The sequence below is a fragment of the Micromonospora sp. WMMA1923 genome (genome assembly GCF_049179195.1).
GTDB lineage: Bacteria > Actinomycetota > Actinomycetes > Mycobacteriales > Micromonosporaceae > Micromonospora > Micromonospora yangpuensis.
The window spans coordinates 2,284,977-2,342,647 of record NZ_JBMHLZ010000001.1; the positions used below are offsets into that span (position 1 = coordinate 2,284,977).

The 57,671-nt window shown below is 73.7% G+C and carries 37 protein-coding genes (2 of these 37 cut by a window edge); 27 read left to right on the plus strand and 10 right to left on the minus strand.

Annotated features, from left to right (window positions below):
* Positions 1-84: the 3' portion of an MFS transporter gene (locus ACN28G_RS10300; RefSeq protein WP_091437865.1), read on the plus strand. 1,134 nt of this gene lie to the left of the window's left edge; only the last 84 of its 1,218 coding nucleotides appear in the window; its start codon lies beyond the left edge, outside the window; it ends in the stop codon at positions 82-84.
* On the opposite strand, the gene ACN28G_RS10305 is transcribed toward ACN28G_RS10300, so the two are convergent.
* From ACN28G_RS10305 to ACN28G_RS10330, 6 genes are read right to left on the minus strand one after another with little or no spacing between them, the layout of a single operon-like run.
* On the minus strand, positions 46-945 hold the full coding sequence (locus ACN28G_RS10305) for an STM4011 family radical SAM protein (RefSeq protein ID WP_091437868.1): 900 nt from the start codon (positions 943-945) through the stop codon (positions 46-48). The genes ACN28G_RS10300 and ACN28G_RS10305 overlap by 39 nt on opposite strands.
* Positions 942-2,267, minus strand: coding sequence for an STM4012 family radical SAM protein (locus ACN28G_RS10310; protein WP_091437871.1), 1,326 nt, complete (start codon positions 2,265-2,267; stop codon positions 942-944). Before ACN28G_RS10310 ends, ACN28G_RS10305 begins: the two co-directional genes overlap by 4 nt.
* Positions 2,264-3,067, minus strand: coding sequence for an STM4013/SEN3800 family hydrolase (locus ACN28G_RS10315; protein ID WP_421478976.1), 804 nt, complete (start codon positions 3,065-3,067; stop codon positions 2,264-2,266). The genes ACN28G_RS10310 and ACN28G_RS10315 overlap by 4 nt, the downstream gene beginning before the upstream one ends.
* Positions 3,055-4,143 carry an STM4014 family protein gene (locus tag ACN28G_RS10320; RefSeq protein ID WP_091437875.1) on the minus strand — a complete coding sequence of 363 codons (1,089 nt, stop codon included), beginning with the start codon at positions 4,141-4,143 and terminating at the stop codon, positions 3,055-3,057. Before ACN28G_RS10320 ends, ACN28G_RS10315 begins: the two co-directional genes overlap by 13 nt.
* A 28-nt stretch (positions 4,144-4,171) precedes the next feature.
* Entirely contained in the window at positions 4,172-5,119 is a 948-nt protein-coding gene (locus ACN28G_RS10325) for an STM4015 family protein (protein ID WP_091437878.1), read from the minus strand.
* A 7-nt stretch (positions 5,120-5,126) separates the two neighbouring features.
* Positions 5,127-6,059: an STM4015 family protein gene (locus tag ACN28G_RS10330; RefSeq protein WP_091437881.1), complete on the minus strand. Its 933-nt coding sequence runs from the start codon at positions 6,057-6,059 to the stop codon at positions 5,127-5,129.
* 226 nt (positions 6,060-6,285) lie between these two features.
* Here ACN28G_RS10330 and ACN28G_RS10335 point away from each other — a divergent pair, with 226 nt between their 5' ends.
* On the plus strand, positions 6,286-7,347 hold the full coding sequence (locus ACN28G_RS10335; protein ID WP_091437884.1) for a serine hydrolase: 1,062 nt from the start codon (positions 6,286-6,288) through the stop codon (positions 7,345-7,347).
* A gap of 114 nt (positions 7,348-7,461) precedes the next feature.
* Positions 7,462-8,319, plus strand: coding sequence for a S1 family peptidase (locus ACN28G_RS10340; RefSeq protein WP_091446436.1), 858 nt, complete (start codon positions 7,462-7,464; stop codon positions 8,317-8,319).
* Between the two features lie 140 nt (positions 8,320-8,459).
* Here the strand turns inward: ACN28G_RS10340 and ACN28G_RS10345 are convergent, their stop codons facing one another.
* Complete coding sequence (locus ACN28G_RS10345; RefSeq protein WP_091437887.1) at positions 8,460-8,924, minus strand: nuclear transport factor 2 family protein; 465 nt, start codon at positions 8,922-8,924, stop codon at positions 8,460-8,462.
* A 320-nt stretch (positions 8,925-9,244) separates the two neighbouring features.
* Between ACN28G_RS10345 and ACN28G_RS10350 the strand changes: the two genes are divergently transcribed.
* On the plus strand, positions 9,245-12,265 hold the full coding sequence (locus ACN28G_RS10350) for a BTAD domain-containing putative transcriptional regulator (protein ID WP_421478977.1): 3,021 nt from the start codon (positions 9,245-9,247) through the stop codon (positions 12,263-12,265).
* Between the two features lie 10 nt (positions 12,266-12,275).
* Here ACN28G_RS10350 and ACN28G_RS10355 read toward each other — a convergent pair whose 3' ends face one another.
* Entirely contained in the window at positions 12,276-12,458 is a 183-nt protein-coding gene (locus ACN28G_RS10355; RefSeq protein WP_091437894.1) for a hypothetical protein, read from the minus strand.
* A 274-nt stretch (positions 12,459-12,732) separates the two neighbouring features.
* On the opposite strand from ACN28G_RS10355, the gene ACN28G_RS10360 reads away from it, so the two are divergent.
* The 23 genes from ACN28G_RS10360 to ACN28G_RS10470 all read left to right on the plus strand — a co-directional run bounded on the left by ACN28G_RS10360 (position 12,733) and on the right by ACN28G_RS10470 (position 56,295).
* Entirely contained in the window at positions 12,733-14,079 is a 1,347-nt protein-coding gene (locus ACN28G_RS10360) for a helix-turn-helix domain-containing protein (RefSeq protein WP_421478978.1), read from the plus strand.
* 185 nt (positions 14,080-14,264) lie between these two features.
* A complete protein-coding gene (locus ACN28G_RS10365) occupies positions 14,265-15,311 on the plus strand; it encodes a beta-ketoacyl-ACP synthase III (protein ID WP_421478979.1) in 1,047 nt (348 codons plus the stop codon).
* Between the two features lie 98 nt (positions 15,312-15,409).
* Positions 15,410-15,622, plus strand: coding sequence for an acyl carrier protein (locus ACN28G_RS10370; RefSeq protein WP_175440544.1), 213 nt, complete (start codon positions 15,410-15,412; stop codon positions 15,620-15,622).
* Positions 15,623-15,657: 35 nt separating this feature from the next.
* Complete coding sequence (locus ACN28G_RS10375; RefSeq protein ID WP_421478980.1) at positions 15,658-21,996, plus strand: amino acid adenylation domain-containing protein; 6,339 nt, start codon at positions 15,658-15,660, stop codon at positions 21,994-21,996.
* Positions 21,997-22,190: 194 nt separating this feature from the next.
* Complete coding sequence (locus ACN28G_RS10380; RefSeq protein ID WP_229688363.1) at positions 22,191-23,009, plus strand: thioesterase II family protein; 819 nt, start codon at positions 22,191-22,193, stop codon at positions 23,007-23,009.
* Between the two features lie 28 nt (positions 23,010-23,037).
* Positions 23,038-24,072: a TauD/TfdA family dioxygenase gene (locus tag ACN28G_RS10385; protein WP_091437914.1), complete on the plus strand. Its 1,035-nt coding sequence runs from the start codon at positions 23,038-23,040 to the stop codon at positions 24,070-24,072.
* A 7-nt stretch (positions 24,073-24,079) separates the two neighbouring features.
* Positions 24,080-25,975 carry an amino acid adenylation domain-containing protein gene (locus ACN28G_RS10390; protein WP_421478981.1) on the plus strand — a complete coding sequence of 632 codons (1,896 nt, stop codon included), beginning with the start codon at positions 24,080-24,082 and terminating at the stop codon, positions 25,973-25,975.
* Between the two features lie 96 nt (positions 25,976-26,071).
* On the plus strand, positions 26,072-31,159 hold the full coding sequence (locus ACN28G_RS10395) for a condensation domain-containing protein (RefSeq protein WP_421478982.1): 5,088 nt from the start codon (positions 26,072-26,074) through the stop codon (positions 31,157-31,159).
* A 174-nt stretch (positions 31,160-31,333) separates the two neighbouring features.
* Positions 31,334-41,884 carry an amino acid adenylation domain-containing protein gene (locus ACN28G_RS10400; protein ID WP_421478983.1) on the plus strand — a complete coding sequence of 3,517 codons (10,551 nt, stop codon included), beginning with the start codon at positions 31,334-31,336 and terminating at the stop codon, positions 41,882-41,884.
* A 1-nt stretch (position 41,885) separates the two neighbouring features.
* Positions 41,886-42,092, plus strand: a complete 207-nt coding sequence (locus tag ACN28G_RS10405) for an MbtH family protein (protein ID WP_091437932.1) — start codon at positions 41,886-41,888, stop codon at positions 42,090-42,092.
* Positions 42,093-42,481: 389 nt separating this feature from the next.
* Positions 42,482-42,904: a cobalamin B12-binding domain-containing protein gene (locus ACN28G_RS10410; RefSeq protein ID WP_217628817.1), complete on the plus strand. Its 423-nt coding sequence runs from the start codon at positions 42,482-42,484 to the stop codon at positions 42,902-42,904.
* Between the two features lie 62 nt (positions 42,905-42,966).
* The gene (locus ACN28G_RS10415; protein ID WP_091446438.1) at positions 42,967-44,256 is read left to right on the plus strand and encodes a methylaspartate mutase; all 1,290 of its coding nucleotides are present in this window, start codon (positions 42,967-42,969) and stop codon (positions 44,254-44,256) included.
* Positions 44,257-44,270: 14 nt separating this feature from the next.
* A complete protein-coding gene (locus ACN28G_RS10420) occupies positions 44,271-45,281 on the plus strand; it encodes an asparagine synthetase A (RefSeq protein ID WP_421478984.1) in 1,011 nt (336 codons plus the stop codon).
* Positions 45,278-46,576 (plus strand): glutamate synthase-related protein, encoded by a 1,299-nt coding sequence (locus tag ACN28G_RS10425; protein ID WP_421478985.1) that lies wholly within the window; start codon positions 45,278-45,280, stop codon positions 46,574-46,576. Before ACN28G_RS10420 ends, ACN28G_RS10425 begins: the two co-directional genes overlap by 4 nt.
* Positions 46,573-47,502, plus strand: a complete 930-nt coding sequence (locus tag ACN28G_RS10430; protein WP_091446441.1) for a 3-oxoacyl-[acyl-carrier-protein] synthase III C-terminal domain-containing protein — start codon at positions 46,573-46,575, stop codon at positions 47,500-47,502. The genes ACN28G_RS10425 and ACN28G_RS10430 overlap by 4 nt, the downstream gene beginning before the upstream one ends.
* Positions 47,503-47,604: 102 nt before the next feature.
* Positions 47,605-48,987, plus strand: a complete 1,383-nt coding sequence (locus ACN28G_RS10435) for an ATP-grasp domain-containing protein (protein WP_091437946.1) — start codon at positions 47,605-47,607, stop codon at positions 48,985-48,987.
* Complete coding sequence (locus ACN28G_RS10440; RefSeq protein ID WP_421478986.1) at positions 48,980-50,248, plus strand: type III PLP-dependent enzyme; 1,269 nt, start codon at positions 48,980-48,982, stop codon at positions 50,246-50,248. Before ACN28G_RS10435 ends, ACN28G_RS10440 begins: the two co-directional genes overlap by 8 nt.
* 60 nt (positions 50,249-50,308) lie before the next feature.
* Positions 50,309-50,569: an acyl carrier protein gene (locus tag ACN28G_RS10445; RefSeq protein WP_091437953.1), complete on the plus strand. Its 261-nt coding sequence runs from the start codon at positions 50,309-50,311 to the stop codon at positions 50,567-50,569.
* 3 nt (positions 50,570-50,572) lie between these two features.
* A complete protein-coding gene (locus ACN28G_RS10450) occupies positions 50,573-51,535 on the plus strand; it encodes a hypothetical protein (RefSeq protein WP_421478987.1) in 963 nt (320 codons plus the stop codon).
* Positions 51,532-52,242, plus strand: a complete 711-nt coding sequence (locus tag ACN28G_RS10455) for a hypothetical protein (RefSeq protein ID WP_421478988.1) — start codon at positions 51,532-51,534, stop codon at positions 52,240-52,242. Before ACN28G_RS10450 ends, ACN28G_RS10455 begins: the two co-directional genes overlap by 4 nt.
* Complete coding sequence (locus ACN28G_RS10460) at positions 52,239-53,399, plus strand: acyl-CoA dehydrogenase family protein (protein ID WP_091437963.1); 1,161 nt, start codon at positions 52,239-52,241, stop codon at positions 53,397-53,399. The genes ACN28G_RS10455 and ACN28G_RS10460 overlap by 4 nt, the downstream gene beginning before the upstream one ends.
* Positions 53,383-54,339, plus strand: a complete 957-nt coding sequence (locus ACN28G_RS10465) for a 4'-phosphopantetheinyl transferase family protein (protein WP_091437967.1) — start codon at positions 53,383-53,385, stop codon at positions 54,337-54,339. The genes ACN28G_RS10460 and ACN28G_RS10465 overlap by 17 nt, the downstream gene beginning before the upstream one ends.
* A 489-nt stretch (positions 54,340-54,828) precedes the next feature.
* Positions 54,829-56,295 (plus strand): MFS transporter, encoded by a 1,467-nt coding sequence (locus ACN28G_RS10470; protein WP_421478989.1) that lies wholly within the window; start codon positions 54,829-54,831, stop codon positions 56,293-56,295.
* A gap of 46 nt (positions 56,296-56,341) precedes the next feature.
* Here the strand turns inward: ACN28G_RS10470 and ACN28G_RS10475 are convergent, their stop codons facing one another.
* Both ACN28G_RS10475 and ACN28G_RS10480 read right to left on the minus strand, forming a co-directional pair.
* Positions 56,342-57,244 carry an ABC transporter substrate-binding protein gene (locus ACN28G_RS10475; protein WP_091437970.1) on the minus strand — a complete coding sequence of 301 codons (903 nt, stop codon included), beginning with the start codon at positions 57,242-57,244 and terminating at the stop codon, positions 56,342-56,344.
* Positions 57,245-57,263: 19 nt separating this feature from the next.
* On the minus strand, positions 57,264-57,671 hold the end of the coding sequence (locus ACN28G_RS10480; RefSeq protein ID WP_421478990.1) for an MFS transporter. The gene runs 1,065 nt beyond the window's last position; only the last 408 of its 1,473 coding nucleotides appear in the window; the start codon falls outside the window, past its right edge — the gene reads right to left on this strand; it ends in the stop codon at positions 57,264-57,266.

Below are 57,671 nucleotides of genomic sequence, written 5' to 3' on the forward strand. Positions count from 1 at the left end.
GCCGGGGTCGTCCTGGTGGCGCTGTTGGTGACGCACCGCCGCGGGTCAGCCGACGACGTGCCCGGGGTCGGCAAGGCGGGCTGAGTCGGGTGCCGGGTGTGGCCAGACGGCCGGGATGCGTTCCAGCACCCCGCCGGCGAAGACGTCGCGCAGGCCCAGCGGTTTGAGGTGGACGTAGCCGATGTGGCAGTCGCAGGTCGCGGCGGGGCACGGGCGGGGCCGCAGCGCCGCTCGCCAGGACCCGTCGTAGAGGTTGCCGATCGGGGTGGGCAGGAAGTGACAGCGGCGGACGGTGCCGTCGCCGTCCACCGAGATCGCCGTCTCCCCGGCGTGGCAGGGCCGGTCCAGGGAGAGGTGCGGGCGGACGCTGTAGCCGAACAGCGGGTCCAGCCCCGTCCAGAGCGCCTCCTCGGCGGCGTCGTAGCGGTGCCCCTCGGCGGCGTTGACCCAGAGGTACACCTCGGCGGGCAGGGCGGCGCGCAGCGCCTGGGCCTCGGCGAGGTGCTCGGGCAGGCCGACCACCCCCACCGAGTAGCGCACGCCCAGCTCCGACAGGCGGGCGCAGCGGTCCAGGAAGCGTTGCCGGCTCACCTGGCCGGGATGGTAGGTGGTCCACAGGGCCGCCCGCCGGGCGTCGGCGTCGGCCAGCCAGTCGACCCGGGCGGCCAGGTTGGTCTGGATGACCACCCGCCGCACGTGCGGCAGGTGCGACAGGGCCACCATCGCCTCCCGGTACCAGCGGCGGGTAAGCCCCTCGCCCCACGGGGTGAACAGCACCGACAGCGGTACGTCGGTGGTCTGCCGGACCCAGGCGGTGAACCGGTCCAACGCCGTCCGGTCGGCGGCCAGCAGCTCCGGCGGGTCGTGGCGCTTGGCGAACGGGCAGTACGGGCAGTCGTAGTTGCAGCTGGCCAGCGGGCCGCGGTAGAGGATCGCCAGGCTCACCGCAGGGCGTACCCGTCCATCGCGTGGCGGACCTGGTGGGAGGTCAGCCACGGGCCGATCGCGTCGGAGCGGGCCAACCCGGCCGGGGTCAGCCGCAGCCCGTCGGCGCTGGCCCAGCCCCGCCGTGCCAGCTCGCCCAGCTGTGGGAAGTCGTCGACCGGTGTGGCGCCGAAGCGGGCCCGGTAGGCGGCGGCGTCCACCCCCTGCACGCGCAGCAGTGACTGGAGCAGCCAGCGTCGGCGCTGTTCGACGGCGTCGAGCCGGTAGCCGATCTCGGCGTACCGGAAGTCGTCGGCGGGGCGGGACAGGTAGTCGTCGAGGACCGCGCGCACCTGCGACACGCTGACCGCGTAGTCGAACGAGTAGTGCAGGTCGGTGGTGTAGGAGCGGGCGCCGCAGCCGAGGCCGACCATGCCGTCGGCCTGGCAGCAGTAGTCCGGTCCGGCGGGGGTGGGCACGTCGGCCCGGCGGAACTGGCGCATCGACTCCTGCCGGTAGCCGGCCGCGCCGAGGACCTGCACGGCCTGCTGGTAGCGGGCCAGCCGGTCGGCGTCCCAGTCGGCCCGGCTGGGTGCCCGTCGGCCCAGCCCGGTCAGCGGTCGCACGTACAGCGGGTAGAGGTACAGCTCCTCGGGCTGCCAGGCCAGCGCGGCGTCGAGGCTCTGCCGCCAGGTCTCGGCGCTCTGCCCGTCGATGCCGTAGATCAGGTCGATGTTGAGCACCGGGATCGCCGCGTCGCGGATGGCGGCCAGGGCCGCCTCCACCTCGGTGCGGCGTTGCGGCCGACCGGCGGCGCGGGCCTCGACGTCCAGGAAGCTCTGCACCCCGATGCTGACCCGGGTGGTGCCGTGCGCGGCCAGGACCGCCAGCCGCTCCGGGGTCGCGGTGGCCGGGGAGGTCTCCACCGACAGCGGTACGCCGGGCAGCCGGGCGCCCATCGTGGTGGTGGCGATGTCGAACAGTTCGGTCAGCTCGTCGGCGGTCAGGTAGGTGGGGGTGCCGCCGCCGAGGGCGGTGCGGGCGTACCCGGCGTCGCCGCCGAGGCTGTCGGCTACCTGTTCGGCCTGTCGGCGCAGCTGTCGCAGGTAGGCGGTGACCTGGTCGGCGGGGGCGTGGGCGCGGGTGAACAGGTTGCAGAAGCCGCAGCGCATCTCGCAGAACGGCACGTGCAGGTAGAGGAAGAGCGCGTCGCGGGGCTCGGCCCGCCACACCTCGGCCAGCGTCGGCCGGGGCCGCAGGGCGCGGTACGAGGTCTTGTGCGGGTACGCGTACACGTACTGCTGGTAGGGCGAGCCGTCGAGGTGCTGGTCGGTGCTGGTCACGGTGCTCCCGGGGGCAGGGTGAAGTGGGCGTACGGGACGCTCCAGACGACGTCGTGGCCGATCCGGTGGCCGGTGTGCCCGTCCTCGCCGTAGGCGGTGCCGTGGTCGGCGCAGACGATGGTGAACACCGGCCGGCCCCGGCTGGTGAGCAGGGCGACGAGCCGGTCGATCCGGCCGTCGACGTACTCCAGGGCGGCGGCGTGGCTGGTCAGGTCGTCGCGTTCGGCGCCGGGCCGGTAGTGCCTGTTGGGTTGGTGCAGCGCCGCGACGTTGAGGAAGGTGAATAGCGGCCGGGTCGGCGCGACGGTGGGCAGCACCTGCTCCAGCCGGTCGAGTTGGGCGTCCAGGCAGTCCGGTGCGGTGACGCCGAAGGCGGGCTCCCAGTGCGCCTCGGTGAAGAGTCCGGGCAGCACCGCGCCGAGCGGGCTGCGCTGGTTGAAGAAGCCGACCCCGCCCAGGCAGAGCGTGTGGTAGCCCTGGCCGGCCAGGGCGGTGGGCAGGTCCGGGGCGTCGAAGACCCAGGTGTCGTCGCCGGCGGTCTCGCTGCCGGGGAAGGCCGCGGCGTACAGCCGGACGTGTCGGCCCGGGGTGGTGGGGGTGGGCAGGAAGCCGGCGAAGAAGGCGTGGTGGGCGGCGTAGGTGAAGCTGGCCGGGGAGTGCCGCCGTTCCCACCGGCCGGCGGGCAGCAGCCGGGTCAGCGCGGGGGTGCGGCCGGTGGCGGCCAGTTCGGCGGCCACGTCGTAGCGCAGGGTGTCCAGGGTGACCAGGCAGATGTCGTGGCTGCCGATCAGGCTCCGCATGCCGGCACCTCCGGTGCGGTCGCCCGCCAGCGGGCCCATTGGCCGCTGGTCAGGGCGTGGACCTGCGCGGCGTAGGTGTCCCGGCCGTCGGCGAGCACCCCGGGCAGCAGGTCACCGAAGGCGTTGACCTCGGCGACGGCGTGCCGCTGCCAGCCGGTGAGGAACATCAGGTCGACCCCGACCTGCAGGCTGCCCGGGAAGCAGGCGGCGGCCCGCTGGCAGGTGCGCATCGCCGCCGACCAGGCGGCCGGGCCGGCGGCGGCCCGCAGCGCGGTCAGGTCACCGCGGGCGTTGCCCAGGTGCAGGTTGGTCAGCGGGCCCCGTGCGGTGCGCACCACCGCGTGGCGGGGCTCACCGGCGACCACCACCACCCGCAGGTCGACCACCCGGTCGCCGAGCCCGGCCTTGGGTAACCAGCGTTCCACGTGCAGGCCCTCGGGGGCGAGCCGGTCGACCAGGGCGGCGATGGTCGCCTCGTCGTCGTAGCGGCGGATCCGCAGGGAGTTGAACAGCCCGTCCGGGGCCACCTCGATCGGGGTGACCGCCTGGAGGCGGTGGGCGCCGACGGCCAGGGCGATCACCCCGGCGGCCGACGAGCCGTGTGCCGGTTTGACGAAGACCCGGTGCCAGCCGGCCCGGTCCATGGCCGCCCGCAGCGAGGCGTACCCGTCGACGGGGCCGAGGGCCGGGGGTACCGGCACCCCGGCGGCGGTCAGCCGGGCGTGGCAGCGGCGTTTGTCGCAGAGCACCGCGATCTCCGTCGGGTCGTTGAGCAGCTCCGCACCGCCGGCGGCGACCCGGTCGAGGGCGTCGACCATCCCGGCGTACGTGTCGGCCAGGCCGAGCAGTTCGCCGTGGCGGGCCGGGGCGGCCGCCCCGCGCAGCAGCCGGTCGACCTGCGGGTCCTCGCCGGGGGAGTCGACGCGCAGCAGGGTGCCCGGCCCGGGTGGGGTGGCGCCGGTGAGCAGGTCGGCCCAGGGCAGCACGGTCGGTGCGGGCAGCCCGGCGGCCCGTACCGCCGCGGTGAAGCCGGTGACCCGGCGGTTGTCCGGGTTGCCCAGTACGGTCAGCCGCATGGCGGCCCCGTCGGGTGCCGGCCGGTGGTCACTCGCCCACCGCCACGTAGCGGTGCGGCTCGTCGTCGTCGGAGTCCTCCTCCTGCGGGTCGGAGAGGTCCACCCGTACCCCGGGCAGCGCGGCGGTGACCGCCGCGGCCGTGGTGTCGGTGAGGTAGTGGTGGTGCAGGTCCAGCTGGTCGAGGTGGGTCAGGGGCTGGCCGGCGAGCAGGGCGCGGGCGCCCCGGTCGCCGAGGGTGCCCAGGGAGAGGTCCAGCCGGCGCAGCCGGGCCACCACCGGGGCGTCGGCCAGTGCCTCGGCCAGCTCGTCGGCGTGCTGGGCGTTGCGCAGCCCGAGCCGACGCAGCGCCGCGAAGCGCTGCCCGGCCAGCAGCGGGGCCAGGTCGGCCAGTTCGGTGTCGCCGCCGTAGTCGGGGTCGCCGAGCCACAGTTCGAGGTCGGTCAGGGCGGGCAGGTCGGAGTCCAGGGTCGCGCCGACGAACGACCGGGACAGCCCGCCGCTCTGCACCGTCAGCTCCCGCAGGGCCGGGTGCCGGACCGGGGTGAACCGGAAGTCCTGGCCGCCGCGTACCCACAGCACCTCCAGCTGCGGGTACGCGGTCAGCAGCGGGCTGACGTCGCCCACCAGCATCCAGGAGACCTCGCACTCGTCGAAGGTCATGTCGCCGAGGAAGAGCGACCGCAGGGCCGGCAGCCGGGGTGCGGCGGCGCAGATCTGCTCGATCGGGGCGGTGTTGAACGCCGCGTAGCCCCAGGCACCGACGACCAGGGACTCCACCGTCGGGCCGGCCTGGGTGACGAAGCGGTCGAAGGCTGCCGCGAAGGCCGCCGACGGCACGTGCTCCTGCTGCTGGTCGAAGTCGTTGACGGCCAGCCGCCAGGCGACCGGGCCGGCCACGTCCGGCAGCGGGCCGTCGGGTGGCACCTGGACGACGGGGCGGCCGGCGAAGTGGGTGGCGTGTGCGCCGAAGGTCATGGCCGGTTCACTCGCCGACCGCGGTGAAGCGGTACTCGCGGTCGCCGTAGACGTGGACCTCCTGCGGGTCGGCGATGTCGACCTCGACGCCGGGCAGGGCGGCGACCAGCCGGTCGGCGCACTGCTCGGAGAGGAAGTGGTGGCTCAGGTCGAGCCGGCGCAGGTGGGTCAGGGGCTGGCCGGCCAGCAGTGCCTCGCCGCCGGTGTCGGTGAGCACCCCCTTGGACAGGTCGAGCACCTCCAGCCGGGCCACCACCGGGGCGGTGGCGACCGCCCGGGCGATGTCGTCGGCGAACTCGGAGTTGCAGATCGCCAGGTGGCGCAGCTCGGGCACCCGGTCGCCGGCCAGCAGTTCGGCGAGGTCCTTGCCGGTGGTGTCGCCCTGGTACTGCTGCTGGCCGAGCCAGAGGTCGAGGCGGCGCAGGGCCGGCAGGTCGCTGGCGGCGACCGCCCGGGAGACCGTGGCGGGCAGCCCGCCGGTCTGGAAACCCAACTCCCGCAGCCCGTCGTGGCGCAGCGGCGCCAGCCGCAGCTCGTTGCCGCCGCGTACCCAGAACGTCTCCAACGCCGGGTAGGCCCGCAGCAGCCCGGTGATGTCGTCGTGGGTGATCCAGGAGATCTCGCACTGCTCACCGACCAGGTCGGCGAGGAAGAGGTGGCGCAGCCCGGTCCACTCGCCGGCTGCGGCGACCAGCAGGTCCAGTGGGGGAGCGGACTCGTACGCCGCGCCCCACTCGCCGATGACCACCGCGCGTACCGCCTCGGCGGGCACCTCGGCGCGGAACGCGGCGAACAGGGCGGCGAAGACCTCCGGCTCGGCGTCGAAGTCCTCGATCTCCAGTCGCCAGGCGACTGCCGACGGGTCGTCCGGCAGTGTGCCGCCCGGCACGAAGGGTGCCACGGGCAGCCCGGCGAACGACGTCAGATGGGAGTTGATCACACCGGCCTCCGGCTTTGCTGTGCGATGACGGGTGCGACCGTAACAAGCCCCACCGACACGATGATCAGCACCGAGGGCCCGCCGACGCCGGGTGCGACGCCGCGGCAGGTCGCGGGGTGGGAGGTGGCGTGCCGCCTCGACCGGGTGCGATATTGACGCGAGCCGACTCGGTCCGATGTGCTCCGAGGCGGTTGTCGGTGGTGTCGGTCGAACAGGGGAGCAACGCATGGCGGAGCAGGTCAGTCGGCGGCTGGCGTTGGGTGTGGGGGCGGCGGCAGCCGCGTGGGCGGTGACGCCGGATGCAGCGCGGGCCGCCGGACCGACCGACCCGGGCCCGCCCGATGCCGGACCCGGCGGACCGGGTGTGGACCGGGTCGTCGACCCGGCGACCCGGATCCGGCAGGCCTACCAGCAGCAGAAGGCGGCGGCGGGCGGGGTGTGGCACTCGCACGTGGCGTTGCGTGATCCGGCGGGCACCCTGCAGCCGGTGGTCGCCGACGACGCCGACCGGGTCACCCAGGGTTACAGCGTGCAGAAGCTGGCCGTCGCGGTGGCCGTCATGGACAAGATCGACCGGGGTGAGCTCCGCCTCGACCAGCGGCTGGACCTGACCGCCGACATCATCCTCGGCGGCAGTGGGATCTACTTCCTGCAGACCGTCTACGGTGACGAGCTCACCCTGGCCAACGTGCTCACCGCGTTGCTGTTGGTCTCGGACAACACGGCGGTACGGATGTGCGGCCGGGTGGTGCCGGCGCTGGAGATCAACGAGATCCTCGCCGCGAAGGGGTTCGCCCACACCCGGGTGGAGCCGGTGGCCAACCCGAACCGGTTCTACCTCGGGGTCACCACGCCCCGGGAGACCCACGACCTGCTCCGGCGGCTGGCCGCCCGGACGTTGCTGTCGACCCGGTCGGCGAACTTCCTGCTGGGCATCCTGCGCTGGATCAACGGCTACCACGACGGCATCCGCCGGGACATGTCCTCGGCGCAGCGCAGTCGGGTGGCCACCAAGTACGGCGCCGACTACGACACCCGGGGCGCGGCCCGGCACGAGGCCGGCATCATGTTCGACGCCACCGGCGCGCCGGCGCTCACCTACGCGTTCTTCGCCGACTCCCTCGGCGACCTGGACAACTACGGTGGGACCCACCCGGCGGTACGGGCGCACGCCGCGTTGGGCCGGCTCCTGCTCGACACCGTCGACACCGCCGGGGTCGCGGCGTCGGTGGCCGGCGCGCAGCCACGCCAGCGGCTCGTGCCGTTCCGCCCCGTCAACGGCGGCTGAGCGGAGCCGGCGGTACGGCGGGCCCCGACGGTCCGGGCGTGGCTGTTGTGTCCGGCCGCCGCAGCGCGGATGCTGTACCCACAGTCATCCATGCTGATCAATTCGGAGGTCAGGATGCGTCGTACCCCGATCGGTACCCTCGTCACGGCCGTGCTGCTCCTGCTCGTACCGGCCGGCGCACCCGCCCGGGCGGCGTCGCCGCCCGATCCCGCCACGGTGTCGGCGGCGCTGGCCGGGGTGCGGACCGCCGGCACCACCTGGGGCCTGGACCCGGCCACCGGCCGGGTCACCCTCGGCGTCGACGACACCGTGGGCGCGGCCGACCTGGCGGTGCTGCGGGCCACCGCCGAGCGGGCCGGCGCGCTGCTGCGCCGGGAGCCGGGCCGGTTGCGCCCGCTGATCGCCGCCGGCCAGGCGATCCACGGCAGCGGCGGGGCGCGCTGCTCGCTCGGGCTCAACGCCCGTCGGGGCACCACCTGGTACGCCGTCACCGCCGGACACTGCACCGCCACCGCGACCACCTGGTACGCCGACAGCGCCCGGACCTCGCCGCTCGGCCCGCGGGTGGCCACCAGCTTCCCCGGCGACGACTACGGGCTGATCCAGCACACCGGTGGCCTGCCGCACCCCGGCGCGATCCACACCTACCCCGGTCAGCTGCCGGTCGCCGGCACCGGCACCGCCCTCGTCGGGCAGGCCGTCTGCCGCAGCGGCGCCACCACCGGTGTGCGGTGCGGTACCGTCACCGCGCTCAACCAGACGGTCAACTACGCCCAGGGCTCCGTCTCCGGCCTGATCCGCACCAACATCTGCGCCGAGTCCGGGGACAGCGGCGGTCCGCTCTACGTCGCCGCGACCGGGGTCGTGCTCGGCATTCTCTCCGGCGGCAGCGGCAACTGCACCTCCGGCGGCAGCACCTACTACCAGCCGATCAACGAGATCCTCGCCGCGTACGGGCTGACCGTGCGGTGATCCGCCGCCGGCGGTAGGTGGGTGCCGGGCGGTGAGGGGTCCCTCACCGCCCGGCGGCCGACGCGACCGTACCGCGCACCGGAACGGTGCGGGCGCGTCGGCGGCTCGGGGTGTCGGTCGTACCGGACCGTCGCGGCGGGTCAGCAGGTAGGTGAGGGCTCCGCCGCCGGGAAGCTGGAGCGGCCCCACCGGTCGTCGGGGCCGGGCGCGACGAAGTAGTACCGCCGGTAGCCGAGCAGCATTCCGTCGTCGCCGACGGTGAAGACGTCGACGAAGTCGTGCGTTCCGGTGGGTTGTCCCGGCCGTGGGGTCACCGGCCCGGTGTACCGGCCGGTCACCGCCACCCCGTCGCCGTCGGCGATGACCTTGTGGATCTGGTGCCGGGCGGGTGGGCCGGCCACCTGCGCGTGGGTACGCAGCACCTCGGCCCGGCCGCGTCCGTGGGCCAGGTCCGGGCGGCGGACCTGGACGTCCTCGTCGAGAAGTGAGCCGTACGCGTCGATGTCGCCGGTGTCCAGGTAGTGGTACGACAAGCGCACGTGGTCGACTCCGGCAGCGGTCACCGCCGCGCTTCGGGGCGGGCGCATGCCCCCGTGGCTGCTCATCCGGTCGTCCTTCCTGCCAGCTTCCCCGTTCGCCCACCTGCCGTGGCCGTTACCGGAAACTGTCGGCCAACGAGGCAACTCCGGCCTATCACCGCGCTTTCCCCGTCGTGGGACGTCTCGGGTGTCGCTGGTGTGTCTCCTCGGCTCGGTCGCCGAACGCTGCGGGGCGCGTACCCAGGGTGTGGACCAGTCGGGGTGGGTCGCGCAACCTACGGACGGGTCGAAGAGATGATCTCTCTGCTGGTGGACAGCGACCGCCCCGATGCGGTGAGCTACATGAAGAATAGTCATTTCTGAATAGCTGTCGGTACGGGAGACACATGCCCGACTCGTTCACCGCCAGACCAGCGGCCACCACCGGGATCATGTTCCGGGTGCTCGGCCCCCTGCAGGTGGAAGGGCCGGCCGGCACGGTACGGATTCCCCCCGGTCGGCAGGAGATCATCCTCGCCTGCCTGTTGATGGAGGCGGGCCGGGTGGTCGCCACCGACCGGCTGCTCGACCTGATCTGGCACGAGGAGCCCCCCGACACCGCCCGTACCCAGATCCAGATCTGCGTGTCCCGCATCCGCAAGAGCTTCACCGCCGCCGGGCTGTCCGCCTCGGTGGTCTCCCGCGCCCCCGGCTACCTGCTGCGCACCGACGAGGACACGGTGGACCTGCACGTGTTCAACCGGCAGGTGACCGCGGCGCGGGTGCTGGTCAAGGAAGGCCGGCTCGCCGAGGCGGCGGAGAGCCTACGGGCGGCCGTGGCGCTCTGGCGCGGTCCCTGCCTCAGCGGCATCCCGAGCGAGGCCCTGCGCACCCGCGGCCTGCGGCTCGACGAGGACCGGCTCACCGCCATCGAGACCTACCTGGAGCTGGAGCTCGGGCTGGGCCGCAGTCACGAGATCGTGGGCGAGGCCAGCCGGCTGGTGCACGAGTACCCGCTGCGCGAGCGGCTGCGTGGCCAGCTGATGCTCGCGCTGTACCGCTCCGGGCGCCAGGCCGAGGCGCTGGACGTCTACCGGGCCGGCCGGGAACTGCTCGCCGAGGAGCTGGGACTGGCCCCCGGTGAGGAGCTGCGCCAGTTGGAGGGCGCGATCCTCGCCGGTGACCCGGCGGCCCTGCACGCCACCGGGGCCCCGGCGCCGGAACCGGTCCGACCGCCGGTCGCCTCCGTCCACCCGACGCCGTACGGCGAGGAGCGTCCCCACCAGCTGCCGGCGGACACCGCCGACTTCGTCACCAGCGAACCACTTGTGCGGTCCCTGGAACGGGCGCTGCTCGGCGACGACGGCCAACGGGCGCTCGGTGTGGTGGTCATCGCCGGCAAACCCGGGATCGGCAAGAGCGCGCTCGGCACCCACCTGGCCCACCGCCTCGGCGGCGAACGCTTCCCCGACGGCCAGCTCTACTGTGACCTGCGGGGCGCCGGCACCGAGCCGGTGAGCACCAAGGACGCCCTCGGCCGGTTCCTGCGGGCGCTGGGCATCCCCGGCCCGGTCATCCCCGACGACACCGACGAACGCGCCGAGATGTACCGGACACTGCTGGCCACCCGTCGGATGCTGGTGGTGCTCGACGACGCGGCCAGCGAGCGCCAGATCAGCCCGCTGCTGCCCGGCAGCAGCAGCTGCGCGGTCCTGGTCACCAGCCGCTCCCGGTTGACCGCGCTGCCCGGCGCGCACCGGGTCGAGCTGGACGTGCTCGACCAGACCCAGGCCCTCGACCTGCTCGGCCGGGTGATCGGCACCGAGCGGGTCGAGCGGGAGCCGGAGGCCGCCGCCGCCCTGGTCCGTACCGTCGGTGGCCTGCCGCTGGCGCTGCGGATCGTCGCGGCCCGGCTGGCGGCCCGACCACACTGGACGCTGGCCTCGATGGTGCACCGGCTGGCCAACGAGCGGCACCGCCTCGACGAGCTGGCCCACGGTGAGATGACCATGCGGGCCAGTCTCTCGCTCACCCACGACGGGCTGAACCGGGCCGACCGCCGGCTGCTGCGCCTGTTCAGCCTGGCGCAGGGCCCGACCGTGCCCGGCTGGATCGCCGGGGCGCTGCTGGACGACCACCGGCCGATCCCGTCGGACCTCGTCGAGCCGCTTGTCGACGTGCAGATGCTGGACGCCGTCGCGGTGGAGAGCACCGGCGAGTTCCGCTACCGCTTCCACGAGGTCATCCGGCTCTTCGCCCGCGAGCAGCTGGCCCTCAACGACAGCCCGGCCGTGCAGCTCGCGGCGACCGAACGGATGATCGGCGGGTGGCTGGCGATCACCGAACAGGCCCACGCCCGGGTCTACGGCGGTGACTTCACCGTGCTGCGCGGCACCGCCGCCCGCTGGTCACCCCCGACCGACTACGTCGACGGACTGCTCACCGACCCGATCGAGTGGCTCGACAGCGAACAGGCCAACCTCTGCCTGGCCGTGGACCAGGCCGCCCAGGCCGGCCTCGACGAGCTCTGCTGGGACCTGGCCACCACCCTGGTCACCCTCTTCGAGGCGCGCGGCTACTTCGACCACTGGGAACGGACCCACCAGCGGGCGCTGCAGGTGACCCGGGCGGCGGACAACCGACGCGGCACCGCCGCCGTACTCAGCTCACTGGGCACCCTGCACATCAGTCGGCAACAACCCGACCAGGCCCGCCGGTCGCTCAGCGCCGCCCAGGAGACCTTCGACGAACTCGGTGACCTGCACGGGTTGGCGCTCTGCCGACGGGACCTGGCCCTGCTGGAACGGCAGGGCGGCGACGACGACCGGGCCCTGGTGCTCTACGAACACGCGGCGCGGGACTTCGAACGGGTCGGGGACATCGTCGGCCGGGCCACGGTACTGACCCAGAGCGCGCACATCTGGATGCGCCGGGGACACAGCGCGGTGGCCCAGGCCCAGCTGGAGGAGTCGCTGGAGATCTTCCGGTCGGTCGGGTACAGCCGGGGCGAGGCCCACGCCCTGCGCCGGGCCGGCCAGGTGCTGTTACAGCGGGGGGAGCACGCCCAGGCCGAGCAGACCCTGGCCGGGGTGCTGACCATGGTGCGCCGCAGCGGGGACATCATCGGCGAGGGACACCTGCTGCGCAACCTCGGCGAGGTGCACGCCGCCACCGGCCGGTACGAGCAGGCCAGGGGCGCCTTCGAACGGGCGCTGGCGGTACGGGAGCAGATCATGGACCACGGCGGGGCGGCGGCGGTCCGGCTGGACCTCGCCCGGCTGATGGCCCGCGCCGGCGCCCGTGGTCGGGCGGGGGAGTTGCTGGAGAACGCGGTGGCCACGTTCCTCGAGCGGGGCATGCGGCACGAGCTGCGGGAGGCGGAGCGGCTGCTGGGGGAGATCGCCGCGAGCCGGCCCGCCGCCTCCTGAGGCGGGTCCGTCAGTCCCAGGGGTGGTTGTCGGTGCTGGCGCTCGGGGTGGGGGTCGGCGTGACCACCACGGCGGTGCCGCCCGGCCCGGAGGTGCCCGTCTCGCCGGCCTGCGCGGTGGCCGCGCCGAAGGCGACGAACCCGGTGATCGTGGCGGCCAGAGCGAAGATCCTCAGCGTGGCGGTGCGGCGCATGTCGACTCCTTCGAGGCTTTCCCGGTGGTGTTGGCTCCACGCTAACGACCAGCGGAATCGCGCCGTTATCCCAGCAGTTATCCCGCTGCTATCACCGGTGTCGCCGGTGGCCGCCGCCGTGATGGGGGCACTTGGGCGCGTGATGCCGCGCCGATAGCGCCGTGCGGACGATGGACCCCGACGAGGAGAAATCCCAGCCATGGGATTGACGGCAACCGTCGGCTCCCCGTCGCGCACCATCCCCACTGCCGCCGGAGAAAGTGGAGAACGCGACATGAGCATCGACGTGGTGACCAACGAGGACGTTCCGCAGTTCGGCCTGCTGATTCGCCAGCACCGCACGCGCATCGGGCTGACCCAGCGGGAGCTGGCGGACTTCTCCACGGTCAGCGTCCGGGCGATCCGCGACCTCGAACAGGGCCGGGCCCGCCGACCCCGCCAGGACACCGTCCGGCTGATCGCCGACGGCCTTCGGCTGGGCCTGCGGGCCCGCGCCGACCTGGAGACCGCCGCCAACCAGGGGCGGACCAGCTGGGCGGTCAAGGCCAGCTACGAGGCCGACCCGCCGGCGGCGCCGGTCGTCGCCGACTGCCTGTTCGGGCGGGAGCAGGAGAGCGCGGTCGTCACCGGCGAGCTGGCCGGTGGCGCCGAGCGGCTGGTCACCGTGGTGGGGATGACCGGCGTCGGCCGTACCCGGCTCGCCCTGGAGGTGGCGGCCCGGCTGCACGGCGCCGACCACACCCCGGTGCTCTGGTGTGCCCTGACCGAGCAGCCGGGCGGACCCGCCGGCGGGGACCGGATGGCCGCGCTGGTCCGGGGCTGCGTCGAGCAGCTCTTCGAGCCCGCCACGGACGCCCCGGGTGCCGCGGCGGCCGGCGAGGACCTCGCCGCGTTCGTGGAGACCGTCGCCGAGCGCCCGCCGCTGCTGGTGATCGACGGGGTCGGCGACCGGGCCGCCCGGCCGGAACGCTTCGCCCAGCTGCTGCGGCACTGCCCGGGACTACGGGTGCTGGTCACCGCCGAGCACCCCCTGGAGGTGCCGGGCGAGCGCCCGTTCCTGCTCACCCCCCTGATGTTGCCCGAGGAGACCGACCCGGCGGACCCTTCGGCGATCGGACGGTCAGCCGCGGTCCGGCTCTTCGTCGACCGGGCCCGGCGGGTCCGGCCGGACTTCACCCTCACCGCCGCCGACGCGCCGCTGGTCGCCGAGATCTGCCGGCGGGTCGACGGGCTGCCGCTGGCCCTGCAGGCGGCGGCGTCCTGGCTGGTCGTCTACGACATCACCATGCTGCACCAGTGCCTGCACGGCGATCCGGCCGGTCTGCTGCAGCACGTGGCCGGTGCCGAGGGCGGCAACCGGTTGCGCGACACGCTGCACCGCAGGCTGGCCCGGCTGCCGGTGGCCGACCGGGAGCTGCTGGCCACCCTCTGCGCCCGTGGCGACAGCTTCGGTCTGCCCGACGTGATGGCCCTGACCGGCCGTGGCGTGGCCGACAGCGGCCGGGTGGTGCGGGACCTGGTCCTGCACGGCCTGGTCCGCCCGAGCTACGACCACGGGCAGTCCCGGTTCCGGATCCTGCACCTGGTCCGCGCCGTGCACCTCGGCGCCACCCCGGCCTGACCGGGCGGGGCATCGACGGGATGCCGACCCGACCCGACGGGCGGCACCCGCCGCGCAACTGCTGCGCGGGTGCCGGAACAACTGCCGCACCCCGGCTGACACCGCCGGTTGAATGACTGCACATCGAGTCCGAAGGCCCGGCGCGACCGCCGCCGAGCTCGATCGACGTACGAGGGAGGACGACCTTGTCGGCTACTGTCGAACAGCGCACGAACACCGTGACGGCGGTCATCGCCGGACTCGGCGCGTACCTGCCCGAGCAGGTGGTGAAGAACGACGAGATCGCCGCCCGACTCGGCGTCACCACCGACTGGATCCGCGACCGCACCGGCATCGAACAGCGGTTCGTCTGCGAACCCACGGCTGCCACCAGCGATCTCGCGGTCGAGGCCGGCCGACGGGCCCTGGCGTCCTGCGGCAACCCGACCGTCGACTTTCTGATCCTGGCCACCTGCACCCCGGACCACCCGTTCCCGGCCACCGCACCCGCCGTCGCCGCCCGCCTCGGGCTCGCCGGCATCGCGGCCTTCGACCTCAACGCCGCCTGCTCCGGTTTCGTCTACGCCCTGTCCGTCGGCGCCGGCATGCTCGCCTCCGGGGCGTACGGCACCGGGCTGGTCATCGGCGCCGACGCCGTCTCCACCATCCTCGACACCTCCGACCCGATCACCTCCCCGATCTTCGGCGACGGCGCCGGCGCGGTGGTGATCCGCGCCGGCGACCCCGGCGAGCCGGGCGGTCTCACCGCCCACCTGCTCGGCAGCGACGGTGGGCTGCTGGACATCATGAGGACCCCCGCCGGTGGCTCCCGGCAACGCTCGGCCGGGATCGGCCCCGACGTCGAGCACAGCTACTTCACCATGTCCGGCCGGGCGGTCTACAAGCACGCGATCAACCGGATGAGCCTCGCCTCGACCACCGTGCTGGACCAGGTGGGCTGGAGCGTCGACGACGTCGACTGGCTCGTCGCCCACCAGGCCAACCGGCGGATCCTCACCGCCACCGCCGAGGCCATCGGCATCCCCACCGAACGGGCGGTGATCAACGTCGACCGGGTGGCCAACACCTCGGCCGCCTCCATCCCGCTGGCCTTCGTCGACGCGGTGACCGCCGGCACCTTCTCCGCCGGTGACCGGATCCTGCTGGCCGCCTTCGGCGGCGGCGCGACCTGGGCGGCGGCCGCACTCACCTGGCCCGACCTGACGCTTCGACCCGGCGACGGCCTCGCCTGACCCCGCCGGCTCATCCCGCCCGGGGTGGGCCCCACCCCATCCGCACACCCCGCCACCACCGAGATCGGAGACCGACAGTGAAAGACACCCTGGTACGAGTGAACGAGATCGTCCTGGAACAGGTACCGGAACTGGCCGTGCAGATCGGCCCCGCCGACCGGCTCAACCAGGACCTGGGCATCGACTCGCTGACCTTCGTCGACATCCTCGTCAAGGTGGAGAAGAGCTTCGCCATCGAGATCGACGACGACGAACTCACCACCGTGCAGAGCGTCCAGGACATCCTCGACCTCATCCAGCGCAAGCAGTAACCGCCCGTTCCACCTTCTCCAGATGGGGGTCCACCATGTCCGGTCCGGCGTACCAGACCCGGCCACTCAACCCGGCGCAACTCGGAGTCTGGTACGCCCAACGGCTCGACCCGGCCAACCCGGTCTACAACATGGGCGGGTACCTGGAGATCCGCGGACCCCTCGACGCCGGGCTCCTGGTCGACACGGTGACCGCGCTGGTGGCCGAGGACGACACGGCACGACTGCGCTTCACCGAGGTCGACGGCGTACCGGCGCAGTACCTCGGCGCCGCGCCGGACTTCACCGCCGACCTGCTCGACCTCAGCGCCGAGGCGGACCCGATGGCGGCGGCGACCCGGCTGATGCGCGACGACCTGCACCGCGCCCCCGACCTGGAACACGACCGGCTCTTCCACCACCAGCTCGTCCGGCTCGGCCCGGAGCACTTCCTCTGGTACCACCGCGTGCACCACCTCATTCAGGACGGCTACACCGCCACCGTCGTCCGGCGACGCGGCGCGGAGCTCTACACCGCGCTGGTCGAGGGCCGCCCACCCGTCGGACCGCCACTGGGATCGTTCACCGCCATGCTCGACGAGCAGGACCGCTACGCCGGTTCGGCGGCCCGGGAGCGCGACGGCGCGTACTGGCGCAGGCTGATGGCCGACGCCGACTGCCCGCCCGGACCCGGCTCCGCCGGTCGGCCCACCAACCGGATCGTCCGCCAGATCGCCCGGATCCCACCGGCTACCGTCGACCGGCTGCGCCGGTTCGCCGCACGGGCCGGGGTGAGCTGGCAGCAGGCCCTGATCACCGCCGCCGCCGTGCACCGCCACCACTGGACCGGTGGGACCGACGTGCTGCTCAGCCTCCCCGTGCCCGGACGGCTCAGCCCGGCCTCGGTCACCACGCCCGGCATGATGGCCAACGTCCTGCCGCTGCGCTGCCGGATCGACCCGGCCGAACCGGCCGAGCGGCTGGCCGCCCAGCTGGCCCGGCAGACCCTGCGCGCCCAGTGGCACCAGCGCTACGACTCCGCCGACCTGCTGCGGGACCTGGACTGGCCGAGCGACGCCCGTCGACAGTTCGGGCCGGTGGTCAACATCGTGGCCGGCGACGAACACGACACCTTCGCCGGACTGCCCGCCGTGCACCACCTCTTCTCCACCGGCGGGACCGCCGAGGACCTGGCCCTCACCGTCACCCACCACCCCGAGGGCGGGCTGCGCGTTGACGTCAGCATCGACACCGCGTACCGGGACTCGGTCGACCTCGACGCGTACCAGCGCACCTTCGCGCGGATCCTCACCGCGATGGTGGACGACCCCGGCGTGGCCGTCGGTGACCTCGACCCGTTCGACCCGGCGGAGCGGCACCGGGTCCTGCACGACTGGAACGCCACGGCGGTGCCCGTGCCGGACGTCTCCCTGCCGGAGCTGTTCGCCGCCCGGGTGGTCGCCGACCCGGACGCGACCGCCGTGGTGGGTGGCCCGCAGCGGTTGTCGTACGGCGAACTGGACGCCCGGGCCAACCAACTGGCCCGGCTGCTGCTCTCCCGGGGCGTGGTCCGTGGTGGGGTGGTGGGGGTGCTGCTGGAGCGGGGTCTGGATTTCGCGGTGGCGTTGGTGGCGGTCACCAGGACCGGTGCGGCGTACGTGGTGTTGGATCCCGATTTTCCCGATGAGCGCCTGGCGTGGACGGTGGCCGAGGCCGGGGTGTCGGTGGTGGTCACCCGGACCGACCTGGCATCCCGGCTGCCCGACCCGCACCGGTTGATCCGCCTCGACGCCGACGCCCACCTCGTCGAGGCGCAGAGTTCGGCAACCGTCGACGTACGGGTGGCCGCCGCAGACGTGGCGTGTGTGATGTTCACGTCGGGGTCGACGGGGATGCCGAAGGGTGTGGTGTCGTCGCATCGGGCTCTGGTGGGTTCGGTGGTGGGGCAGGATTACTGCGGCTTCGGGCCGGAAGAGGTGTTCCTGCAGTGTTCGCCGGTGTCGTGGGACGCGTTCTCGTTGGAGTTCTGGGGGGCACTGCTCTTCGGCGGGGTGTGTGTTCTCCAGCCGGGGCAGCGTCCGGAGCCGGGGTTGATTGTGGGGTTGGTGGCTGAGCATCAGGTGTCGATGTTGCAGTTGTCGTCGGGGTTGTTCAATGTGTTGGTGGATGAGTATCCGCGGGTTTTCGATGGTCTGCGGGTGGTGTTCACCGGTGGTGAGCCGGCGAGTCCGGTGCATGTGGCGCGGGTGGTGGACCGGTGTCCGGGGTTGCGGGTGGTGAACGGGTACGGTCCGGCGGAGTCGATGGGCTTCACCACCACGTTCGACGTTCCCGCTGGTCTGGATGGCAACACGGTTCCGGTTGGTCGGGCCGTGGCGAACAAGCGGGCGTATGTGTTGGACGGTCGGTTGCGGCCGGTGCCGCCGGGTGTGGTGGGTGAGGTGTATCTGGCCGGGGTGGGCCTGGCGCACGGCTATCTGAACCGGTCGGGGTTGACCGCGCAGCGGTTCGTCGCGGATCCGTTCGGTGAGCCGGGTGAGCGGTTGTACCGCACCGGTGACCTGGCCCGGTGGAGCGGGGCCGGGCAGTTGGAGTTCGTCGGCCGTGGTGACGGCCAGGTGAAGATCCGCGGCTTCCGGGTCGAGCCCGGCGAGATCGAGGCCGCGCTGCTGCGGCACGAGGCGGTGGCGCAGGCGGCGGTGCTCGCCGTACCGGATCCGGCGGGCACGTTGCGGCTGGTGGCGTACCTGGTGGCCGAGTCGGAGAGCGTGCCGGTGGTGCGGTCTTGGTTGCGGGCACAACTGCCGGAGCACCTGGTGCCGTCGGTGGTGGTGCCGCTGGACCGGATGCCGTTGACCGCGAACGGGAAGGTGGATCGGCGGGCGTTGCCGGCACCGGAGTTCGCCGCTGCGGCTGGCGGTGGTCGGAGCGCGCGGGATGCGCGGGAGGAGATCCTGTGTGGCCTGTACGCGGAGGTGCTCGGGGTGGCGTCGGTGGGTATCGACGACGACTTCTTCGCCCTCGGTGGGCACTCGTTGTTGGCGGCCCGGTTGGCCGCGCGGGCCCGGTCGGTGCTCGGGGTGGAGCTGAGCATCCGGGACATCTTCCAGGCCCCCACCATCGCCACCCTCGGCGACCACCTGGCCGGCACCGGCCGGGCCAGGGCCCGACCCACCGTCGCCGCCACCGACCACGACGCACCGGTACCCCTGTCGTACGCCCAGCGTCGGCTCTGGCTCGTCGACTCCCTCCAGGGCAGCGGCCCGACCTACAACGTGCCGCTGGCCGTCCGGCTCACCGGCGACCTGGACGTCGACGCGCTCCAGCAGGCCCTCACCGACCTGGTCGAGCGGCACGAGGTGCTGCGCACCGTGGTCGGCACCGTCGACGGCGAGCCGTACCAGCGGATCCGCCCACCCGCCCCCGTCGTGCTGGACCGGCACCGGGTCGACCCCGCCGACCTCGACCGGCGACTCAGCGAGGCTGCCGGTCACGTCTTCGACCTGACCGCCACCCCGCCGCTGCGGGTCACCCTCTTCGACCTCGGTGGCCACGAGTGGACGCTGCTGATCCTGCTGCACCACATCGCCACCGACGGCCAGTCCCTGCGACCGCTGCTCGGTGACCTGGAGACCGCGTACGCCGCCCGGCACGCCGGCCGCGCCCCGGACTGGCCCGACCTGACCGTCCAGTACGCCGACTACACCCACTGGCAGCGCGCCATGCTCGGTGACCCGGCCGACCCGGCCAGCGTGCACGCCACCGACCTCGCCCACTGGCGACAGGCCCTGGCCGACCTCCCCGAGGAACTCACCCTCCCACGGGACCGGCCCCGGCCCACCGTCGCCGACCACACCGGCGGCGCGGTACCGGTCAGGATCGACCCCGAGGTACGGCGACGCATCGGTGAGCTGGCCCGTCAGCAGCGCTGCACCCCGTTCATGGTGCTCCAGGCCGCGTTGGCGCTGACCCTGACCCGCTTCGGCGCCGGCACCGACATCCCCATCGGCACCCCGGTCGCCGGGCGGACCGATCCGGCCCTCGACGCGCTTGTCGGGTTCTTCGTCAACACCCTGGTCCTGCGCACCGACACCTCCGGCGACCCGAGCTTCGCCGACCTGCTGGCCCGGGTACGCGCCACCGACCTGGACGCCCTCGCCCACCAGGAACTCCCGTTCGACCTGCTGCTCGAAGCGCTCAACCCGGTACGGTCGCTGGCCCGGCACCCGCTGTTCCAGGTCTGCCTGACCCTCGACGACGCCGCCGACGGGCGCCTGCGGCTGCCCGACGTGCACTGCGGTCCGGCCCGGGTGGTGGACACCAGGGCGGCCAAGTTCGACCTGGAGTTCCTGCTGCGCGACGAGGGAACGGAGACCGGAATCGGGGGCGTGCTGCTCTACTCGACCGCGATCTTCGACCACGGCACCGTGCAACGCCTGGTCGCCGGCCTGGGTCAGGTGCTGGACCAGGTACTCGCCGACCCGTCCCGCCCGATCGGCACCGTCGACGCGATCGACGCCGCCGAGCAGCGGGCCGTCGTCGGTGACTGGAACGCCACGGCGGTACCGGTGCCGGACGTGTCGTTGCCGGAGCTGTTCGCGGCGCGGGTGGCGGCTGCGCCGCAGGCTCCCGCCCTGGTCTGTGGCGCGGACCGGTTGTCCTACGCCGAGGTCGACAGCCGGGCGAACCACGTGGCGGGTGCGTTGCTGTCGCGGGGCGTGGTCCGTGGTGGTGCGGTGGGGGTGCTGCTGGAGCGGGGTCTGGATTTCGCGGTGGCGTTGGTGGCGGTCACCAGGACTGGTGCGGCGTACGTGGTGTTGGATCCGGATTTTCCCGATGAGCGGTTGGCGTGGACGGTGGCCGAGGCTGGGGTGTCGATGGTGGTCACCCGGGCCGACCTGGCGTCCCGGCTGCCCGCCGGTGTTCCGGTGCTGCGGGTGGATGCCGACGCGTCGTCGATCGCTGAGGCGCTGCCGGTGGTCCCGTCGGTGGTGGTTGATCCGGGAGACGTGGCGTGTGTGATGTTCACGTCGGGGTCGACGGGGGTGCCGAAGGGTGTGGTGTCGTCGCATCGGGCTCTGGTGGGTTCGGTGGTGGGGCAGGGGTATTCGGTTTTCGGTCCGGGTGTGGTGTTTCTGCAGTGTTCGCCGGTGTCGTGGGATGCGTTCTCGTTGGAGTTCTGGGGGGCGTTGTTGCATGGCGGGGTGTGTGTGTTGCAGGCGGGGCAGCGTCCGGAGCCGGGGTTGATTGTGGGGTTGGTGGCTGAGCATCGGGTGTCGATGTTGCAGTTGTCGTCGGGGTTGTTCAATGTGTTGGTGGATGAGTATCCGCGGGTTTTCGATGGTCTGCGGGTGGTGTTCACCGGTGGTGAGCCGGCGAGTCCGGTGCATGTGGCGCGGGTGGTGGACCGGTGTCCGGGGTTGCGGGTGGTGAACGGGTACGGTCCGGCGGAGTCGATGGGCTTCACCACGACGTTCGAGGTGCCGGGGGAGTTTTCCGGTACTACGGTTCCGGTCGGTCGGGCCGTCAACAACAAGCGGGCGTATGTGTTGGACGGTCGGTTGCGGCCGGTGCCGGCGGGTGTGGTGGGTGAGGTGTATCTGGCCGGGGTGGGCCTGGCGCACGGTTATCTGAACCGGTCGGGGTTGACGGCGCAGCGGTTCGTCGCGGATCCGTTCGGTGGGCCGGGTGAGCGGTTGTACCGCACCGGTGACCTGGCCCGGTGGACGACGAGTGGCCAACTGGAGTTCGTCGGCCGGATCGACGGTCAGGTGAAGATCCGGGGCTTCCGGGTCGAGCCCGGCGAGATCGAGGCCGTCCTGCTCGGCCACCCGGCGGTCGCACAGACCGCGGTGCTCGCTACACCTGACCCCGCCGGCACACTGCGCCTGGTCGCCTACCTGATCCCCGAGAGCGGGCAGGACCTGGACCCGGCGGAGGTACGGCAGTGGCTCCGCCACCGCGTCCCGGAGCACCTGGTTCCCTCGGCGGTGGTGCCGCTGGACCGGATGCCGTTGACCGGAAACGGGAAGGTGGATCGGCGGGCGTTGCCGGCACCGGAGTTCGCCGCTGTGGCTGGTGGTGGCCGGAGCGCGCGGGATGCGCGGGAGGAGATCCTGTGTGGCCTGTACGCGGAGGTGCTCGGAGTGGCATCGGTGGGTATCGACGACGACTTCTTCGCTCTCGGTGGGCACTCGTTGTTGGCGGCCCGGTTGGCCGCGCGGGCCCGGTCGGTGCTCGGGGTGGAGCTGAGCATCCGGGACATCTTCCAGGCCCCCACCATCGCCGCCCTCGGCGACCAGCTGCCCGCCGCCACCCCGGCCCGCGCCCGCCCCACCCTGCGCCGGCGCACCCAGTCCGGCGTCGCCCTGCCCGGCAGCCCACCCACCGGCTGAACAACCCGCCCGGCCCGGCCACCGGCTGAGAGACCCGCCCGGCAACCGGCCGAACAACCTGCCCCGGAATCTGCCGCTGCCCGCAAAGAAACGCCGATAGTCTCGTCCCGAATGGGATCGCCTGACTGTCGTCCCGTCGATTCTTCTCCCCTTTTCGCAATTTCCCTGACGCGCGTCGACGAATGGAGCGCACCGTGGATCCTGTCCAGATCGACCCGACCGACGCGAGGACCGACCACCAGCCGGCCCCCGCACCCGACGACGTCGTCTGGGTGCTCGACAGCGACGCCCCCGGCCACCGCACGTCGCTGCTGGTCCTGCCGCACGCCGGTGGCAACGCCCACGCCTACGCCGGCTGGCGGGACCTGCTGCCCACCCACGTACGCCTGCTGATCGGGCAGTACCCGGGCCGGGGCGCCCGCTTCACCGAACCCCTGCCGGAGCGGATGGCCGACCTGGTCGACCCGATCCTGGCCAGCCTGCCCACCGACACCACCGACCTGGTGGTGCTCGGCCACAGCATGGGCTCCCTGGTGGCCTACGAGGTCACCCGGGCGCTCACCACCGCCGGCCGGGCACCGCGCGCCCTGATCGCCTCGGCGTGCCGGGCGCCGTTCCTGCCCAACCCCAGCCCGGTGCACCCCGCCAGGCTCGACGACGACGAACTGGTGAGCGCCATCCAGGCCCGGGGCGGCACCGACGACGGCATCCTCGACGAACCGGAACTGCGGGAGCTGCTGCTGCCCTCGATCCGCGCCGACTTCGCCCTGGACGACGCCTACCAGGCCACCCCGGCCGCTGCACTCACCTGCCCGGTCACCGTCGTCGGCGGCGACGTCGACCCGGTGGTACCGGCCGAGGCGCTGCACCGGTGGGCCGAGGTCACCGGCGCGCGGGTCACCACCCGGGTGCTCCCCGGCGGGCACTTCTACTTCCAGCAGCAGCTCGCGGCCTTCCTGTCGCTCGTCACCGACGTCATCGACGGCGATCTCGTCCGGACCGAAGCCGCCTGACCACCATCGCCCCACCCAGGAGGATCCGATGTCACCCACCGTCCAGGCGGACGCCGCCACCGATCTCGACGTACGCCGGCAGCCCGGCAGACCGGCCATCACCGTCGCGCCGCACCTCGACACCGTGGACGCGGCCGTCGAGTGGCTCACCGCGCACCGCGCCGCCATCCGCGCCGAGCTGCTGCGCTCGGGAAACCTGCTGATCCGGGGCCTGCCGATCGCCGACACCGGCGACTTCGCCCGCGCCCGTAACGTGCTGATGCCCGAGCGCACCGGCTACCGGGAGAAGGCCACCCCGCGTACCGACTTCGGCGAGGGGGTCTTCTCCTCCACCGACCTGCCGGCCGTGCAGCCGATCCGCCTGCACAACGAGAACAGCTACACCCTCGACTTCCCCGGCACCCTGATGTTCGGCTGCCTGGTCGCCCCGCAGACCGGCGGCGCGACCACGGTCGGCGACATGCGGGCCGCGCTGCGCCTGATGCCGCCGCAGCTGCGGGAGCGGTTCGCCACCTACGGCTGGCTGCTGGTGCGTAACTTCTCCGAGCTGGCCGGGCTGCCCTGGCAGCAGAGCTTCGCCACCGAAGACCCCGCGCAGGCGCAGCGGTACTGCGACGAGAACGTCATCGGCACCGAGTGGCTGGCCGAGGGGGAGCTGCGGACCCGGCAGCGCCGTTCGGCGATCGTCACCCACCCGGTCACCGGCGAGCAGAGCTGGTTCAACCACTACGCCTTCTGGAACCGGTACTCCCTCGACGCCGACGTCCGCGAGGTGCTGCTGGAGACCTACGGTCCCGACGGCCTGCCCTTCGACACCTACCTCGGCGACGGCTCCGCGCTCACCCGCGAGGAGGTCGACGCCATCAACCAGGTGTACGACGAGGTGACCGTCCGGGAGACCTGGCAGGCCGGTGACCTGATGCTGGTCGACAACATCGCCTGCGCCCACGGCCGGGAGGCCTTCACCGGCGCCCGCAAGATCGTGGTGGCGATGGGCGACGAGGTCGCGTTGGCCGACTGCCAGCCGCAGACCGCCCCGTCGGCCACCCCGTACGGGAAGTGAGCCGGCCATGACCAGCGCCCTGGCCCACCCCGTCGACACCGCCACGCCGCCGGCCCGGGACCTGCTCGACCGGCTCGCCGAGGCACCGGCGGAGCGTACCGCCGTCGTCGCCGCCGACGGCACCCTCACCTTCGCCGAACTGCGGGCCCGCGCCGCCCGGATCGCCGGCGCGCTCACCGCCCGCGGCATCGGGCCGGAGAGCGTGGTCGCGCTCTGCCTGCCCCGGGGCGCGGACCTGGTCGCCGCGCTGCTGGGCACGCTGACCGCCGGTGCCGCGTACCTGCCGGTGGACCCGCGGCTGCCCGCCGACCGACGCCGCTACCTCGTCACCGACGCCGGGGTGGACTTGGTGCTCGTCGCCGGCACCGACACCGACGCCGACGCCGCCGGTACCGGCACTGACACCGCCGGCACCGACACCGCCGGCACCGACGCCGCCGGCACCGACGCCCCTGCCGGGGCCGGACCGGGCGACGACGTGCCCCGGGTGTCGCTGGCGGAGCTGACCGCGGCCGGCCGGGTGACCGCACCAGACGACGGCGGGTACCGGCCGGTGCCGGTCGGCCCGGACAGCCTCGCCTACGTCATCTACACCTCCGGCTCCACCGGCCGGCCCAAGGGCGTCGAGATCAGCCGGGGCGCGGCGGCGGCGCTGCTGACCGAACTGGAGGCCACCGGCGTCGTACGCGGCGAGGCCGGCCGGGTCGGCTGGAACGCCTCACCCTCCTTCGACGCCTCCGTGCAGCAGTGGGTACGGGTGTGCCGGGGTGACACCCTGGTCCTGCTCGACGAGCAGACCCGCACCGACCCGGCGCTGCTGGCCGCGTTCGTCACCGAGGCCGCCCTGACCGACCTGGACATCACCCCGTCCCACGCCGAGCCGCTGCTGGAACAGCTGTCCACCACCCGGCCGCGCCCCGGCGGGCCGCTGACCCTGCTGGTCGGCGGTGAGGCGATCAACCCGACGCTGTGGCGACGCCTCGCCGAGCTGACCGAGACGGGCGTGCTGCGGGCGGTCAACGTGTACGGGCCGACCGAGTGCACCGTCGACGCCACCGCCGGCTGGATCACCGGCGACCGCGAGCCGCACATCGGCACCGTCCTGCCCGGCCTGCGGCTGCGTCTGCTCGACGCCGACCTGACCCCGGTCGTCCCCGGTACCGTCGGCGAGCTGTACCTGGCCGGCGCCCGGGTCGGTCGCGGATACCGGCGGCGTCCCGGGTTGACCGCGCAACGCTTCGTCGCCGACCCCGACGCCGTCGACGGGCAGCGGATGTACCGCACCGGTGACCTGTGCCGGCAGCTGCCCGACGGTCGGCTGGAGTACCGGGGCCGCGCCGACGGGCAGGTCAAGATCCGCGGACACCGGATCGAGCTGGGCGAGATCGAGGCCACCCTGACCGCCCACCCCGGGGTCGCCGAGACCGCCGTGCTGCTCCGCGACGACCAGCAACTGGTCGCCTACTACCGGGCGAGCGTCCCGGTGGACCCGGCCGAGCTGCGGGCGCGGGCGGAGGCGAGCCTGCCCGGCTACATGGTGCCGGGCGCGTTCGTCGTCCTGGACCGCTTCCCGCTGACCGCCAGCGGCAAGCTCGACCGGGCGGCCCTGCCCGCGCCGGTGCCGACCGCCGTACCGGCCACCGGAGTCGACGCCGAACCCACCGGACGGGTCGAGGAGCTGATCGCCTCGGTCTGGTCACACGTGCTCGGCACCCCCCGGATCAGCGCCGACGACAACTTCTTCAAGCTCGGCGGCCACTCGCTGCTGGCCATCAAGCTGGTCTCCGGGGTCCGGCGCGAGTTGGGCCTGAGCCTGCCGGTCCGGGCCGTGTACGAGAACCCGCGCCTGCGGGACCTGGCCCGGACCATCGAGTCCCGGCTGACCCCACCCACCGGGGCCTGAGCCCCACCGGCGGGTGGCCTGCCCCCGCCGGACAGGCCACCCACCCACCGCTATTCCCGCCACCGTGGTTCCACGTCGCCGACGGACGGTCAGGTCGTGGTCGAGCAGGAGGAGTTACCCGTGATCCCGTTGTCGTTCGCGCAGCGTCGGTTGTGGTTTCTGAGTCGTCTCGAGGGTGCGTCGGGGACGTACAACGTGCCGGTGGTGGTGGGGTTGTCGGGGGTGCCGGATCGGGTGGCGTTGGCGGCTGCGGTGGTTGATGTGGTGGGTCGGCACGAGGTGTTGCGGACGGTGTTCCCGTCGGTGGACGGTGAGCCGGTGCAGCGGGTGTTGCCGGGCTCGCCGGTGCAGCTGTCGGTGGTGGAGTGTCCGGCGGAGTCGGTCGACGGGCTGGTGGCGGAGTTCGCTGGTCAGGTGTTCGACATCGCGGTGGATGTGCCGCTGCGGGTGCGGTTGTTCGTGGTCGACGGAGCCCGTTCGGTGTTGGTGCTGCTGTTGCACCACGTCGCCACCGACGGGGCCTCCACCGACCCCCTGCTGCGTGACCTGGGCACCGCCTACGCCGCCCGGCTCGCCGGGTCGACACCGGAGTGGGAGCCGTTGCCGGTGCAGTACGCGGACTTCACCCTGTGGCAGCGGGAGGTGTTGGGGGAGGAGTCGGATCCGGAGAGCCTGGTGTCGCGGCAGTTGGCGTGGTGGGCGGAGACCCTCGACGCCTCACCGGCGGTGCTGGACCTGCCGCTGGACCGCCCCCGACCCGCCGAACCGACCCGGCGCGGCGCCACCGTCACCGGCTGGCTCGACGCCGACACCCACCGCCGGCTGACCGAGCTGGCCCGGGCCCACCGCGCCAGCATGTTCATGCTCCTGCAGGCCGGCCTGGCCGCCACCCTCAGTCACCTCGGCACCGGCCCGGACGTGCCGATCGGCGCACCGGTGGCGGGCAGGTCGGACGAGGCGTTGCACGACCTGGTGGGGTTCTTCGTGAACACGGTGGTGTTGCGTACGGACACCTCCGGTGATCCGGGTTTCGCCGAGCTGGTGGATCGGGTGCGGGAGGCGGATCTGGCGGCGTACGCGCATGAGGAGGTGCCGTTCGACCTGGTGGTGGAGCGGTTGAACCCGGTGCGCTCGTTGGCCCACCATCCGTTCTTCCAGGTGATGCTCACCGTCGACAGCGTCGACTCGATTGGACCTGTCGACAGCGTCGACTCAGCGGGCTCGGTCGGGGTACGGCTGGGGGAGCTGACGGGGACCCTGCGGCCGGCCACCCTGGACACCGCCAAGTTCGACCTCACCGTCTTCTGTACCGAGGTCCGCGACGACCGGGGCGCGCCGGCCGGCGTCGACATCTGGGTGCAGTACGCCACCGACCTGTTCGACGCCGCCACCGCCGGGCTGCTGTTGGAGGCGTACCGGCGGCTGCTGCGGGCCGCCGCCGCAGACCCGGACACTCCGGTCGGGGCCCTGGACGTGCTCACCGACGCCGACCGGCAGCACCTGGCCGACCGCCGGGCTGCCGTCCGTACCCGGGCCGAACGCGGGGCTGCCGCCCGTACCCTGGCTGTGGCGACCGGCGACGAACCGGGCGGGGCCGACGGGCCGCTGACCCCGCGCGAGGAGATCCTCTGTGGTCTTTTCGCCGCCGCCCTCGGCACCGACCGGATCGGCCGGCACGACAACTTCTTCCGGGCCGGCGGGCACTCGTTGCTCGCCACCCGGCTGATCAACCGGGTGCGGTCGGTGCTCGGCGTGGAGATCGGCCTGCGGGATCTCTTCCTCGATCCCACCGTCGCCGGTCTGGACCGGCGGGTCGGTGAGCTGACCGGGGCCGGCCGCCGCCCGGCGCTGTGCCCCAGCCCCCGACCCGATCTGGTGCCGCTGTCGTTCGCCCAGCGCCGGCTCTGGTTCCTCGACGAGATGGGCGGAGCCAGCCGGATCTACAACATCCCGGTGGTGCTGCGGCTGCGCCGGAGCCTGGACCCCGCGGTGCTGACCGCAGCCGTGGGTGACCTGCTCGACCGGCACGAGGTGCTGCGGACCGTCTACGCCGCCGTCGACGGGGAGCCGTTCCAGGTGGTGCTGGAGCGGGGCGAGCCGGCGGTGACCGTCCTGGACGTCCCGACCGCCGAACTGCCCCGGGTGATCGACGAGACCACCGGCCACGTCTTTGACCTCGGCGGGCAGCTTCCGCTGCGGGTGTGGTTGATCCGGGCCGACGACGGCAGCCACCATCTGGTGGTGCTGGTGCACCACATCGCCGCTGACGGCTGGTCGATGGGTGCGCTGCTGCGCGACCTGGCCCGGGCCTACACCGCCCGCGCCGCCGGGACCGCCCCCGACTGGACACCGCTGCCGGTGCAGTACGCCGACTACACCCTCTGGCAGCGGGACACCTTCGGCGCCGCCGACGACCCGCAGAGCCTGCTCGGCCGGCAGCTCGCCTTCTGGCGCGGCGCCCTCGACGGCATGCCGCCGCTGCTGCCGCTGCCGACCGACCGGCCCCGCCCGGCCGTGGCCAGCCAGCGCGGTGACGTGGTGCCGTTCCTGCTCGACGCGCGCGACCACACCGCGCTGCTGCGGCTGGCCCGTGACCACGGTGCCACCCTGTTCATGGTGGTGCAGGCGGCGCTGGCCACCCTGCTGTCGCGGCACGGTGCCGGCACCGACGTGCCGATCGGGACACCGGTGGCGGGTCGGGGTGACGACGCGCTGGACGACCTGGTCGGGTTCTTCGTCAACACGCTGGTGCTGCGGACGGACCTGTCCGGCGATCCGAGTTTCGTCGAGCTGCTGGCCCGGGTGCGGGAGGCGGACCTGGCCGCCTACGACCATCAGGACGTGCCGTTCGAGCGGCTGGTGGAGGAGCTGAACCCGGCCCGCTCCACCGCCCACCACCCGCTGGTGCAGGTCACCCTGGTGCTGCAGAACACCGGCGGAACGCAACCGGCCGGAGCGACCCAGCCGGTCGGCGGGGTGTTCGAGGGCACCGAGGTGCCCTTCGACACCGGCACCGCCAAGTTCGACCTCACCCTCGCCGTCCGGGAGGAACACGACGGCAGCACCCCGCGCGGCATCCGGGGGGTGCTGGAGTACGCCACCGACCTGTTCGACGCCGACACGGCCACCCGGCTCGCCGGCCGGCTCGCCCGGCTGCTGCGGGCCGTCGCCGCCGACCCGGACCGCCCGATCGGTGACGTCGACCTGCTCGACGCCGACGAGCACCGCCGGTTCCGGCCCACCGCCGGCCACCGCCACCACGCCACACCCACCGCCGGGCTGGCCGACCTGGTCGAGGCACACGCCAGGGCCACACCGGACGCGGTGGCGTTGGTGGTCGGCGCGCACCGGATGTCGTACCGGGAACTGGACGCCGACGCCGACCGGCTGGCCCGGCACCTGGTCGCCACCGGGGTCCGCCGGGGCGACGTGGTCGGCGTGCGCTGCGACCGCGCCGCCTTCGTGATGGCGGCCCTGGCCGTGCTCAAGGCCGGTGCGGCGTACCTGCCGTTGGACACCGACCAGCCCGACGCGATCCTGGCCGCCCAGGTGGCCACCGTCGGACTCGCGGCGCTGGTCACCGAGACAGGGCAGGCCGGATGGCTGGCCGGCCTGCCCGCCCACCGCATGATCCGGCTCGACCGGCTCGGTCCCGGGGCACCCGCGGTGCCCCGGGTGCCGGCCCTGCCGGGCCTCAGCCTGTCGCTACCCGGCATCGAGCTGAAGCTGCCCGGCATCAGCCTCACCCCACCGACCCCGCCGACCCGCCGCACCGCCACCGCCACCGCCACGGCCGCCGGTCCGCCGCCGGTGCGTCGGGACCCGGGCGACGCGGCGATCCTGCTGGTCTCCGGGACCGGAACGCCCCAGGTGGTGGCCTACCCGCACCGGGCGGTCGTCGACGCCGTCACCCACGGCCCGTTGACAAGCGCCGCCGGGCAGGTCTGGCTGGCGTGGACGGCGCCGACCGACGGGCAGTTCACCCACGGGCTCTGGGCCGCGCTGACCAGCGGAGCCACCTGCGTACTCGCGCCGGAGCCCCGGCCGGACGCCACGCGGCTGGCCGAACTGGTCGCCGCGCACGGCGTCACCACCCTGCTGCTGCCCACCGGCCTGTTCGAACTGGTCGCCGACGAACATCCGGCGGCCCTGGCCCGGCTGGGTCAACTCGCCACCGGCGGCGACGATCCGCCGTCGGTGGCTCACCTGGCCCGGGTCCGTCGGCAGCACCCCGGGCTGCGCCTGGTGCACAGCCACGCCCCGGCGCATCCCGGCCTGTTCCTGCTCGGCCGGGAGGTCGGGCAGCTGTCACCGGGCCGGCCGGTGCCGGTGGCCGGGGACGACCACCGCTGCCACGTCCTGGACGACCGGCTGCGGCCGGTGCCGGTCGGCGTCCGGGGCGAGCTGTATCTGTGCGGTCCCGCCCTGGCCGACGGCCACCCGGGCGGGCCCGGTGCCACCGCCGCCACCTTCGTCGCCGACCCGACCGACCCCGCCGGTGGGCGGATGCTGCGCACCGGTGAGCTGGCCAGCTGGGCCGCCGACGGCACGCTGCGCCGGCACGGCCGGGTCGCCGGGGTCGCCCTGCGCGGCAACCGGATCGATCCGGACGAGGTGGTCACCGTCCTGACCGGCCACCCCGGGGTACGCCGGGCCGCCGTCGTGGTCCGCCCGGACGCCGCCGGCGACGAGCAGCTGGTGGCGTACGTGGTCCCGACCGGCCCTGGTGCCCTCGGCGGGGGGCAGCTGCGCCGGCACGCCGCCGAACGCCTGCCGGAGTACCTCGTCCCGGCGGAGTTCGTGCCGCTGACGACGTTGCCGCTGACCACCGACGGCCGGCTGGACCACGCCGCCCTGCCTGACCCGGGTGCGGCGGACGCCGCCGGTGCGGCGGAGTCCGACCCCCGGGTGTCGGTGCTGCGGGACCTCTTCGCTGAGGTGCTCGACGGCCGACCGGTCGGGCCGCACGACAACTTCTTCCGCGTCGGCGGGCACTCCCTGCTCGCCGTCCGGCTGGTCAACCGGATCCGCTCCACCCTCGGCGTGGAGGTCACCATCCGGGACATCTTCCAGGCGCCCACCGCGGCGGGCCTGGCCGAACGGCTCGCCGCGAACACCGGTGCCCCCGGTGCCGCGCGGGCCCGGCCGACGCTGCGTCGCCGGGCCGGGGCCGCACCCCGGTAGAACCCGCCGCCCGGGGCGGACCATCCTGCCTCGCGGACTGCCGCTGACCCGGTGGCGCGCTGACTAACCTCAGGTCGACGCGCCACCGGGTCCTTTCGTCGTACCGGCGAGGCGCACCGCCGCAACCGCAGGCACCTCCCCGCCGCGCCCCCGACTCCCGCAGGAGGAAGTTCGATGCCATCGATCGACCACGCCGGGCCCGCGACCGACCCGGACGCCCGGCGGCGGCCGGTGATCCTCGACGGGGAGCCGTTGGCCGGACCGGTCGTCGCGGTGGGTGAGGCGATCGCCGCCCGGGTCGCCGCCGGACCCGACCGGCCGGCGCTGACCGCCGGCACGCGGACCCTGAGCTACGCCGAGCTGGACGCCGCCGTGCGCCGGCGCGCCGGGCAGCTGTGCGCCGAGGGTGCCGGCGCCGGCCGGCTGGTCACGGTGTGCCGGCCCCGGGGCGTGGAGGCGATCGTGGCGATCCTGGCGGTGCTGCGCACCGGCGCCGGGTACCTGCCGTTGGACCCGGACGCCCCGCCGGCCCGCAACGAGGCGATCCTCGCCGACGCCTGCGCCGGCCGCCCCCCGACGCTCGCCGAGGTACGGCGCCGCGGCGAGGTGGTGCTGCCCGGCACCCGGGTCCCCACCGACACCGGGTACGTCATCTACACCTCCGGCTCCACCGGCACCCCGAACGGGGTGCTCGTCGGGCGGGCGGCGTTGGCGCACTTCGTGGCCGGCGCGCTCCGCCGCTACGGGGTCACCGCCGACGACCGGGTGCTCCAGTTCGCGCCGCTGCACTTCGACGCCAGCGTCGAGGAGGTCTTCGTGACCCTCTGCGCCGGCGGCACCCTGGTGCTGCACGACGCGGGGCTGCTCGACGTGCCGGAATTGCTGGCCGAGGTGACCACCGCCGGGGTGACCGTGCTGGACCTGCCCACCGCCTACTGGCACGAGCTGGCGTACGCCCTGTCCAGCGGGGTGGTCGAGCTGCCGGACAGGCTGCGTACCGTGATCATCGGGGGTGAGGCGGCGCTGCCCGAGCGGGTCACCCGCTGGCGGCGGGCCGTCGGCGACCGGGTCCGGCTGCTCAACACCTACGGGCCGACCGAGGCCACGGTGGTGGCCACGGTCGCCGACCTGTCCGGTTACGACGGCGGCGCGGTCCCCATCGGCGTGCCCCTGCCCGGTGTCCGGGCCGCCCTGGTCGACGGCGAGCTGTGGCTGCTCGGCGGTGGCCTCGCCGACGGGTACCTGGGTCGCGCCGAGCTGACCGCCCGCCGGTTCACCACCCTGGACGGCGCTCCCGCCTACCGCACCGGCGACCTGGTGCGGCTGCGTCCCGACGGCCAGCTCGACTACCTGGGCCGGCTCGACGACGAAGTCAAGATCAACGGCCACCGGATCGACCCGGCGGCGGTCGAGTCGGTGCTGCTCACCCACCCCGGGGTACGCCAGGGCGCGATCGTCGCCCAGGACCTCGGCGACGGGGTGCGGCGGCTGGTCGCCTACGTCACCGGCGAGGTCGACGGCGACGACGTCCGGGCCCACCTCGCCGCGCGGCTGCCCGCCCCGGCGGTGCCGCAGGTGGTCGCCGCGGTGCCGGCGTTGCCCCGTACCAGCACCGGCAAGATCGACCGCAACCTGCTGCGTGCCACCACCCCACCGCGTGCCACCACCCCACCGCGTGCCACCACCCCACCGCGTGCCACCACCCCACCGCGTGCTGCCGCCCCGGCCGCTGCGGACCCCGGCTACCTCCCCGCCCCGGACGAGATGCTGGTCCCGTTGTCGTTCGCGCAGCGTCGGTTGTGGTTTCTGAGTCGCCTGGAGGGTGCGTCGGGGACGTACAACGTTCCGGTGGTGGTGGGGTTGTCGGGGGTGCCGGACGGGGTGGCGTTGGCGGCTGCGGTGGTTGATGTGGTGGGTCGGCACGAGGTGTTGCGGACGGTGTTCCCGTCGGTGGACGGTGAGCCGGTGCAGCGGGTGTTGCCGGGCTCACCGGTGCAGCTGTCCGTGGTGGAGTGCGCCGGGGCCGAGGTGGCGGCGTTGACCGACGGCTTCGTCGCCGGGATCTTCGACATCGCGGTGGACGTGCCGCTGCGAGTGCGGTTGTTCGTGGTCGACGGAACCCGTTCGGTGTTGGTGCTGCTGCTGCACCACGTCGCCACCGACGGCTGGTCGATGTCGCCACTGCTGCGCGACCTGGCCGGCGCGTACGCCGCCCGCCTCGCCGGGTCGACACCGGCCTGGGAGCCGTTGCCGGTGCAGTACGCGGACTTCACCCTGTGGCAGCGGGAGGTGTTGGGGGAGGAGTCGGATCCGGAGAGCCTGGTGTCGCGGCAGCTGGCCTGGTGGTCCGAGACCCTCGACGGGGTGCCGGCGGTGCTGGACCTGCCCCTGGACCGGCCCCGCCCCACCGAGCCCACCTTCCGGGGCGCGTCGGTGCACACCCGACTCGACGCCGACACCCACCGCCGGCTGCGCGACCTCGGCGACACCCACCAGGCCAGCCCGTTCATGGTCCTCCACGCCGGCCTGGCCGCCGCCCTCGGCCACCTCGGTGTCGGCCCGGACGTGCCGATCGGCACCCCCGTCGCGGGGCGGGCCGACGAGGCGTTGCACGACCTGGTGGGGTTCTTCGTGAACACGGTGGTGTTGCGTACGGACACCTCCGGTGATCCGGGTTTCGCCGAGCTGGTGGATCGGGTGCGGGAGGCGGATCTGGCGGCGTACGCGCACGAGGAGGTGCCGTTCGACCTGGTGGTGGAGCGGTTGAACCCGGTGCGCTCGTTGGCCCACCATCCGTTCTTCCAGGTGATGCTCACCGTCGACACCGCCGTCGACGACGAACTGCGCATCCTCGACCTCGACGGGCGGATCGTCCCCGCCGGCCTGGACCAGGCCAAGTTCGACCTCAGCTTCTCCTGCGTCGCCGAGGCCGACGGCGAGGTGCAGCTCTGGTTGCAGTACGCCACCGACCTGTTCGACGCCGCCACCGCCCGGCTGCTGTTGGAGGCGTACCGGCGGCTGCTGCGGGCCGCCGCCGTCGACCCGCACACCCCGGTCGGGGCCCTGGACGTGCTCACCGACACCGACCGGCAGCATCTGGCCGACCGCCGGGCTGTCGCCCGTACCCTGGCCGAACGTCGGGTTGCCGCCCTGGCACCGGAACCGGCGGTCGGGACGGGACGTGACGGCTCACCGCGTACCGAGATCCTGCGCGGCCTCTACGCCGAGGTGCTCGGCCTGCCCACGGTCGCCGCCACCGACGACTTCTTCGCCCTCGGCGGGCACTCCATGCTCGCCGTCCGACTGGTCAACCGGATGCGGTCGCTGCTCGGCGTGGAGGTGGGCATCCGGGACCTCTTCCTCGCCCCCACCCCCGCCGGGCTGGACCGCCGCCTCGGTGACCTGGCCGAGTCCACCGACCGGCCCGACCTGGCCGCCGCGTTCACGCCGGACCGGGAGCACCTGCCGCTGTCGTTCGCCCAACGCCGGCTCTGGTTCCTCGACGAGCTGACCGGGCCGAGCGCGGTGTACAACATCCCGGTCGCACTGCGGCTGGACCGCCGGCTCGACCCGGCGACCCTGACCCGGGCCCTGGTCGACCTGGTCGAGCGGCACGAGGTGCTGCGCACGGTCTACCCGGCCGTCGACGGCGAGCCGTACCAGCGGATCCTGGACACCGCCGCGCCCGTCCTGACCGTCGAGGAGGTCACCGCCGCCGAGCTGCCGGCCGCGGTCGACGCGGCGGCCGGGCACGTTTTCGACCTGGCCGCCGAGATCCCGCTGCGGGCCTGGCTGTTGCGGTTGGCCGAGGGCGGTCAGGTGCTGGTGGTGCTGGTGCACCACATCGCCGCCGACGGCTGGTCGATGGGTCCGCTGCTGCGGGACCTGGCCCAGGCCTACACCGCCCGGGCCGCCGGGGCTGCTCCGCGGTGGGCGCCGCTGGCGGTGCAGTACGCCGACTACACCCTGTGGCAGCGGGACCTGCTCGGCGACGCGGCCGACCCGGAGAGCCTGCTGGCCCGGCAACTCGCCTTCTGGCGCAGCACCCTCGCCGGGGCACCGCAGGTGCTGGAGCTGCCGACCGACCGGCCCCGCCCGGCCGTGGCCAGCCAACGCGGCGAGCTGGTGCCGTTCGCCCTCGACCCGGCCACCCACGCCGGGGTGCTGCGGCTGGCCCAGGCCCACGGCGCGACCGTCTTCATGGTGCTGCAGGCGGCGCTGGCCACCCTGCTGTCCCGGCACGGCGCCGGCACCGACGTGCCGATCGGGACGGTGGTGGCCGGTCGGGGTGACGACGCGCTGGACGACCTGGTCGGGTTCTTCGTCAACACGCTGGTGCTGCGGACCGATCTGTCCGGTGAACCGAGTTTCGTCGAGCTGCTGGGTCGGGTACGCGATGCCGACCTGGCCGCCTACGACCACCAGGACGTGCCGTTCGAGCGGCTGGTGGAGGAGCTGAACCCGGCCCGCTCCACCGCCCACCACCCGCTGGTCCAGGTGATGCTGGTGCTGCAGAACGCCACCGACGGCGGACCGGTCACCGACGGCGGACCCCACCGCGACGGCGGACCCGACTCCGCCGGCGGGGCCCACCCCGACGGCGAGACCGCCGCCGGTGGACCGTTGGCCGGCGAGGAGCTGGCGTTCCGGACCGGGGTGGCGAAGTTCGACCTGACCCTGGCGGTGCGTGAGTACCACGACCCGGCCGGCGCGCCGGTCGGCATCACCGGCGCGGTGGAGTACGCCACCGACCTGTTCGACGCGGCCACCGTGACCCGGCTGGCCGACGGCCTGGCCCGGCTGCTCGCCACGGTCACCGCCGCACCGCACACCCGGACAACGGACCTCGACCTGCTCACCGCCGCCGAGCGGACCCACCTGCTGGACACCCTCAACGACACCGGCCCCGCCGCGCCGGACCTGCGGATCACCGACCTCGTCGAACGGCACGCCGCCGAGAACGGCGGGCGTACCGCGCTGGTCTGCGGGGCGGACCGGATGAGCTACGCCGACCTCGACGCCGAGGCCAACCGGCTCGCCCGGCACCTGGTGGCGACCGGGGTACGCCGGGGCGACGTCGTCGGGATCCTGCTGGCGCGCGGCCTGACCATGGCGGTGGCCATCCTCGCCACCCTCAAGGCCGGTGCCGCGTACGCCCTGCTCGACCCGGAGTTCCCCGACGCCCGGCTGGCCGGCCTGGTCACCGACGCCGCGGTGCGCGCCCTGGTGAGCGAGACCGGGCTGGTCGGCCGGCTCGGTGCCGCCCGCCCCGCCCGTACCGTCCTGCTCGACACCGCCGCGGCCGTGCTGGACACCCTGCCCACCGACGGTTTGCGGCTGCCCGGCGACCCGGGAGACGCGGCCTGCGTGATGTTCACCTCCGGCTCCACCGGCCGACCCAAGGGTGCGCTCTGCTCCCACCGGGCCGTCGTCGGCACCCTCACCGGGCAGGACTTCGTCGACTTCGGACCGGACCAGGTGTGGCTGCAGTGCGCCCCGGTCAGCTGGGACGCCTTCGCGCTGGAGTTCTGGGGGCCGCTGCTGGCCGGGGGCACCTGCGTGCTGCAACCCGGCCAGCGCCCCGAGCCGGCCCGGATCGCCGACCTGGTCGCCGCCCACCGGGTCAGCACCCTCTGGCTCTCCGCCGGCCTGTTCAACCTGCTGCTCGACGAGTACCCGGACACCATCGGCGCGGTCGACCAGGTGATCACCGGCGGCGAGGCACCGTCGGTGGAACACCTGGCGCGGGCCCGACGCCGCTTCGACCGGCTGCGTCTGGTGCACGGGTACGGCCCGGTGGAAAGCATGATCTTCACCAACTGTCACCCGGTCGACACCCCGCCGACCGGCGCGCCGGTGCCGGTCGGCCCGCCGCTCACCAACCGCCGCTGCTACCTGCTCGACCAGCGGCTGCGGCCGGTGCCGGTGGGCGTCACCGGTGAGCTGTACGTCGCCGGCACCGGCCTGGCCGACGGGTACCTGAACCGGGCCGGCACCACCGCCGGGGCGTTCGTGGCCGACCCGTACGGTGCTCCCGGCACCCGGATGTACCGCACCGGCGACCTGGCCCGGTGGACCCGGGACGGGGTGGTGGAGCTGCTCGGCCGGGCCGACGACCAGGTGAAGATCCGGGGCTTCCGGATCGAGCCGGGGGAGGTCGCCGCCGTCCTCGCCCGACACCCCGACGTCGGCCAGGTCGCCGTGGTGGTCCGGGAGGACCGCCCCGGTGACCGACGCCTCGTCGCCTACCTGGCCCCGGCCGTACCCGAGCGGGACGTCACCACCGCCACCTCCGGTCCGACCGGTCGGACGATCGTGGTCGACCAGGTGCGCCAGGCCGCCGTCGAGGCACTGCCCGGCCACCTGGTGCCGACGGCGTTCGTGGTGCTGGACCGGTTACCGCTGACCGGCAACGGCAAGCTGGACCGGGCCGCCCTGCCCGCCCCCCGGCACCGTGCGGCCACCGCCGGCCGGGCTCCCCGCAACCCCGCCGAGCAGCTGATGTGCGACCTGTTCGGCGAGGTGCTCGGCATCGACCGGGTGGGCGTCGACGACGACTTCTTCGCCCTCGGCGGGCACTCCCTGCTCGCCGCGAAGCTGGTCAACCGGGTGCGCGCCGTCTGGGGGGTGCAGCTCGGGGTACGCGATTTGTTCACCAGCCCCACCGCCGCCGGCCTGCACCGGCGGGTCGGTGAGCTGGCCGGCGTGGCCACCCGGCCGGCGCTGCTGCCGACCACGACGACGGGGCCGGTACCGCTGTCGTTCGCCCAGCACCGGCTCTGGTTCCTCGACGAGCTGACCGGGCCGAGCGCGGTGTACAACATCCCGGTCGCACTGCGCCTGGCGCACGACCTCGACCCGGTGGTGCTGGGCCGGGCCCTGACCGACCTGACCGACCGCCACCAGGTGCTGCGGACCCGCTACCGGGCCGTGGACGGCGAACCCTTCCAGGAGATCCTGCCCACCGCCGAGGTCCAGCCGACGGTACGCGACCTCACCGCCGCCGAGTTGCCGGCCGCGGTCGACGCGGCGGCCGGGCACGTCTTCGACCTGGCCGCCGAGATCCCGCTGCGGGCCTGGCTGCTGCGGGCCGACGACGGCACCCGGACCCTGGTGGTGCTGGTGCACCACATCGCCGCCGACGGCTGGTCGATGGGTCCGCTGCTGCGGGACCTGGCCCAGGCCTACACCGCCCGCGCCGCCGGGGCCACCCCCGACTGGGCGCCGCTGCCGGTGCAGTACGCCGACTACACCCTGTGGCAGCGGGACCTGCTCGGCGACGCCGCCGACCCGGACAGCCTGCTGGCCCGACAGCTCGACTTCTGGCGTACCACCCTCGCCGGTGCCCCGCCGGTGCTGGAGCTGCCTGCCGACCGGCCCCGCCCGGCGCGGGCCAGCCACCGGGGCGACGCGGTGGCCTTCACCCTGGACCCGGCGACCCACGACGGCGTGCTGCGGCTGGCCCGAGGCAACGGCGTCACCCTGTTCATGGTGCTGCAGGCGGCGCTGGCCACCCTGCTGTCCCGGCACGGCGCCGGCACCGACGTGCCGATCGGGACGGTGGTGGCCGGTCGGGGTGACGACGCCCTGGACGACCTGGTCGGGTTCTTCGTCAACACCCTGGTGCTGCGCACCGACCTCTCGGGCGACCCGAGCTTCGTCGAGCTGCTGACCCGGGTCCGGGAGGCCGACCTGGCCGCCTACGACCACCAGGAGCTGCCCTTCGAACGGCTGGTCTCCGAGCTCAACCCGGTCCGCTCCACCGCCCACCACCCGCTGTTCCAGGTGATGCTGCTGGTGCAGAACAACGCCGAACCCGACGCCACCGGTTCGCCACTGGCCGGCACCGACGTCCCCCTCGACACCGGCACGGTGAAGTTCGACCTCACCCTCAGCGTCCGGGAGCACCCCCACGCCGACGGCGCACCGGCCGGCCTCGGCGGCGTGCTGGAGTACGCCACCGACCTGTTCGACCCGGCCACCGCCCGGCTGCTCGTCGACCGGCTCACCCGGCTGCTGCGGACCGTGGTCGCCGACCCGGACCAGCGGGTCGGGCGGATCGACCTGCTCGACGCCGCCGAACGCCACTGGCTGCTGCACGGGCAGAACGACACCACCGTCCCGGCGACCCACGGCGGGCTGCCCGAGGCGTTCCAGGACCAGGTCCGGCGGACCCCGCAGCGCACCGCGGTCACCTTCGCCGGCCGGCGACTCAGCTACGCCGAGGTCAACCGCCGGGCCAACCGGCTCGCCCGGCACCTGGTGGCGACCGGGGTGCGCCCACAGTCGACAGTCGGGGTGCTGATGCCCCGGGGCGCGGACCTGATCGTGGCCACCCTCGCCGTGCTCAAGTGCGGTGCGGCCTACGTCCCGGTCGGCACCACCCTGCCCACCGCCCGGGTCCGGATGATCCTGGCCGACGCCGGGGCCACCGTCCTGCTCACCGACACCGACACCAGGGACGTGGTACGCGCCGAAGCCGCCGAGGGCACCCGGATCGTGCCCTTCCAGGTGCCCGCCGACGGCCGCGACGACGACCTGGACCTGCCCGTGGCGGACGACGCGTTGGCGTACGTCATGTTCACCTCCGGCTCCACCGGACGGCCCAAGGGCGTCGGCGTCACCCACCGCAACGTGCGGGAACTCGCCGCCGACCGGTGCTGGAACGTCGCACACCACCGCCGGATGCTGGTGCACTCCGCGTACGGCTTCGACTCCTCCACCTACGAGCTGTGGGTGCCGCTGCTGCACGGCGGCGAGCTGGTGGTCGCCGAGGGCGAGGGCGCCGACCTGGCGGAACTGGCCCGCACCATCGAACGGTACGACGTCACCGCCGCCTACTTCACCATGGGCCTGTTCCACGTCCTGGCCGACGAGCAGCTGCCGACCCTGGCCCGGCTGAAGGAGGTCTGGACCGGCGGCGACGTGGCCAGCCCGGCGGCGGTACGGCGGGTGCTGCGGCACTGCCCGGACACCGTGCTGGTGCACAGCTACGGCCCCACCGAGACCACCTTCGCCTCGCACCACCAGCGGTTCGAGACCACGGGGCGGGAGCTGACCGGGGTGTACCTGGGCCGCCCGCTGGACAACACCCGGGGCTACGTCCTCGACGACCGGCTCGAGCCGGTCGGCCTCGGCGGCACCGGCGAGCTGTACCTGGCCGGGGCGCAGGTCGCCCGGGGCTACCTCGGACAGCCCGGCCGTACCGCCGAACGGTTCGTCGCCGACCCCTTCGACCCGGCCGGCGGGCGGATGTACCGCACCGGCGACCTGGTCGCCTGGACCAGCACCGGGCAGCTGCGCTTCGTCGGCCGGGTCGACGGGCAGGTCAAGATCCGGGGCTTCCGGATCGAACCGGCGGAGATCGAGACGGTCCTCGGCGCCCACCCCGGCGTCGGTCAGGTCGCCGTCGTGGTCCGCGAGGACCAACCCGGCGACAAGCGCCTGGTCGCGTACCTGGTCGCCGCCGACGGGACGCGCCTGGACGAGGCGGCGCTGCGGGCCACCGCCGAGGCGAACCTGCCCGGATACATGGTGCCGGCGGCGCTGGTCGTCCTGGACCGGCTGCCGGTGACCGTCAACGGCAAGCTCGACCGCCGCGCGCTGCCCGCGCCGGCCCGGACGGCCATCGGTGGACGGGGTCCCCGCAACCCGGTCGAACAGCTGATGTGCGAGCTCTTCGCCGAACTGCTCGGCGTCGAGCGGGTCGGCATCGACGACAACTTCTTCGACCTCGGCGGCCACTCCCTGCTGGCCACCCGGCTGGTCAGCCGGATCCGCGGCACCCTCGGTCTCGACCTCGGAGTACGCGACCTGTTCCAGCACCCCACCGTCGCCGGCCTGGCCGGCGGGCAGGAGCCGACCGTCGCCGGTGGGCGGGGCGCCGGCACGGCCCTGGGGGTGCTGCTGCCGCTGCGCGCCGGGGGCACCCGCCGTCCGCTGTTCTGCGTCCATCCCGGGGCCGGGATGAGCTGGTCGTACGCCGGACTCACCCAGCACCTCGGCGCGGACCAGCCGGTCTACGGCCTGCAGACCCGCGCGCTGAGCACACCTGGCTACCGGGCGGCGAGCGTGCCGGAGCTGGCCGAGGAGTACCTCGCCGAGATCCGCCGGGTCCAGCCGCACGGGCCGTACCGGCTGCTCGGCTGGTCCTTCGGCGGGGTGGTCGCGCACGCCATGGCGGTCGCCCTGCAACGCGCCGGCGAGCGGGTCGAGCTGCTGGCCATGATGGACGCCTACCCGGTAGCCGAGGTCGACGCCGCCGCGCGCAGCGACCGGGACGTCATGCGGATGCTGCTCGACGACGGCAGCGGCGACCCCGACGGCGGTGACCTGCCCGACGGACTGTTCGACCGGTACGACCCGCAGGTGGTGGTCGAGGTGCTGCGCAGCCGTGACCCGGTGCTGGCCGGCTTCACCGAGGCCGAGGTGCACGCGCTGGTGCTCGCCGCGGTCAACCACGCCGAGATCATGGCCGCGTACCGGCCGGAGGTCTTCACCGGCGACCTGCTCTTCTTCGCCGCCGGCCGCACCGACGCGACCGACGGACCGACTCCGAAGCTCTGGGCCGAGCACGTCGACGGCGTCCTGGACTGCCACGACCTCGACACCACCCACCTTCGGATGACCGAGATGGCACCACTCGCGGAAATCGGCGGCGTCCTCGCGAGGAAGCTGGCGGAGCTGGGTGGCGACGTGCACGACCCCATCGAGAAGGGAAACTGACATGACGAACCCGTTCGAGGACCCCAACGGCACGTTCCTGGTCCTGGTCAACCAGGAGGGACAGCACAGCCTCTGGCCCACCTTCGCGGCCGTCCCCGGTGGCTGGCACAGCGTCCTCGGCCCGGCCAGCCGGGCGGAGTGCCTGGCGTACATCGAGGCCAACTGGACCGACATCCGACCGGCCAGCCTGGTCGCCCAGTACGCGTAACCGCTGCTCCGCACGGCCCTCCACGCCCCGCGTGGGGGGCCGTCGCCGTCTGCTCGGCCCGCCCGTCGGCGGGCGTCGTGCTGCTCGGCCCGCCGCCGGGCGACACGTTCCTTGTTGTAGTGGTCTCGGGCGGGTGCGTGGGGGACAACATCCTGGTACGTGCGTAAATCTGTGACGGGGTTTTCCGGTGGCGCTACGGAGGCGTCACAACCGGCGGTGGTGCGACTGCCGACCTACCTGCCCCCGTAACTACCGGCCGCCGACCGATGCCGCTCCTATATTCGAGCTGTGCAAAACGAAGTCACCGGAGACGGAGAACCGTTTTGCGGAAATGGCGTCCCCATGCTGACCGGAGAGCCGCGATGGCGCATTCGCAAGGTGTTGGAAAAGTGCTGCTGACCGGTACCGTTTCGGATTCGCACACCTGGAACCTGGTATTTCTCGACCTGTTTCTACGGGAGCGGGGCCACGAGGTGGTCAACCTCGGTCCATGTGTGCCGGCCGACCTGCTCGCCACGCGGTGCCGGCTGGACCGTCCGGGCCTGGTGGTCATCAGCAGCGTCAACGGTCACGGCTACTCCGACGGGCTGCGCGCCGTCACCCGGCTGCGGGCCGAGCCCGGTTGTGCCGCCGTACCGGTGGTGATCGGCGGCAAACTCGGCCTGGACGGCCGCGACGACGCCGGTCGGGCCGACCGGCTGCGCCAGGCCGGCTGCGCCGCGGTCTTCGACGACGGTGACCTGACCGCCTTCGACCACTTCCTCACCGCACTGTCCACCGGAGAGTCCACGCTGGCCGGACGGTCGGCGTGACCGCCGCCCGCGGTGACCTGCCGGTCGGCGTGACCGCCGTCCGCGGTGACCTGCCGGTCGGGATGACCGCCGCCCCTACTGAGCTGCCGGTCGGCGTGACCGCCGGGGTCGTGCCGCCGGTGGGGTCGTTCGGGTGGTTCGTGGCCGAGGCGGCCGCCGCCGGTCGGCTGGTCGTCCAGCCCCGGATGGGCTTCAGCGACCTGCGGCGGATGCGCGCCGGGCTGGAGCAGACCCGGTTCGCCGCGGCCACCACCGTCGGCACCGTCACCATCGACAGCTACACCCGGGTCGGCGCCCACGACACCGCCCGCCGGGCGCTGGCCGACGGCACCGGACTCAACGGGTACCCGATCGTGGCGTACCCGCCGGAGACCACCCGTGCCCTGCTCGCCGGGGTGCACGACGGGTCGTTCCCGGTCCAGGTGCGGCACGGCTCGTCCCAGCCGGAGGCGATCATCCGGGCCTCGGCCGCCGCCGGCCTGGCCGCCACCGAGGGCGGCCCGGTCTCCTACTGCCTGCCGTACGGGCGTACCCCGCTGCGTGACTCGGTGCGCAACTGGGCCCGCGCCTGCGAGCTGCTCGTCGAACTGGCCGGCGACACCGCCCACCTGGAGAGCTTCGGTGGCTGCCTGCTCGGCCAGCTCTGCCCACCCGGGTTGCTGGTCGCGGTCAGCCTCCTGGAGGGCGTCTTCTTCGCCCACCACGGCCTGCCCAGTGTGTCGCTGAGCTACGCCCAGCAGACCCACCCCGGTCAGGACGCTGAGGCGATCCGGGCGCTGCACCGGCTGGCCGCCGAGTTCCTGCCGCCCACGGTGGACCGGCACGTGGTGCTCTACACGTACATGGGCACCTTCCCGACCACCGCCCCCGGTGCCCGGCGGCTGTTGGCGGCCTCGGCCGAGCTGGCCGTGCGGGCCGGCGCGCAACGGCTGATCGTCAAGACCACCGCCGAGGCCCACCGGATCCCCACCGTCGCCGAGAACGTCCGGGCCCTGGAGGCCGCCGCCGCGACCGCCGGCGTCACCGAACCGGAACCGGCCGCTCCCGCCGGGGGTGACTCCGAGGTGTACCGGGAGGCGCGCACCCTCGTCGAGGCGGTGCTGGAGCTCTCCACCGACCCGGGCCGGGCCCTGCACACCGCGTTCCGGCGGGGGCTGCTCGACGTCCCGTACTGCCTGCATCCGGACAACGCCGGCCGGTCCCGCAGCGTCATCGACGACAGCGGCCGGCTGCGCTGGTCGGCGGCGGGCCGGATGCCGGTGACCGTACCGGCGGGACGGGACCGGCCGGCGATGACCTCGACGGGACTGCTGTCCGCCCTGCACACCGTCGCACGCACGTACGACCACTGAGACCGGGAGGCGAGATGCACCACCCCGACCACCAGCCAGACGGCCGCACCCACCGGCCGGCACCGCTCGGCGAGCACCTGAGCGCGCCGACGACCAGGGCCGCGATGGCGGTGCAACAGGAGGCGCTGTACGCGGCCCGGGAGTTCCTGCGCGGTCAGGGCTGCACCGAGCTGCTTCCGCCACTGGTGGGCCCGGTGACCGACCCCGGTGGCCGGGGCGCCAAGGCCCTGGACGTGGACTACTACGGGCAGCCGTACAAGCTGATGACCAGCGCCATCCTCTACAAGCAGGCCTCCCTGCGCGGCTTCGACCGGCTCTTCTACATCGCCCCGAACGTCCGGGTGGAGCCACCGGAGACCGCCGGCACCGGCCGGCACCTGGTGGAGTTCCACCAGATCGACGTGGAACTGGCCGGCGCGACCCGCGACGACGCGATGGAGGTCGCCGCCGGGCTGCTCACCCACGTGGTCCGGCACGTACTGGACACCGTGCCGCAGGTCCTGACCGAGCTGGGCCGTGGCCCGCTGGCCTTCGCCGAACTGCTCGGCGACAAGTTCGACACCTGCACCCACGCCGAGGCGGTCGACCGGCTGCGCGGTGGCGGACACCCGCAGAGCGCCGACGCCGAGATCGACTGGGTGGGGGAGGAGACCCTGTCCCGGGAGGCGGACCGGCCGTTCTTCGTCACCGACTACCCGAAGGGTTCCCGGGGCTTCTACGACCGGGAGGACCCGCAGCGCCCGGGGGTGCTGCGCAACTTCGACCTGATCGCCCACGGCGGCTTCGGTGAGCTGGTCAGCGGCAGCGAACGGGAGGTCGACTACGCCACCATCGTCACCCGGATGCGGGAGAGCGGCGAGAACCCGGCCAAGTACGCCTGGTACCTGACCATGGCCCGCGAGGGCATCCCGGGCAGCGCCGGGTTCGGCATGGGGGTGCAGCGGCTGGTCCGGTTCCTCACCGGCCTCGACGCGCTGTGGCAGGTCAGCGCGTACCCGAAGCTGCCCGGGGTGGTGGCACCGTGACCGGCGTCAACGCACCGGGCTTCCCCGAGGCGCGGGTCCGCGCCCGGGCCCGCAACGGCACCGCCGAGGTCTTCCCGCCGGTCGACGAGTACGGCATCCAGCTGTTCGGTGCCGACGGTGACGCCGCGCCGGCCGACCCGGGTTGCCTCGACGACCTGGACACCGCCCGGCTGGTCCCGCCGGTGTTCATGCCGCAACGCCTGGAGAAGCTGATCGAGCTGGGCCGCGAACCGGTCCCCGACGACGTCGACCTGGCCACCACCATCGGCGGTTTCCGCGCCCCGTTGCCGGTGTACGTCAGCGCGTTCGGCTCCACCCGGATCGCCGCCGGCGACGCCGGGCTCGCCGCCAGCCGGCAGGCCGGCCGGCTGGGTCTGCCGATGGTGATCGGGGAGAACCTGGTACCGGTCGGCGGCTACCGCCGCGGCGGCGACACCTCGCCGATCCTGGCCCGGATCCGGGCCTACGCCGAGCACTGCCCACCGGAGCTGGGTGGCGTGGTGGTGCAGCAGAGCACCGAGGACGCCGACTCGGAGGTGTGGAACCTGGTCTACAGCGACCCGTCGGTGCGGGACCTGGTCGACTCGGGTCGGCTGGCCTTCGAGCTGAAACTCGGCCAGGGCGCCAAGCCGGGGCTGGGCGGCATGACCGTGGTGGACGCCGCCGACGCCCGCCGGCTGGCCGACCGGTTCGACGTGCGGGACGTCCTGACCGGCGACCGGTGGCTGCGCTGTGCCACGCCGGGCACCTTCACCGAGGAGATCGTCCGGCAGCAGGTGCGGTTCATGCGCAACAACTTCCCACGCGCCCGGGTGTGGGTGAAGTTCCATCCCGGCCGGGACGTCGCACACGCGGCCACCACCGCCTGGCGGGCCGGCGCCGACGCGGTCACCGTGGACGGGGCGCAGGGCGGCACCGGGTGGGCCCCGCGCGCCTTCCTCGGTCAGGTCGGGCTGCCGCTGGGGGAGTGTCTGCGCCGGATCGGCCGCCCCGAGGGCTGCCTGCTGGCCAGCGGCCGGATCTGGGAGGGCGGTCGGGCGGTCCGCGCGCTGGCCCTGGGCGCCACCGCCGTCGGCCTGGGTCGGGCCGCGCTGCTGGCCGTCGACACCGACGGCGAGCAGGGACTGGTCCGGCTGGTGTCGGCGTTGGCCTTGGAGGCCCGCCTGCTGATCAGCGCGCTGGGCCGGTACGACGCCGGCGCGTTGAGCGTGGACGACCTCTGGTGGCCCGGCGCCGCCACCGCGCCGCCAGCCACCGTCGTCACCCCGGCCGTGCCGGTCGGAGGTGGGAGGTGACCGCCCTGGTGGAGGTCGGCGCGTACCTGCCCGAGTCGAGCGTGGCGGTCGCCGACATCTGTGCCGCCGTCGACGCCGACCCCCGGCTGCTCTGGACCTTCCGCCGGTTCTACGGCCTGCAGTCGGTACGCCGGGCTCCCGACGCGGACCTGCTGGACCTGATGGTCTCGGCGGCCGGGGCGCTACGGACCCTGCGCGGCAACGAGCACCGGGTCCGCTACGTCATCCTGGCCCGTACGGTCACCACCGCCACCCGTGCCGGCGAGCACCCGGTGGAGGAGCTCTGCGTCGCGCTCGGACTGCCGCACGCGGTGGGGTTCACCCTGACCCAGCACGCCTGCGCCACCGGCCTGCTCGCGGTCGACCTGGCCGGTCAACTGCTCGCCGCCGACGCCGACCCGGACGCGTTGGCGCTGGTGCTCACCGGGGAGAAGATCTTCAGCCCGATGCTGGAGATCATCCCGGAGAGCACGGTGATGGGGGAGTCCAGCGCGGCCTGCCTGGTCTCCGCCGGCGGCGGACGGGACCGGCTGCTCTCCTACGCCACCCGCACCCTGGGCCGGTACGCCGAGCAGTTCCCACCGCAGGCGCTGGACCCCCGCTTCCTCGCCGAGCACAACGACGTGCTGGCCGGGGTGATCCGCGACGCCGTGGCCGCGGCCGAGGTGAACCTCGACGACCTGGCGCTGATCCTGCCGCACAACGTCAACCGGCTCTCCTGGTCGTGGACCTGCCGACTGCTCGACGTCGACCTGAGCCGGGTGTACCTGGACAACCTCGCGGTCACCGGGCACTGCTTCACCGCCGACCCGTTCATCAACCACGTCCACGCCCGCGCCGCCGGCCGGCTCCACCCGGGGGACCTCTACCTGATGGCCTCCGTCGGCCTCGGCGCGACCTTCTCCGCCGCGGTCCTGCGGCACTAGAACCCCGCCGCGGTCCTGCGGCGCCAGCACGCCACCCGCCGCGGTCCTGCGGCACCAGCCACCGCGCACACCCGCACGATCCGCCTACTGGAAGGGAAGACCATGCCACCGCCGCACCCGACGTTCCTCGACGGTGTCAGGCACGCCTGCACCGGCGACGCCGGCACCCCGTTCGTGCTGCTCGGCAACTTCGAGGTCGAGGACGAGTGGGCCCGCGACGAGGTGGGTCTGCCCACCGTCGGTGGCCGCGCCTCCGCCGCCATCGTCAACCGGATGGACGAGTTCGCCGTCCTGCTCGCCGGCCCGGGTGACCACGTGGTGCTCAAGTCCGCGCCGGACGCGGACTACCTTGCCTGGCTGTCGTCGCTCGGCATCGACCTGCCGAACATCCTGGTCACCGACGACTCCGACCCGGCCGCCACGGTCAGCGTCGACGCGCTGCGCTCACCCCGCCTGCAGGCGACGCTGCGGGAGCTGGCCGGCACCGGGGCACACCTGCTGCCGCACGGCATGTCCACGCTGGAGGAGCGGCTCTGTGAGCTGACCGGGCTGGCCCCGGCGCTGCCGCCGGCACCGGTGGTCAAGGCGGTGAACAGCAAGATCTACAGCCGGCGGGTCGCCGCCGGGCTGGGACTGCCGCTGGCCGTCGGCTGGGAGTGCGAGACGGTCACCGAGTTCGCCGAGGCCGCCCGGCAGGCAGCCCGGTCGGTCGCCGCCGGCCGGCGGGTGGGCGTCAAGGACGCCTACGGGGTCTCCGGCAAGGGCATCGTGGTCGTCGAGGACCCCCGCCGGCTGGACCAGCTCGTCCGGATGGTCACCCGGCGGGCGGAGAAGACCGGCGACCAGCGGATCGGTCTGGTCCTGGAGGAGTGGGCGGACAAGGCCCTCGACCTCAACTACCACTTCACCGTCGGCCGCGACGGCACGGTGCGCTTCGACTTCGTCAAGGAGGCGCTCACCGACAACGGGGTGCACAAGGGACACCGCATCCCGGCCCGGATCTCCGCCGAGCACCACGCGCAGCTGGTGGCCGCCGCCGAACGGCTCGGCGCCCGGCTCGCCGCCGACGGCTTCCACGGTGTGGTCGGAGTGGACGCCATCACCACCGGCGACGGCGGTCTGCTGCCGGTGCTGGAGATCAACGCCCGGAACAACATGTCGACGTACCAGACCAGCCTGCAGGAGACCTTCACCGGCCCGGACACCGTCGCCCTGGCCCGGCAGTACGACCTGAGCCTGACCCGGCCGGTCAGCTTCGCGGCCCTGCGCGACCAGCTCGACGACCTGCTCCTCACCCCCGAGCGGGGCACCGGCCTGCTGGTGAACAACTTCGCCACGGTCAACGCCGCCGCGCCCGCGCCGGACGACCCTCGCCCGTACGCCGGACGGCTGTACGGCCTGTTGGTGGCCGGCTCCGAGACGGAGCTGGTCGGCCTGGACCACGCCATCGCGCAGATCCTGCGGAAGGAGAACGTCAATGTCTGAGTCGACCTCGGTCGGGACCGTGGCCGTCACCGAACTGGTCGAGCGGTTCGGCACCCCACTCTACGTCTACGACGGCGCGCGGATCACCGACCAGTTCCGGGGGCTGCGCGAGCGGCTGCACCCGGCGGTGGAGATGTTCTACTCGCTGAAGGCCAACCCCAACATCAGCGTCTGCGCCCTGCTGCACTCCCTGGGCGCCCGCGCCGAGGTCTCCTCGCTCACCGAGCTGGTCACCGCCCAGCGGGCCGGCGTACCGGCCGAACAGATCATGTTCCTCGGGCCGGGCAAGAGCCGCGACGAGATCACCTCCTGCCTGAAGGAGGAGATCACCGTCATCTGCGAGTCCTTCGGCGAGCTGGCCCTGATCGACGAGATGGCCGCGCAGCTCGGCACCACCGCCCGGGTGGTGCTGCGGGTCAACCCCAGCTTCGCGGTCAAGGGCAGCGGGTTGACCATGGGCGGCAAGCCCCGCCAGTTCGGCATCGACGAGGCGGCCCTGCTGGCCGCCGGTGACCTCACCGGCCGGCACGCCTCGGTCCGGCTCTGCGGATTCCAGGCGTACCTGGGCACCCGGTTCCTCAGCGAGGAGGTGGTGGCCGAGAACACCGCCCGCATCCTCGACCTGGCCGAGCGCCTCGGCCGGCACCTCGGGGTGCCGCTGGAGATCGTCGACGTCGGCGGTGGACTCGGGGTGGCGTACTTCCCGGGCGAGCGGGACCTCGACGTGGCGGAGCTGGCCGAGCGGCTCAACCCGGTCTTCGCCGCCTTCCACCAGCGGCACCCGGCCACCCGGCTGGTCATGGAGCTGGGCCGGTACCTGGTCGGGCACAGCGGCACGTACGCGGTGCGGGTGCGCTACGTCAAGGACTCGATGGGGGAGCGGTTCGCCGTCGCCGACGGCGGCACCAACCACCACATGGCCGCCGTCGGCATCGGCTCCTTCATCAAGCGCAACTTCCCGATGCGCCTGCTCAACCGGGTCAGCACCGCCGAGGCGGTGAAGTGGAACGTCACCGGCCCGCTCTGCACCCCCAACGACACCATCGGCAAGGCCGTCGACCTCCCCGCCGACCTGGCCCCCGGCGACGTGGTCGGTGTCGAGCGCTCCGGCGCGTACGGGCCGACCGCCTCACCGGTGCACTTCCTCAGCCACGGCTACCCGGCCGAGGTGCTGGTGCACGACGGGCAGGCCCGGCTGGTCCGCAGCCGCGACGACGTCGACAGCATGCTCGCCGCCCAGATCCTGCACGACTTCCGCTGATCTCCCACCCGGGCGGGCCCCGCCCGGATCTGCACACCCACCGAAAGGCAGGAACCTCCCATGTCCCTCATCGTCACCGCTGACCAGCAGGTCGTCGCCGCCATCGTCACCGCCCTGGAGGAGGTGCTCGGTCAGGAGCTGACCGACGTCACCGAGCAGACCCGGCTCTTCGACGACCTGAGCCTGGACTCCACCAGCGTGCTCGGCCTGCTGATGGCCCTGGAGGACGCCCTGGACATGCAGGTCGACCCGGAGGGCCTGCAGCAGAGCCACCTGGAGACCGTCGGCGCGCTGGCCAGCTTCATCACCGAGAGCCGCTGAGGCGTGCCGGTCCTGCGGCGGCTCGGGGAGCAGACCGGTCCGGCCGCGCCAGGTGACGCGGCCGGACCGGCCCTCGAACGCATCATCGGATTCACCTTCGACGACCCGGGTGTACCGCCCGGGGACGACGAACTGACCGCCTTCGTCGACCACATGGAGTCGATCCACGGGCGCTTCGCCGACCTGACCTGGCTCACCGGCGGGACCATGGTCAGCTACCACGACATGGTCCGCACGGTGGTCGACACCCTCGGCCCGGCCCTGGTCGACGTCGACCTGGTAGTCACCGTCGAGGCCAGTCAGGACTGCCGGCACCAGAGCTTCCCCGGCAGCCTCCTGTGTGAACTGCTGCCCGGTGACCCGCTGATGATGGGCATCTCCGAGCAGGGCGTGGCCGGGCCGTTCACCGCGCTCCGCATCGCCCACGACCAGGTGGCCGCCGGGGGCGCCCGCCGGGCCCTGGTCGTGGCGATGGAGCAGAACACGCTGCCGCCCGACGACGCCGCGGTGCGCCCGGGGCGGAACCTCGCGGTGGCGATGCTGGTCGGCCCGGACGGCACCATGCCGCTCGGCCGGCCACGGGTCGCCCGTACCGCCGCCCCGGCCGCCGCCGGGTCCACGCCGCCCCGGGGCGACGTGCTCGTCGCCGGTGCCGCCCTCGCCGCCCCGCCCGGGCGGGCAACGGTGGTACGGGCCCCCGCCGGACACCCCTGTCTCGGGGTGTGGCTGACCCTGGCCAGCCTGCTCGAACAGGGCCTGGCGGCCGGCTCCCGGGTGGTCGTGGCCGACGAGGACCCGGTGCTGCCGTACCGCTGCGAGGTCGTGCTGACCCTGCCGGCCACGCCGCACCCGGACACCGCGACCCGACCGGGTACCCGGGGATCGATCGCCCGGGTCGGCGCGCCGCACCCGGACCCCGCCGCGGTGCCCGTCCGTCCACACCGTCGCAAGGAGCTGGCGCGATGACCGTCACCGTGACCCCGCCCGCCACCGCCGCCACCGAGCTGCGGCGGCACCGGACCACCGGGTACGCCGACGGCGCGACCACCGCCCTGGCCCAGCTGCACGCCACGGTCAGCGCCGGGGTGCTGCCGGTCGGGCCGGGCGGACACGCGCTGGTACCGGTCGACGTCGCGACCACCTGCGACCGGTACACCACCCCCACCGGGGCCCGGTCGCGGGCCGGCGTACCGCACGAGCTGTTGGACCGGATCCCGACCGCCGACGGTGAGCTGGTCGCCCTGCGGGTGCCCGGCGGCGGTCCGGCACCCGGGCACGCCTGGTCGGTCGGGCTGGCCTGGATCCGGCTGGGCCTGGCCGAGCGGCTGCTGGCCCGGAGCGTGACCCACCTGCGGGGCCGGACCGTCGCCGGCACCGTCACCCTGCACCTGCCGATGGTGCGGGCGATGCTCGCCGACGCCGCAGCCGGGATCGCCGAGGTCCGCGCCCTGCTCGACCCCGACCACGGTCCGGGCGTCGGTGGGCTGGGCCGGGTACGCGACAGCCTCGACGAGGTCGGCCGGACCTGCCTGCACCTGCTCGGTGCGGCCGGCTTCCTGGCCGACGGTCCGGGCGCCGAGGCACGCGTGGCCGAACTGCTCGCCGACACGTACCCGCCCCCGACCGATCAGCCGTCGACCGATCCATTCTCGACCGAGTTGGAGGCGTCGTGACCAGCGACCTGCTCACCGACCTGCGGGCGGTGGCCCGGGAGCACGCCGACGGACTGCGGTCCACCGCCCTGGAGCTGGACCGGGACCCGTCCCGCGCGGTGACGCTGCTGGACCGGGGGCTGCCCTGGCGGCAGCTGATCGGGCTGCCCGCGGCGTACAATCCCGATCCGCTGCGGGTACGGGGCCGACCGGTGTACCTGGACTCCTGCGCGCAGCAGGTGGTGGTGCTGGAGGAACTGGCCCGGGCCGACGCCGGCGCGGTGCTGGCCCTGCCAGGTCCGTCGATGTCCGGGTTCGTCGTCACCGAACTCGCCGACGGCGACCAACTCGACCGCTACTGGCGTACCGTGGCCACCGGCGCGACCTGGACCTTCTTCGGCATGACCGAGCCGGCCCACGGCTCCGACCCGGGCAGCATGGGCACCACCCTGCGGCCGACGGGGGAGGCCGACGGGCTGCTGCTCACCGGCGTCAAACGGTTCGTCGGTAACGGGGCCCGCGCCCGCATCGGGGTGGTCTTCGCCCGCCGGCACGCCGGACCGCTGGGTGTGGTGGCGGTGCTTGTCGACACCGACCGGCCGGGTTTCACCGCGGTGCCCCTGCCCACCCTGGGCCTGCGCGGACTTCAGCTCAGCGAGCTGCGGATGACCGAGGTGCCGATCGCCGGGGCCGACCTGCTCGGCCGGCACCGCTCGGCCACCCGGCAGGGCATGTGGGCGGCCACCCGGACCTTCAACCGGTACCGTCCGGTGGTCTCCGGCCTGGCCCTCGGCGTGGCGCAGGCCGGTTACGACCTCGTCGTCGCGGCCCGGCACCGGTTCCGGTCCGACGAACGGCACCTGCTCGCCGACTGGGCGCGGCGGCTGACCGGCACCCGGGCGTTGGTGCTGGCCGCCGCGCACGCCGCCGACCGCGACCCAGGCGACGGCACCCTCGCCTCCGCCGCCAAGATCAGGGCCACCCGGCTGGCCGAGGAGATCACCACCTCGGCGGTCCGGCTGCTCGGTCCGGGGGCCCGGTGGGAGCATCCGCTGCTGGACAAGCTGGTCCGGGACGCGCGGGCCTTCGAGTTCATGGAGGGCACCGGCAACATCCAACGGCTCAACCTGGCCCAGGGCTACCTGCAGGGACGGCTCGGCGATGCCCGGGTGGCCTGACCCGACCCGGGCCGGCGACCCGCCCGTCGCCGCGCTGTCCGGGCCACGGGCGGGAACCGGCCCCGGGCCGCCACCGGGTGCGGACATCTGGCACATCGGACTGGACGTCGAACCCGAGGTGGTCCGGTTGGTCACCGAGCTGCTCGACGCCGACGAGCGACGGCGCGCGGCGGGCATGCGCGACCCGGTGGCCGGCATGCGGTACGTGCTGGCCCACGCCGCGGTCCGCACCGTCCTCGGCGGGTACCTCGGCACCTGCGGGTACACGCTGCACTGGGCCCGGGGACCCAACGGCAAGCCGTACTTCGACGGCCGGTGGCGCCGGTGGCAGTGGAGCCTGAGCCGCTCCGGCGGGCACGCCCTGCTCGCGGTCTGCCTGACCGATCCGGTGGGCGTCGACCTGGAACAGATCCGCGACGGCGATCCGGTGCCGGCGCTGGCCACCCGGTTCCTGCCCGCCGAGGAGGCCGCCGCCGTCCTCGGGCAGCCCGACCCGGCCGGTCGCCACGCCGCCTACCACCGGCTGCTGTCGCGCAAGGAGGCCTGCGTCAAGGCCAGCGGCGGGCGGTTCCTGGAGGGGCTGCGCCTCGGTGTGCTGATGTCCGGCGACGCCGCAACCGGCGGGGTGGCCGCCGGGCCCGGCCAGGTGACGGGGACCGGGGCGCTGGCCGGGCAACGGTGGATGCTGCGGGACCTGCCGGCGCCACCGGGCTACGTCGCGGCCCTGGCCACCACCGGCACCCGGCTCGGCCGGTTGCGGATGTTCGAGTGGGACTGGCGGCAGCCCCACCACCGCCGCGAAGATGCCGGCCGGCTGCGCCGCAGCCGCGAAGATGCCGGCCGGCTGCCTGACGAACCGCCGAACCCGCCGCCCGCGGAAACCTATCGTTCGGTACGCGGCAGCCCCGTGATCGCCAGCGGCCCGAGGGAGAGCCAGTGAGGTGGAACCCGCATCAGTCCGACCTGGACGGTGACGATCCGACATCCGGCGGTACGGGACTCGTCCGGTTCGTCCCCTCGGACGTGCCGGTGCTGACCTCCTGCCCGGCCGACCGGACCGGGGCGATCCGGGCCGCCGGGCGGACCCTGGCCGAGATGGGTCGCTCCTACCTCGGCGGCCACCTGGAGATCAGGGCCACCGGTACGCCACGGCTGGCCCGGTCCGCCGAGCGGCTGGCGGCGGTGCGGGCGGTGCAGAACGTCCTGCGGGGCGGGTGCGGATCGGTCCGGTTCCCGGTGCCGCCGCGCTGGCCCGCCGGGCCCGGCTGTCCGGGTGACGCCGACTGCCCCTGCCCGGGCGCCGGCCACCGCCCGAGGTCACCCGGCCCACCGCGACCACCGGGCCCGTCGGGTCCACCTCCGTCGCGCCCACCCACGGCACGACCACATCCCCAGCCCGGTCCGGGCGATCCCACAGTGAGGCAGATCGATGAAAAGAGCTGAACCGGCCCCGGCCGGCGCCCAGGCGGCGATCCAGTGGCGCAAGGTCCTCACCCTGACCGTCAGCCAGGGGCTGTCGCTCACCGGGGACTATGTGCTCCTGGTCGCGCTGGGCTGGACCGCCGTGCAGCTCGGCGGGGCGGGCGCGATCACCACGCTGATGCTCGCCGGCACCGTACCGCGCGCGTTGACGTTGATCTTCGGTGGTGCCCTGGCGGACCTGCTCGGGCCCCGCTTCGTGCTGCTGCGGACCACCTCGGCCCGGGTCCTGCTGTTGGCCGGCGGCGCGGTCGTCACCCTCACCACCGGCTGGTTCTGGCCCCTGGTGGTGATCGCCGCACTGGAGGGGGTGCTGCTCGGTCTGGCCAGCCCGTCCAGCAGCAGCCTGATGCCCCGGCTGGCCACCGGTGACCAGTTGGCGCGGGCCAACTCGCTGTCGGCGATGGTCACCCGGATCGCCCCGATCGTCGGCTCGCCGATCGGCGCCTGGATGATCGTCACCGGCGAGCTGTGGCACGTCATGGCGGCGGTCTCGGTCACCTGCGCGGTCTCCTTCGTCGGGGTGTCCGTGGTGACCCGGGGGATGACCGGTGGCACCCGGACACCCGGGGAGAACCTGCTGCGTCGCTCCGGCGACGGTCTGCGTCTGCTGCGCGCCCACGGCCGGCTGCGCTGGCTGTTCATCTGCGCCTTCTGCCTGGACATGGCCTTCGGCTGGCCGATCGACGTGGCCCTGCCGCTGCTGGTGGACGGGCGGGGCTGGGGCGTGGCCTCGGTCGCCGTGGTGGTGGTCGCCTTCAGCGCCGGCGCCCTGGTCGCCGGTGCGCTGGGTGCGCTGCTGGCCCACCGGATCCCGCTGGCGTTCCGACTGGTCGTCACCGGGGTCGGGATCGGCGTCGGCATCCTGCTGATGGCCCTGATGCCCTCGGTGGTCGCCCTGGCCACGGTCGGTGCCGGGGTCGGGCTGATGGCCGGACTGAACGGCCCGGCCATCGTCACCGTCTACCAGCAGGCCTCGCCGAAGGCCCGGATCGGCACGGCCATGTCGATGCTGACCCTGGCCAGCATCGGCACCACCCCGGTCTCCATCGTGGTCTTCGGCGCGCTGTCGGCCCTCATCGGCACCACCGCCACCTGGCTGGTCTGCGGGTTCGTGGCGCTGGCCGCACCGGTGGCCGCGGTCCTGGCGCTGCGCCAGCCGGTACCCGCCGACGAGTCCGCCACCCCGGACCCGGCCACGAGCGCACCGCCCACCGCCGCAGAGCCGCCCACCGCCGCAGAGCCGCCCACCGCCGCAGAGCCGCCGGCCACCGTCGTCGCAGAGCGGCCCACCGGCGCTGAGCCGGCCATCGTCGTCGCAGAGCGGCCCACCGGCGTGGCGGAGCCGGCCATCGGCCCCGGGGCGGTCGCCGGCTCCGAACCGGCCACCGTCGCTCTCGCCGGCCGGTCCGCCTGATCGCGCCCGGCCGGCGGACGGGACCCCGCCGGCCGGGCGCGACGGCCTAGACGTTCACCACGCGGTTGTCCACGATGGCGGAGAAGGTCGACTCCGGCTCGATCAACCCCCACCGCACCATCCACCGGTAGGTCCGCTCGAACTCGCCCTGCGGGTACGGCTCCGGGTCGGCGTAGCGCAGCCGGCCCGGGCGGAAGTCCGCCGGTTCCAACCGGACCAGCTCCTGCGGGATCTCCTCGACGAAGTGGTGCAGGTACGGGCGGATGTCGGCGTTGATCGTCGCGACCGCGCGCCGGACCCCCCGGTCCACCGCCGCGAAGGTCTCCGGGTCGACGTCCGCGCTGGCGATCTCCGAGCCGACGTAGAACGCCTCGGTCACCAGCACGTACCCGAGTTTCTCGGCGGCGGTGGTCCACGGCTCCATCAGGGCGACCGCGTCCACCTCGCCGTCGCGCAGCTTGCGGAACCGCTCGGCCGGACCGCCGGCGTGCACCACCTTGATCTCGTCGGCCTCCAGGAAGCCCTCCAGCGACTGGATCGCCAGGTAGTGCGAACCGTGATGGAAGTTGACCCCGACGGTCCGGTTGGCCAGGCCCTGCGGGTGCAGGATGCCCGAGTCGGGACGGACGAAGATCGCCTGGCTGGCCACCGAGGCGCGTTTGGCGATGATCTGTCCGCCCCGGCTGCTGTCGTGCGAGCGGCGGATCTGCCCCCACTCGCAGGCTCGGTAGAACGAGACGTCGCCGCTCTCGAACGGCTTGGAGATGCCACCGAACGAGCTGACCAGCTCGTGCTCCTCGATCGGCTTGACCACCGCGTCGTACGCGCCGGGGGCGACCAGTTCCAGGTCGATGCCCTCCTGTTCGAAGTAGCCGTGTTCCAGGCCGACGAGGTAGGGCAGGGTGAAGATGGCGCCGCTGCGGACGCTTCTGACCTTCTTGAGTGTCACGGGATGGGTCCTTTCGGGTCTATCGGACAGGGGTCGTCGTGGCCGGTGCTGCCGTCAGGTGCGTCGCCACCACCTCCTTCACCGCAGGTGGCCGCAACAGCCGCCACGTCGCCCAGGCACTGGCCGCGGCGACCACCGCGACCAGCCCGTACGCGACGCGCAGAGCGGTGGAGAAGTCGTCGCCGGCCTCGGCGGCGACCCGGGCGATGTCCCCGGTCGGCTGACCGGAGGCGGCCAGCACCGACACCACGACCGCGCCGAGCACGGCCACGCCGAGGTTGGTGCCGATCTGCCGGGAGGCGCTGGTGATCGCGCTGGCCACCCCGGCGCGTTCCCGGGGCAGGCTGTTCACCGCGGTGTTGGTCGCTGGCGGGTTGACCAGCCCCATCCCGGCACCGAGCAGCAGGTAGCCGACCAGCAGCAGGGG

What these genes read in the sequence shown, in the direction of transcription:
- ACN28G_RS10315 (WP_421478976.1), bottom strand. Translation starts at nt 3,067, where the DNA reads ATGCGGAGCCTGATCGGCAGCCACGACATCTGCCTGGTCACCCTGGAC.
- ACN28G_RS10320 (WP_091437875.1), bottom strand. Translation starts at nt 4,143, where the DNA reads ATGCGGCTGACCGTACTGGGCAACCCGGACAACCGCCGGGTCACCGGC.
- ACN28G_RS10325 (WP_091437878.1), bottom strand. Translation starts at nt 5,119, where the DNA reads ATGACCTTCGGCGCACACGCCACCCACTTCGCCGGCCGCCCCGTCGTC.
- ACN28G_RS10335 (WP_091437884.1), top strand. Translation starts at nt 6,286, where the DNA reads ATGGCGGAGCAGGTCAGTCGGCGGCTGGCGTTGGGTGTGGGGGCGGCG.
- ACN28G_RS10340 (WP_091446436.1), top strand. Translation starts at nt 7,462, where the DNA reads ATGCGTCGTACCCCGATCGGTACCCTCGTCACGGCCGTGCTGCTCCTG.
- ACN28G_RS10345 (WP_091437887.1), bottom strand. Translation starts at nt 8,924, where the DNA reads ATGAGCAGCCACGGGGGCATGCGCCCGCCCCGAAGCGCGGCGGTGACC.
- ACN28G_RS10350 (WP_421478977.1), top strand. Translation starts at nt 9,245, where the DNA reads ATGCCCGACTCGTTCACCGCCAGACCAGCGGCCACCACCGGGATCATG.
- ACN28G_RS10355 (WP_091437894.1), bottom strand. Translation starts at nt 12,458, where the DNA reads ATGCGCCGCACCGCCACGCTGAGGATCTTCGCTCTGGCCGCCACGATC.
- ACN28G_RS10360 (WP_421478978.1), top strand. Translation starts at nt 12,733, where the DNA reads ATGAGCATCGACGTGGTGACCAACGAGGACGTTCCGCAGTTCGGCCTG.
- ACN28G_RS10375 (WP_421478980.1), top strand. Translation starts at nt 15,658, where the DNA reads ATGTCCGGTCCGGCGTACCAGACCCGGCCACTCAACCCGGCGCAACTC.
- ACN28G_RS10385 (WP_091437914.1), top strand. Translation starts at nt 23,038, where the DNA reads ATGTCACCCACCGTCCAGGCGGACGCCGCCACCGATCTCGACGTACGC.
- ACN28G_RS10390 (WP_421478981.1), top strand. Translation starts at nt 24,080, where the DNA reads ATGACCAGCGCCCTGGCCCACCCCGTCGACACCGCCACGCCGCCGGCC.
- ACN28G_RS10400 (WP_421478983.1), top strand. Translation starts at nt 31,334, where the DNA reads ATGCCATCGATCGACCACGCCGGGCCCGCGACCGACCCGGACGCCCGG.
- ACN28G_RS10405 (WP_091437932.1), top strand. Translation starts at nt 41,886, where the DNA reads ATGACGAACCCGTTCGAGGACCCCAACGGCACGTTCCTGGTCCTGGTC.
- ACN28G_RS10415 (WP_091446438.1), top strand. Translation starts at nt 42,967, where the DNA reads ATGACCGCCGCCCCTACTGAGCTGCCGGTCGGCGTGACCGCCGGGGTC.
- ACN28G_RS10420 (WP_421478984.1), top strand. Translation starts at nt 44,271, where the DNA reads ATGCACCACCCCGACCACCAGCCAGACGGCCGCACCCACCGGCCGGCA.
- ACN28G_RS10435 (WP_091437946.1), top strand. Translation starts at nt 47,605, where the DNA reads ATGCCACCGCCGCACCCGACGTTCCTCGACGGTGTCAGGCACGCCTGC.
- ACN28G_RS10440 (WP_421478986.1), top strand. Translation starts at nt 48,980, where the DNA reads ATGTCTGAGTCGACCTCGGTCGGGACCGTGGCCGTCACCGAACTGGTC.
- ACN28G_RS10445 (WP_091437953.1), top strand. Translation starts at nt 50,309, where the DNA reads ATGTCCCTCATCGTCACCGCTGACCAGCAGGTCGTCGCCGCCATCGTC.
- ACN28G_RS10455 (WP_421478988.1), top strand. Translation starts at nt 51,532, where the DNA reads ATGACCGTCACCGTGACCCCGCCCGCCACCGCCGCCACCGAGCTGCGG.
- ACN28G_RS10465 (WP_091437967.1), top strand. Translation starts at nt 53,383, where the DNA reads ATGCCCGGGTGGCCTGACCCGACCCGGGCCGGCGACCCGCCCGTCGCC.
- ACN28G_RS10470 (WP_421478989.1), top strand. Translation starts at nt 54,829, where the DNA reads ATGAAAAGAGCTGAACCGGCCCCGGCCGGCGCCCAGGCGGCGATCCAG.